This window comes from Mucilaginibacter sp. 22184 (genome assembly GCF_052045695.1).
Lineage (GTDB): Bacteria > Bacteroidota > Bacteroidia > Sphingobacteriales > Sphingobacteriaceae > Mucilaginibacter.
The window spans coordinates 288,358-346,028 of sequence record NZ_JBQEPI010000002.1 but is presented as its reverse complement, the minus strand read 5'-3'; the positions used below and the strand labels follow the sequence as shown (position 1 = coordinate 346,028).

Here is a 57,671-nt window from a genome sequence, read left to right as displayed (position 1 = left end):
AGGCACAGGCTATACTTACCCCCGGATTATGTGCTGTAACCGATCAAAAAAGTAAGAGCTTGAAGGTGAGCCGTATGGCTGACCCTATGGATGCCATTGCCTGGATGGATGATAAGATGATATTTGAGGATGCCACCCTGGCCGATGTAGCTGTTGCGCTAAGTAATAAATATGCAGTAAACGTGGTGATCAATAATGAGCGTATAGCATCCAGGCATATTACCGCTATTTTCCAGAATCAAACCCTGCCCGATATTTTAAAGGGTATTACCAGGCTCACGAACGCCAAATACCAGGTTGATAAGAATGTATACACCTTATTTTAATAAACAGAATAATAACCTTTAAAACCGATTGCCTATAGAAATATACAATGACGACATAAAAAAGGTTGAATGTGATTCCAGCACATCCAACCCTTCCGAGCCAAGGCTCAGATAATTCATAGCTCCCGCAAGGGCATTTATTAACTATAAATTTTCTTCAAATATATGACAAAAAACATATTGTCCTCTAATCGGCTGCGCAAAGCTGTAAACAGGATAGTCATAGTCACCGGTTTTTTATCTATCTGTTTCTTCAAAACCAGCGCGGTTATTCGCTCCATACAGGACTTAGACACTCCAATATCACTAAAAGTGACAAACATGCCTGTAAAAAATGTACTAAAGCAAATAAACAAGGCTATTAAGCTAAGTTTTGTGTTTAGTAACGAAATAGTTACAGACCAAACGGTAACCATTGATGTAAAAAACGAAAAGCTGAGCCTGGTACTGTCCAAGATATTTGATCCCCTGGGCATGGACTATCAACTATCAGGCAATATGATCCTGATCGAAAAAAAGCATACCTCAGCTATACCTGTAATGCAAAAAACTTTGGCGCTGCAGGTAACGGGTAAGGTTACGGATAACAGTGGTCCGCTGCCGGGGGTAACCGTAAGAATCAAAGGTGCGTCAATTGCAACCAGTACTGGAACCGACGGCAAATACAGTATTAACGTACCTGATGGTAATACTGTGCTGGTGTTTTCATCAATAGGATACCTTACCCAGGAAATTGCGGTAGGTAACCGCAAAACCATTGATGTACGGTTACAGGAAGAATCCAGCAAACTCAACGAGGTAATTGTTACCGCTTTGGGTATATCGCGTCAGCGTAAAGCTTTGGCTTATTCTGTTACCGAAGTAAAGGGTGATGAATTTACACAGGCCCGCGAAAATAACGTGGCCAATGCGCTTACGGGTAAAGTTGCTGGTGTAAATGCCACAGGGCTATCAACAGGGCCGGGTGGGTCAAGCCGGGTTATTATCCGAGGTAACGGCTCCCTGTCGGGCGGTAACCAGCCGTTGTATGTAATTAACGGTATGCCCCTGGAAAATTCGGTACCGGGCGGTAGTGCCACAACAAACGGCAGCGCCGGTAACGTTGACCGGGGTGATGGTATTGCCGGTATTAACCCCGATGATATCGAATCCATCAGTGTACTAAAAGGAGGTACAGCAGCCGCGCTTTATGGAGCAAGGGCTGCAAACGGTGTTATTTTGATCACCACCAAAAAAGGGCGTGCGCAAAAAGGTATAGGTGTTGATTATAACTCATCCTATACCATGGAAACACCCGCTGTTTTTCCGGATTGGCAATATGAATATGGCCAGGGCGATAATGGCGTGAAACCTACAACCCAGGGCGAAGCCATACAAACAGGCCGTCGTTCTTTCGGTGCCAAAATTGACGGTTCACCCTATGTTGCTGCCGATGGATTGACACATCCTTACAGCGCCCAGAAAAATAACATCAAAAATTTCTATCAAACGGGCTCTACATTTACCAATACATTGGCTTTTACAGGTGGTACAGAGGCTATTAATTACCGCTTCTCCGCTTCGGACCTGAACAGTAAAAGTGTACTCCCTAATACGGATTATAACCGTAAAACAGGCAACCTGAGCATTAACAGTAAGCTGGGTAAACGTATAAACCTGGAAGCTTTGGCGCAGTACAACGTTGAAAACGCGCATAACAGAACCACTGCGGGTGATGCTTTGGGAAACCCCAACTGGACACCCTACATGATTGCCAATACCGCAGATATCAGGTGGTTAAAACCCGGTTATGATGCCAATGGAAACGAAATAGCCTGGAACGATGCCTCCATTGCATCAAACAGCTACTTTGTGGTGAACAAGTTTAAGGAGAATGATATCAAGAACAGGTTCATCGGGCAGGCTGGCCTTACCTATGAAATTGTCAAAAATCTATCTTTAAAAGGCGTTGTAAGCCGCGATTTTTATTACTACAACTACAAATATATCCTACCAACGGGTACTTTGTATGTACCCAACGGACAATACAGCGAACTGAAAGTTGATGCTTCTGAAACCAACGGATTATTAACGCTAAATTATAACGGGAAACTAAACAAGGATTTTGCGCTTACCGCTTTTGTTGGCGGTAATCAGCAGCGTTCTGTTTATAACGAAAGCAATATCACGGGCAGCAATTACATTATTCCTTACTTCTATAGCTCCACCAATCTATCAACCATTTCTACAACACCAACCAATAACAAAACGGCCATCAATTCATTAATGGGATCGGCCGATATTGCCTACAAGAATTTTGCTTATCTAACCGTGACCGGTCGCCAGGATTGGTTTTCAACCCTGAGCCCTAAAAATAACAGCCTTTTCTATCCTTCATTCGGTGGTAGTTTTGTACTGTCCGAGGCATTTAAATTGCCGCAGGTGATCAGCTACGCTAAAATAAGGGCTTCGTATGCGCAGGTAGGCGGTGGGGCGCCGAGCCCATACCAAATTAACCAGGCATTTACCATGGTGCCAAGTTCAGGCCAGCCCATACAAAATGTATCGAGTACCACCATTTCTAACGCCAATTTAAGGCCCTATACATCAACCACCACAGAGGCAGGTATCGAGGCCAAATTATTTAACAGCCGCTTAAGTTTTGACGTAACCCTTTACGACAGAAAAACCACCAATGATATTGTTTCTACCGCCATCTCAGGAACTACAGGGTATAATAATGTGGTTTTAAATGTAGGCGAACTGAGCAACAAAGGTATTGAGTTACTGTTAAGCGGAACACCGGTAAAAACAGGCAGCTTTAGCTGGAATACCAGTTACAACTTCGCCTACAACAAAAATGAGGTGGTAAGGCTGGCTGCGGGTCTTGATCAGATCCAGATGGCCTCATCGGTTAACGGCTGGGCGTATATCAACAATATTGTTGGCCAATCATACGGCTCTATAGTGGGTACGCGTATCCTGAAAAACGCTAATGGCCAAACTGTATTTAACGCTACCACAGGTTTACCCGTAGCTACCGGATTACAAACCTTGGGCAAGGGCGTAGCGCCTATAACTATGGGTTGGTCAAATGATTTCCGCTACAAGCGGTTCTCCCTGAATGTACTGGTTGATGGTAAATTCGGCAATAAGATATTTTCCTTGATGGAGGTTTATGGCACCCGCTTAGGCTTAATGAAAACAACCTTGCCGGGTAGGGAAAATGGCTTGCAGCTGAGTGGTGTTGATCAGGCTGGTAATCCGTATTCCAGAACAGTACCTATATCCAATCTGCGAAGCTATTATGATAACTATAAATCGTACTCCGAGCTGTTTTTGCACGATGGGGGCTTTGTAAAACTTCGCCAGGTAATATTCAGTTACAACATTCCGGCCGATTGGTTGAAGGCTGTCAACGTACAAAACGCCTCTGTTTCATTTGTAGCACGTAACCTGCTGACTATTTATAAACAGACGGACAATTTCGATCCGGAGTCGAGCTTTACCAATGGCTCGAGTCAGGGTTTCGAGTCGTTCGGTCTGCCCAGAACAAGAAGCTATGGATTAAATCTCATGGTTAAATTTTAATTCAGAAAAACCACCATCATGAAAAAATATTTTATTCCCAAATTGTTAACCCTGCTCATAGCCTGTATCGGCCTGCAAGGGTGCGACAAAAACTTTGAGGCTATCAACACCAATCCCAATTCATCGGCCAATCCCACGCCGGCTTTTGTATTTACTAAGGCTGTGCTGGATGGGGCAGGAGACGTTCAGGTGCTGTTGCAGGGCACCATGCAATATACCACCAGTTATAATGATGTAGCCGGTTTTGGCGCAAAGTATGTGCTGAGCCAAAGCTCACAATCATGGGTGGTGTTTAACACCGCCTATCCTAAAGAGATCAATGAGATTACCCAGGTAATCACCTCGGTTACCGGTAAACCAGATCAGGTGAATTTATTATCGGCGGCCAGAATATGGCGTGCTTATTGTTTTAGCCGCATCACCGATCTGTATGGCGATATCCCATATTCACAAGCTGGTAAAGGGTTTACCGATGGGATTTACATGCCGGCATATGATGAGCAAAAGAATATTTATGCCGATATATTGAAGGAGTTGAGTGAGGCTGCTACCTCCTTTAACGCCGCTAAACCAACATTTGGCGCTGCCGATCTGATCTATAATGGCGATGTAGACAAATGGAAAAAGTTTGCCTACTCCCTGATGCTGCGCTGCGCCATGCGCATGACCAAGGTTGATATTGCCGGTGCCGAAACATGGGCAAAAAAAGCCATCGCCGGTGGCGTGATTACTGCCGATGCCGATATCGCCAAGGTGAATGGCTATGTTTCCGCAGGCCAGGATATTAACAAAAACCCGCTTGCTCTCAATATGCTTAACGCCGATTTTATAGGTGCAAATGGCACATCCAACCCTGAAGGTGGTAAATACCAGGATGTGTTTATCGACTATTTAAAAACCAATAAGGATCCACGCTTAGCAGCCGTTTCTGTGGTTTGGTTAAATAAAAATGCCGATACCACCGCCACCATTCAAAAAGGCATGTCATCAAGCCTGAGTGCGAAACCTGCCGATGCTGTGTTTGTAACCTATTCAGAGCCCAACCCCAATACTATTTTACAACTCAATAGTCCGTACCTGTTACTTACCAATTCCGAAACCAACTTTTTGCTGGCCGAGGCTGCGTTACGTGGCTGGTACACCGGCCCAAGCGTAAGCACTTTATATGAAAATGGCATCAGCGCATCTATGCGTCAATGGGCCTTGTTTGGTTCGCAGGGTGTTATCAGCAGCAACCAGATCCAAACTTACCTCAGTTATCACCGGTTCAATTCCACTGCTTCTTTTAACGGGCAAATGGAGCAGATCTATACGCAATTCTGGGTAGGGGTATTTCCTAACTCGCAGGAAGTATTTGCCAATTACAGGCGTACCGGTTACCCGGCATTGGTGCCTAATAACTATGTAGGCAACGCAACAGGCGGTAAAATATTCAGACGGATGCTGTATCCTACAACAGAGCAAAATTTAAACAAGGCTAACTATAACGCGGCCATCGCCCGCCAGGGTCCTGATGAGTTCCTGACCCGCATGTGGTGGGATCGCCCTTAATGTTTTACATCATCTGATAAAAAATATACATAACCTAAAAATAACATAATCATGGAAAGAAGATCGATCTTAAAAAAACTGCTGGCTTCGGCGGCAGGTATTTCACTATTTGGCTTTGCAAAAGCCGGTGTTGTAAACAACGATGAAAAAGAAGTAAACAACATAACCAAACACCAGGATATACCCCTGTTTTCGGGTTCAACCAAATTGGGCAATATGATTTTTATAGCCGGCAAAGGTGCTCACGTGGAACCTTTCGAGATCAAGGTGCATACCGAAATAGTATTGCAGGAGTTGGAGAAGGAGCTCAAAAAAGCGGGCTCATCCATGGAAAAAGTATTAAAAGTTACCGTTTTTCTGAATGACATTGCCGATTACCAGGGCATGAATGATGTGTACAAGGGCCGGTTTGGTAAAAATCCGCCGGTACGTACAACCGTTGCTGTTGCCAAAGGCGGCGTACCCGGAAACTCCCTGGTCGAGATGGATTGTATCGCTTACGTATAACCATACCAGTATATGAAACGCAGAGATATTTTAAAAGGCCTTACTATACTCCCGCTAACCAGCGGATTAATAGGCAGAGCGGCCGCTTTACATACTATACCTACACCAAAACCCGCGCCCAAACGCGATTTTTTTAAGGAACTTGATGTTACCCCGGTCATAAACGCCGGGGTAACCATGACCTTTTTATCAGGCTCACTCATGTTGCCGGAAGTGTTGGAGGCTATCAATTCAACCTCGCATGATTTTGCCAATATGTACGAACTGCAGGATAAGGTGGGAGGTAAGATAGCCGAAATGCTGCATGTAGAAGCAGCTATGGTGACCTCAGGCGCTTCGTGTGCCATAGTTTTAGGTACGGCGGCGGCTATAACGGGTACCGATCAATCGAAAATAAAGCAACTGCCTAATTTACCCGGCCCAAGGCCTGAAGTAATTATGCAGAAAACGCATCGCTACCTGTTTGACCAGGCCGTAAGCACAACCGGTGCCAAAATTATTGAGGTTGATGGATCCGAGGGCATGGAAAATGCCATCAACAGCAATACGGTAATGGCCTTGTTTTTTAACGCCAGCGAAAAGAAAAGCAGCATTACGCATGAGGAATTTGTACGCATCGCTAAGAAACACAACATCCCTACATTTATTGATGCCGCGGCAGACGTGCCGCCGGTTGAGAACTTATTTAAGTTTCAAAAGATGGGGTTTGACCTGGTTACCTTTTCGGGCGGTAAAATGATTCACGGGCCGCAAAGCGCGGGTTTATTATTTGGTAGGAAAGATTTGATCACCGCGGCCCGGCTTAACCATAGTCCGAATGAAGCACCCATCGGCAGGCCTATGAAGGTGAACAAGGAAGAAATGTTTGGCATGTACGCGGCCCTAAAAGCATACCTGGAAAAAGATCATCATAAAGAATGGGACGACTGGCTGCAACGGGCAAAGCGTATCGGCAGCACGTTGGAAACAGTTTCGACGGTAAAAACCGAGGTGGTTGTGAACCCCGGCCCGGCCAATGCTTTTCCGAGCCTGTATGTAAGCTGGGATCAAACCAAAATAAAAACCAAACCTAAAGATGTACTCGTCGCCCTTAAAAGCGGTACGCCAAGTATAGTTGCCAACCGGCATGACGATACGTTGATCATTGGAGTGGTGCTGTTACGGCCCGACCAGATCGATGTAGTTGCCAGCCGCGTAAAGGCCATTTTACAACAGGCAGTTTAAGCCAACTTACAATTATTGCTTTACGGAGTAGGTATTTCTGCTCCGACAGGATAACTATTGCCCCAGGTTTCCTGCATTAATGAATTAAAATTGATTTGAAATGCAAAAAAGAATATTCCTGGTAATAGCAGCCATGGGTTTAGCTATTACAACAATACAAGCACAATCCTATAATGTAGTTATCAAAGGAGGCCATGTGATGGACCCTAAAAACAACATCGATGCCGAAATGGATATAGCGGTAAAAGATGGCAAAATAGCGCTGGTGGCCCAAAATATCAACCCTAAACTGGGTCTGCAGGTTGTTGACGCTACCGGTATGTATGTTACACCGGGTCTCATCGATATTCATACCCACAATTTTTATGGTACCGAGCCCGATCATCAGTATGAGAATGGCAACCTGGCCTTGCCACCGGATGGTTTTACCTTTCGCAATGGGGTTACTACCGTGGTGGACGCCGGTAGCTCGGGCTGGCGCACCTTTTCCACATTTAAGGCGCAAACTATTGATCAGTCGCAAACGCGGGTGCTGGCCTTCATCAATATCGTGGGCGAAGGCATGCGTGCCGGTTATGAGCAAAACGCCAATGATATGGACTCCAAAATGGCGGCGCTGGTTGCCCGCCGTTACCGGAACATTGTGGTTGGATTTAAAGTGGCGCACTATGAGGGTCATGAATGGACACCGGTTGATCATGCGGTGGAAGCTGGCAACATGGCCGGTGGCCTGCCGGTAATGATTGATTTTGGCGGCAGCAATCCGCCGTTATCTATCGAAGAACTGTTTATGAAGCATCTGCGCCCGGGCGATATTTTTACCCACTGTTTTGGGCAACTGGATAGCAGGGAATACATTGTCGATCTGAGTACCCAAAAAGTAAAGCCCTTTGTATGGGAAGCCCGTAAGCGCGGTATTTATTTTGATGTGGGTTATGGTGGTATCAGCTTTGCCTTTTCGCAGGCTATCCCGGCTGCAAAGGATGGGTTTTATCCAAATTCCATCAGCACCGATATCCATACCGGTAGCATGAACAATGCCATGAAGGATATGCTTACCACTATGTCTAAATTCCTGAATATCGGGATGGACCTTTATGAGGTGATACGGGTGAGCACCTCCAATCCGGCCAAAGAAATTAAACATGAAGAGTTGGGCAACCTTTCTGTAGGCTCAGATGCCGATATTGCTATTTTAAGTATCAGGGAAGGTAAATTTGGTTTGTTTGACTATACCGGGTATAAAATTGCTGCCGATAAAAAGCTGGAATGTGAAATGACCGTAAGGGCCGGTAGAATAGTGTATGACCTAAACGGTATTGCTACACCAATAAATGCGCCGCGGATACCCAATAACAGGCCGCTTGCCAGAGAGAGTTCAGTAACCAATAATAAACCTATAAATAAATGAGAAACATTTTAAAGATCTGCTTTCCGGTATTGTTGCTTTATGCAGTTAGCGCCAGGGCCCAAACCATATCGAAAGAACAACTGATATTTTACACCTCCGAATGGAAAGGTGAACGCTTTGAGGATGGCCGGCCAAAAATACCTGACGATTTGCTGGAACGGGCCAAACATATCGGCATTGAAGAAGCCTGGACCGTGTTACGGAACGAAGGCTATAACAACCAATTTGAGGGCAACTGGAAATTAGTGAATGATGATGTTCCCGTAATTGGTAGGGCGGTAACCGCCATGTTTATGCCCAGCAGACCCGATATCGAAAAAAATATCAAGGCACAGGGAATAAAGGATGGCAGGAAAGGCAATACCAATGCCTGGCCAATTGATGTGCTCAAAAAAGGTGATGTATATGTAGCTGATGGTTTTGGTAAAATAAAAGGCGGCACACTGATAGGCGATAACCTGGGCAATTCCATATTCAACAAATCGGGTAACGGGGTGATTTTTGATGGTTCAGCCCGCGATTTGCAGGGCTTAAAAAGTATTCACGGGTTCAATGCCTTTGTGCGTGATTTTGATCCATCGTATCTGGAAGAGATGGTGTTGATGGGCTTGAATACGCCTATTAGAATAGGGCATGCCATTGTATTACCCGGCGACCTGGTTCTTTCCGAAAAAGAAGGCGTATTGTTTATCCCGGCTCATTTAGCCGAGAAAGTGGTGGCTACGTCCGAATTTATCGCCCTGCGCGATGATTTTGGGCATGCCATGCTGAAAGCGGGTACATATAGTACGGGTGAAATTGACAGCCAGTGGACGCCAGCCATCAGGGAGGCATTTTTGAAGTGGCTTGCGCAAAGTGGCAGCAAAGTAAAAATGACCCGGGCGCAACTGGATGTCTTTATGGAGAAAAGAACCTGGTAATGATACACCTTAAATCGAAATACATTGAATAATTTTAATATGTATAAAATTATAGCGGGGTTATCAGTGATATGCCTGCTTATATCAGCCACACTTTTTTTTCGTGGAAGTATAGAACAATCCGGCCCTTTCCTGATCGCGTTTTTTGTGACGCTAGCCATCTCGTTCCGGGGCTTTAAGCAGCTCAAAGGCTTTTCTTATACGCTCATCATCTTCGCGGCGGTTACCACGGCTTTATATTACCCGCAGCATTTTATACAGGTAGGCGGGTTTAAACTGGCTGCCCTTATAACGCCGCTTATACAGCTCATTATGTTTGGTATGGGTACGTCCATGAGCATCAAGGATTTTGCCGGTGTTATCAAAATGCCCAAGGGGGTATTTATTGGGGTATTCAGCCATTTTTTGATCATGCCTACGCTGGGTTTCACCCTGGCTAAACTAAGCGGTTTCCCGCCAGAGATTGCAGCAGGCATTATTTTGATTGGCTGCTCACCCAATGGTATGGCCTCCAACGTGATATCGTACCTGGCAAAAGCTAATTTGGCCTTGTCAATCACCATTACGGCTGTTTCAACTATGCTGGCGCCGTTTTTTACGCCTATGCTCATGAAATTTTTAGGCGGTACCTTTATCCAGATAGATATGTACAAAATGATGTGGGATATTACCAAAATGGTCATACTACCTATAGGTGCTGGTATTTTGTTTAATAAATACCTGCTTAAACGAGCCAAATGGTTGGAATATGCCATGCCCATGGTATCCATGTTCGGTATAGCCTTCATCATCGTGATCATCACGGCTGCGGGCAGGAGCAGTTTGCTCAACATCGGTTTTATGCTCGTTTTGCTGGTGCTGATCCATAATCTGATGGGTTATACGCTGGGCTATTGGGCCGGCCGCCTATTTAAAATGGATGAACGCGACTGCCGTACCATGGCCATTGAAGTTGGGATGCAAAACGGTGGACTCGCATCAGGACTGGCGAAAGAAATGGGTAAGATAGCTACGGTTGGCCTGGCACCGGCAGTGTTTGGTCCGTTGATGAATATTACCGGCTCCTTACTGGCTAATTACTGGCACCGTAAACCAATCGCGCCATCAGCCGTAAAAGAAACACCAGTGGTTGTTTGATCCATTAAATATTCCAATCAGATCGAAAATAAAAGCCTGTAAATTTTAATTACAGGCTTTTTATTTGACCTTTAAATAGCACAGCTCGAAATTCAAAGAAAGCTAATATTAAAAGATAAAGGAAGAAGATGCATATATTATTGTTTCATGTAAAAGAATAATTGCAACTTTAAACTATTCATCTGGTCTACCTATTTTTAAAAGAATGAGAAATTTTGCTAAAAGCTTTTTATGCGTAATACTGATCATACCGCTTGCATCTTCTGTTAGTAAAAGTCAAACAACTACGACTTACACAAAGTATGTAAATACATTTATCGGTTCGGAGGGAGTTACCGACCCTAAGATACTGGGTTATGAGTTGCCAAAGGGTTGGCGAGCTTGGTCGGGACTTACCTTTCCAGGTAGTTCGTTGCCTAATGCTATGGTGCAATTGAGTCCCATGACAAAGTTTCAACCCGCCGGTGCCGGATACGAATATGAAGATTCGGTTATTGTGGGCTTTACGCATACCAATAAAGGCCATTGGAATTTGGGCAATATTCCTATTCTGCCGCTTTCAAATCCGGGGGGCCAATTTGGTTCGAGGTTTTCACACAAAAAGGAAAGTGCTTCTCCCGGTTTTTACCAGGTATACCTGGATGATTACCATGTCAATGTAAGTTTAACATCTACATTAAGGTGCGGCTATCATAGGTACGAGTATAAAAACAATGCCAACAGGCAAATACTTTTTGACTTGTCCAAAGCGCTTAGTCACCCGTCAACATGGAAAATTGAACAGGTTGGAGATTTTGCTTTACAGGGTTTTCAGGGCGGCGAAAACGTTTATTTTTATGCTATACTGAATACCAAAATTGAAAAATTAGAAAAGAAGGATGAGGGCGAGCGTACAGGTTTCGCCATAGTGCATTTGGCTAATGGTAACACAGGTTCGGTTGAACTTAAAATAGGCTTGTCATTTGTAAGTGTCGAAAACGCCAAACAAAACCTGGAAAAAGAAATAGGCGGTAAAACATTTGAAGCTGTTCGGAAAGAAGCAAACCAGCAATGGGAAACTCTATTGTCATCCATCCAGGTAAAAGGCGGAACTGATAAACAAAGGCAGATGTTTTACTCTTGCATGTACCGGTCATTTCTGTGGCCGGCATTACGTAGTGATGTAAACGGAGAGTTTAAGGATATCAAAAATAATATCGTAAAAACGGGCATTATCTATTACACTGAACCATCGTTATGGGATACCTATCGAAATAAGGATGTGCTGTTAGAGCTTATCAGCCCAAATGTTACGCTTAATGTTATTAAATCACTGAAAGATAAAGGCGATAAAACAGGTTTTATACCCACTTTTTTTCATGGTGACCATGCCACGTCTTCTATCGCAGGAGCTTATCTACGGGGTATTGATGATTTTGATATTAAAGGCACTTACCAGTTACTGTTAAGAAATGCTAATGTAGAGGGTGGAACCCGCCCGTTTATAACTGAATATATCAAAAAGGGATATATCTCCGACCCGGACATCGCTGCACCTAACGTAGAAACCAAGGGCAAAGCCGGCGTATCAAAAACGTTAGAATATTCTTATGATGATTATTCTGTTGCCCAGATCGCCAAAAAATTGGGCGATACCGTTAATTACAGAATATTGATGGCCAGATCCAAAAACTATAAAAATGTATTTGATCCATCAACGAAATTTATGAGGGGACGGTTAGAAAATGGGGATTGGGTAAAGAATTTCAATCCTCAGTATCCTTATTATGAATATATGTACAGGGAGGCAAATGCCTGGCAGATATCTTTCTTCGCTCCTCATGACATGCCGGGCTTGATTAAGCTTTATGGCGGATCAAAGAATTTTGAAGCTAAACTGGATTCGTTTTTTACCGTGCCATGGAACCCTCATTACATTGCCCGGAATGTAGAAACTATGGTAGGGCAATATTGCCAGGGTAACCAGCCCGACCACGAGGCGCCTTTTGCCTATTATTTTGTTGGCAAACCCTGGAAATCACAAAAGATCATTGACCATATACTGAATAATTTATATGGCATGGGTAGTAATGGATTGGAGCTTAGCGGCATGGATGATGCAGGTGAAATGTCGGCTTGGTATGTGTTCAGTGCATTGGGGCTTTATCCATTTTCGGCAACCGATCCGGAATATATTGTGACTGTACCGCTTTTTGATGAAATAAAATGGAAAACCAGTACGGGGAAAATAGTAACGATAACCAAACCAGGGAAGGGGAGAGCCTTAACATCTATAAAAATAAACGGAAAGGAAAATAAAGGCTACTTTGTGCCCAATAGTTTGTTTGCCAATGGTGGTCATATCAATGTGATCACAAAATAACGGTAAATTGAATTGATGAAAAAAGGAAATATTCAGCACTGGATATTTCCTTTTTTCGTTAAGCCCATTCTTTGACAACGGGGCGGTTTTTCTAATAATTGTGACCTACCTTTTGTGCCTGATTGATTTTTTCCATTTTTTGATAAGGATGTGAGTAATTGCTTACTTATATTAGTCTGCTATTTATAGTTCAACTAATTATAACCAACCCTGGTCACTCTTAAACTTATTAAAATGAAGGCGTTTATTGTTAATGCATGGCTTTTACTTATTGGCATAAGCGCTGCATTGGCGCAGCAACTTGATCCCGAGATAGCCCGCTTAAAAAATTATATCGATCAAAAAACGGTTTATGATGCCCGCAAGCAGCAAAAAATAGATGAATTGCAGGTACAACTCGATAAAGCGGCCCCACTTAATCTGCAGCTGCGGTTTGATATTTATTCCAAACTGTATGATGAGTATAAAAGCTTTAATTACGGCAAAGCCTTTAACTATGCCCAAAAGTTGCAGCAGATGGGTACCGCTATTAATGATCCTACAAAAATAGCATACGCCAAGGTAAAAATGGGGTTTATCCTATTATCATCGGGCATGTTTAAGGAAACTTTTGATACACTAAGGTCTGTAAAACTGGCTGGTTTGCCTCGGTCCGTTAAAGAAGAATATTACCTGCTTACAGCCCGTACCTATTATGATTTAGCCGATTTTGACCGGGATAGCTTTTACACCAGTATTTACAACAGCAATGGTAACCAGTATATTGATTCGGCCACCCGCTTATGTGATCACACTTCGTTCGAGTATATTTATTATAACGGACTGAAGTACATTAAATCGGGTGAATTGAAAAAAGCCGTGCAAAATCTGCGTTTACTGATTGATCATCAACACCTGTCCGATCACCAGTATGCGGTAACCACATCTACGCTTAGCGATATTTACATTCAGCATAACAAACCCGATAGCGCTGCAGCGTTACTGATAGGGGCTGCAATTGCCGATATCAAATCATCAACCAAGGAAGCAGCCGCCATGCTTAACCTGGCCCAGTTGTTAGATAAAAGGGGTAATACCGATGATGCATACCTGTTTATTAAACAGGCAATGGATGATGCCGTTTATTATGGTGCCCGCCAGCGCAAGGTTCAGGTAAGTGCTATTTTACCGGTTATTGCCAGCGCGCGCATCCTTTCTGAACAGGGACAGAAACGGGCATTCATGTTCTACTCCCTGTTGTTAACACTGTTTGCGGTAGTGGTGGTGGTTTTTATTGTGATCATATCCAAGCAATTAAAGCGAATAAAAGCGACGGATAAGTTGCTTGTTGAGGCCAATGCTAATCTGCGGCACACCATCGAAAAATTGAATGAAGCGGAAAAGATCAAGGAGGAATACATCGGGTATTATCTTAACATTATATCCGACTATATGAACAAGCTGGAGCGTTTTAAAAACTCCATCGAACAACGACTTACCACGCGTAAATTTGATGATATAAAATTGCTAATCAGTAACATCAACCTTAAAAAAGAGCGCGAGGAGCTATTTAGTAATTTCGATAAGGCTTTTTTAAAGCTCTTCCCCAATTTTGTAACGGAATTTAATAACCTTTTCCCTACCGAACATCAAACCCATCTGCTGCCAGATCAGCTTTTAAACAGCGATCTGCGGATATTTGCCCTGGTGCGTTTGGGTATTAGCGATACCGATAAAATAGCCCGGATCTTAGAGTACTCACTCAATACTATTTACAATTACCGCACCCGCATCAAAAACAAATCGTACGATCCCGATGGTTTCGAAGCTCACATCATGGGCATTAACGCGGTGTAAGGGCTTTAATACCTTGCATTTCGTTATATCTCATTTATATTTTTACTACTCTGTATGTTATAAATATATCTGATTGTCAGTAATTTATAATTATATTTTCTTAATAAGGGTTTATATTCGTAGTTCAGTACCTTGCTTTGACCGCAAATACTACCTCTCTTTGAATCGGCAGACCGGCAATGGTGTTTGGCGCTAATATGCCGTCTGCATACACCAATTTAAAAACCAATTTCATGAACATGCATAAAGGCACAACACATCTGCCAGGCAGCTGCGCGTACTCAATTTTGCAATGCTGGTTTCCGAAGCATTGGTATGCGGCCATATCGTCCGCCTATCTGTCATCTGCATAAAATAAAGCGAACCCCATTAGTATTTATCCTTAATTAATTCCAATGAGCACAAACCTTAAACCCAAACATTATGTATAAAAAACAACTACTCAAAAAACTGCTTATCAGCCCCTTATTTGTGTTGCTTTGCATAGCCGCAATGGCGCAGGGCATATCAATAAAAGGTAAGCTCACAGACGAAAGGGGCCTGGCGCTTCCCGGGGTTTCTGTAGCTATTAAGGGCACTACGCGGGGGACCCTAACCGATGCCGAAGGTAACTACACCATATTAGCCGGCAATCGGGATGTACTGGTGTTCACTATGATAGGATATGGCAGACAGGAAGAAACGGTTGGCAATCGTGTCAATATCAGCATACAGCTTTCACCAGATCCACACAGCCTTAACGAAGTAGTGGTGGTGGGTTATGGTACCCAGCGCCGTAAAGACCTTACAGGCTCTGTAGGATCGGTAAAAGGCGAAGCGTTCAAGAACCAGCCTATTACAAATCCTACAGATGCGTTACAGGGGCGTATAGCAGGTGTCGATATCGTTAAAAGTTCAGGTGCGCCTGATGCTACGCCCAGCATTGTGATCCGCGGTTTAGCATCGCTTAACCAACCTGCGCCGCTTTACATTGTAGATGGAGTGCGTGTACCCGATGGTAATAACATCAATGTACAGGATATTGCTACTATTGATGTACTTAAAGATGCCAGCTCAGCCGCTATTTATGGCGCTGCAGCAGCCGGTGGTGTTATTGTGATCACCACTAAAAAAGGCACTTCGGGTACGCCTACCATTAATTTTTCTGCACGTTATGGCATTACCAAACCCAAGCTGATCAAGCTATTGGATAAAAATGATTTCATTAAGCTGGAAAATATTGTCAATCCAACTTATTTCCAAACATCTCCCGGAACCCCAAGACCAGGTATTGATACATTGGCCAATACAGATTGGGTAAAAGCGATATATGATAATGCTTACGAGCAAAATTATAACGCCTCGGTAGCCGGATCTACTCCTGTAGTAAATTACCTGGTATCGGGGTTTTATAACAATCAGAAGGGTATTTACATCAAAAACTCATCGCGCATTGGTGGTGCACGTGTAAATACCGATCTGAAACTTTCCAGCTGGCTGAAAGTAGGCGAACAGTTGGCGTTGTCGCAGCGCAGCACATCGCCACCTGTAGGTACCGAGGCTCAGTTGCATAACGCGCCGTTCCGCACATTACCTGTAATACCCATTAAGGATCGTTTTGGCAAATTTGGCACCGTACCTCAAGGCTACGGACAGCTATCGCAATTTGGTGGACCTAATCCTGTAGGCAGCGCATTCTACGCTACAGCTAATAACCAAAAGAACAATGTTCAATCAAACGTATACGCCGAAATTACCCTGCCGTATGGTTTTAGTATCAGGAGTAATTTTAGCTACAATTACTACCTGGAAAACCAGGATTATTTCCAGGACGCGTTTACCATTGGTAAAACAAGTTCATCAACTAATTCACTTACCAAATATTTTATCCAAAGCACACAATTCCTCAATAATGATGTGCTGAGCTGGAATAAAACTTATGGTAAGCACAATCTGAGCGCGGTAGTCGGTTACGAAGTGATCGACAATAAGTATAACATGGTTAACGCCGCCGAAACTTCTATCGGCTTACCGGGTTACTCGTTTATTCAAACATCAGGCTCAAACCTGTCTATCGCCGGTAAAACGGATAACAATGGTCTCATCCGTTCGAAATTCGCCCGTTTAAACTATAACTTCAATAGTCGCTACTATCTGTCGGGATCTATCCGCCAGGATGCCAACTATACCGTGTTTGGCCCCGATAAGCAAAAAGGTCGTTTCGCCGCTGGTTCTGCCGGATGGAACATTAGTGAAGAGGAATTTTTTAAACCATTACTACGGGTAATTAATAACCTGAAATTACGTGGTAGCTATGGTGAGTTGGGTAACAGTACCATTCCTGCATACTTATACGTATCGGCCTACAACCAGTTTAATGCTACCAATGGTATTGCCTCTGGTGCGCAGAACTTCTCGCAGGGCGGTCCGCTGATCATCGCAAATTCGGTGAACGCTATTCCCAACCCCGATCTGCATTGGGAAACCATTCGTGAAACCAACGTCGGTTTAGATGGTGAAGCCCTGGGCGGTAAAATATATTACTCAATTGAATACTATAATAAGAACACCGATGGTATGTTGTACAACATCAATCTGCCATTAAGCACCGGTTTTACCGCACCATACATTGCCAATGTGGGCAAGGTAAACAATAGGGGCTGGGATATTTTACTGGGCTATCGTAATACTTCCGGTAAATTTGGATACGACATTAGCGTAACCGGTGGTTTCAACAAAAACAAAGTAGTTAGCCTGAGCGGCCTGGCAACAGACGCTATTTATGATGGTATTAACTACTATAGCATAGGTGATGCGGGCTTTAACATGATGCCTAACCAAAATCTAACCATCACCAAAGCCGGTCTGCCATTTGGGTCATTCTATGGTTACAAAGTACAGGGCATGTTTCAAACAGATGCCCAAGCTGCTGGTAGTCCGCAGGGAAGCACTGCTAAAGCCGGTGACTTGATATATGAAGACTTTAACCACGACGGTAAGATCACTGCGGATGACCGCCAGGTATTGGGTAATCCTAATCCGAAATTGGTTTACGGTGTCAGTGCCCGGTTTAATTATAAGGGCTTAGACCTTGCTTTGTTATTCAACGGTGTACAAGGCATAGATCTGTTTAACGGGGTTAAGGCGTATAAACAGTTTCCGTTTGCTGATGGTAATACTACCAGCCAGGTATTTAATGCCTCGTATCTGGGATCAAACGGGTTAACCAGTCAGCCACGTCTTGGCGTAAAGAATCCTGACGGCACTTTCACGCTCGATCCTAATAAAAACTACCAAACCGTGAGTAGCTATTTTGTGGAGAACGGTAGTTACCTGAAGCTAAAGAACGCGCAATTGGGCTACACATTTAGCAATAGTTTATTAAGCAAGCTGAAAATTAAGAGTGCGAGAGTATTTATTATGGGGAATAACCTGTTCACCATTACCAAATACAGTGGCCTTGATCCCGAATTGGGTTTCGCAGCCTCTCAGCTTGGTTACTCGGGTGCTACTACGCGCGGCGTAGACGCAGTATCACAGTACCCGCAAACCCGTATCTATTCATTAGGCCTTGATGTTAATTTTTAATTGAAGAGTCATGACAAAGAAAATATATCTATCCATATTAGTGGCAGCGGCTCTTACAGCAGGCTGCAAAAAGGCACCGCTTAACGCAAGCGACCCGTCAAAATATTCAACAAGCAATTACCCGGCATCGGTTGGCGACCTGCAGAGTGTGCTGGCAGCCAGCTATTCAAACCTGCGCGATCAGAACCTGTTCGGTTTCAACCTGTTGCCAAAGGCACTTTCGAATGCTACGCATACCGCCAATTCAGCTTATAGTGGTGATGCTGGCTGGAACGAGATGGCCAATACTAACCTCAGTGTTACTAATTCTTACTCCACCGGCGCATATACCTCGCTGTTCACCGGTGTGAAAAATTGCAATGTTACACTGGCTGGCGCCGATTTGCTGACCAAGAAGGGCGGCCTCTCATCCGATGATGCAAACAATGTGAACTACATACGCGGTCAGGCATATTTTATGCGCGCATTTTACTATATGTGGCTGGAATGCCTCTTCGGCGAAAGCTATGTTAGTCCCAGTGCCGGCGGCGATAAAATGGGCGTGCCTATCTACAACGGTATTCCAGCCAGCCTGGCCGAAACTCAGGTACCCCGCGCTACAGCCCGTGCGGTATGGGATTTTATAGAAAGTGACCTGAAACAGGCCGCGACACTCCTGAAAGGTAAAACCTGGACTGGTGTTGATGTAGGTCGTCCTACTGAGTGGGCCGCAAAAGGTTTACTGGGCAAAGCATATGTATACACACAGGATTGGGCGAATGCCAAAACCACACTGAATGATGTAATACAGAACAGTGGTAAAACACTGATGCCCTTTGCCAAATATGCCGACTCCTTTGATGGCAACCCTGCTAATGAATTTAACGAGGAATCGCTATTTGAATTAAATGTTGACCCTGATGGCAAGGGTAATGATTACGGTATTTACGGCGGTAAGGCGGCTAATGCCACCACCATTAACGGCCTCATATGGCCTGCCTGGGCATTGGGCGATGATGGTACCGAAGGTGCCGCGCAGCCTTTGGGCTATGGTAACGAAGTAGTTCACGACCGTAATATCCCTCGTTTTGGTTTCAGCATAGGTTATTATAATTTGGTTAATAATCCTGCATTTGATAACTCAAAACCGGCCAGCTATAATAATCCTAAACAGGTGATGGATCCGGCTTACCGTACACAGGCCCTGGCTGTGCGCGCCAACAAAACTGCCGACCCGCGGTTGTTTGTAAACACTGTAGAACCATGGATAGATCAGGTGAAGCCCAATGGTTCTACGGTTTACCCAGCCTCAAAACCTAATTTTTATGCGGGGCAGGTAAATACCTATGGTTTTAGCTTCCGCAAATACTCGCCGGTAAATTATAATGTTAACAGCCCATCGCAACTGGGCAATGCCAGTGCCAGCGGCCCGGCCGATGCCTGGAATATTTACCTGCTGCGTATGGCCGATGTTTATCTGCTATATGCCGAAGCCTGTAAAGGTGGCGGCGACAATGCTAATGCGCTGGAATATCTGAACAAAGTAAAACGCCGTGCTTACAGTTATCCTATCAATGGCGCTTCACCCGTAGATTACGCATCACTTTCAGCCCCTACCGCAGCCATCGGCGACCCGGTATTGGGCAATAATCCACTTTACTACGAGCGTTTCGCCGAATTGTTTAACGAGGGCTACTGGTGGTTTGACGTTTGCCGCTGGCGCATTGGTAAATCGGAAGCGACTTATTACGGTACGGCACTTAATCTGAACGGAGCTATCAAATGGGACGATAACAAATCGTACACATGGCCAATTCCGCTGGCCGAGATTAACAGTAACAGCAAAATAAAACAAAACCCGGGCTATTAATAATCAATTGATAGGGGGGCGGGGCCTACAACCTGTTCCCCTTTTTTGGAAAAACTTTCTGTCGAAATTTCAAGTGATGTATCCTAAAGCACCATCTATGAACTGTGGTTAATGACCGCACGTATCTTGCTGTTGGAAAGCCTGATCACTAAATAAAAAACTAATGAAAAGAATATTTATTTGTATACCCTACCTGTTGCTGATGCAGCATATAACCTTTGCACAGGAAGATAAAATGGCAGAAGCCACTATGGACAAAGTGAAGTTGCATGTGCAGATGCAAAATGATGGGCGCCCAACATATGATGTGATTTATAACAACAAACAATTCATCAAAACATCGGGCCTGGGTTTTGAATTGGCCGATGATAGTACCTTTTACAAGAATTTTAAATGGCTGGGCAGTGATACCAAACAGGTAGACGAAACATGGTCGCCGGTTTTGGGTGAGGTGAGTAAGATACGTAACCACTACCAGCAACTGACTGTACATTTACAGCATCAGGGTGGGCAACAGCGTTTGCTGGATATTGTGTTCAGGGTGTTTGCAGATGGAGTTGGTTTTAGATATGAATTTCCGCAACAGCCCAATCTCGGTTATTTTATTATTACAAACGAGCGTACCGAATTTGCACTTGCTGGCGATGATAAAGCGTTTTGGATACCGGGCGATTATGACAGCAACGAATATCTGTACACCACATCAAAGATCAGTCAGGTGGATAACACGCAGATTGTAAAAAATGCCACTGATATTGCTGTTCGTACAGCTCCAGATGCTAAAGCGGTACAAACTCCATTGATGCTGAAGAGTGATGATGGGCTTTACATTAACATCCACGAAGCGGGATTGATGAACTATAGCGCTATGCAACTGCATGTGGATAACGTTACTTACAAACTAACTTCGGCATTGGTGCCCGATGCGGTTGGCAACAAAGCCTATTTAAAAGCACCTGATCATACCCCCTGGCGCACTATTATTGTGAGTGATAAAGCGGCAGATATCCTTTCGTCAAAAATGATCCTCAACCTGAATGAGCCATCGCGCATTGCCAATACATCGTGGATAAAACCTATGAAATTTGTGGGTGTATGGTGGGAAATGCAAACCGGAAAAAGTACATGGAGCTATGCCAAAAATGCCGATGATAAAGATGCGAACGGTAAACTTATCCCGAGCGGACAGCATGGGGCAAATACGGCTAATGTAAAACGCTTTATTGATTTTGCCGCGCAGAATGGAATCCAGGGTGTATTGGTTGAGGGCTGGAATGTGGGCTGGGAGGACTGGTTTGGTAACTGGAAGGAAGATGTATTCGACTTTGTGACCCCATATCCCGATTTTGATGTGGCGGATATTCAAGCTTATGCAAAGGCAAAAGGTGTACAGATGATCATGCATAATGAAACATCGGGTTCGGCCACCAATTATGAGCGCCGCATGGATACCGCATTTGGTTTTATGAATAAGTTTGGTTACACATCAGTAAAAACAGGTTACGTTGGCCGGATTATTCCGCGGGGCGAGCATCATGATGGGCAATGGATGGTGCAGCACTACACCCGTGTGGCACAAAAAGCGGCCGATCATGGAGTAATGCTTGATGCTCATGAACCAATGCGACCTACAGGCGTGCAGCGTACTTATCCAAATTGGATAGCCAGCGAAGCCGGCCGGGGTAATGAGTACAACGCCTTTAGTACCGGCAACCCACCCGAGCACGAAACCATTATGCCCTTCACACGATTAATGGGTGGCCCCATGGATTATACACCTGGTATTTTTAAACTCAAAAATTACTCTTCTAACCCCGAAAGGCAAGTGCATACAACCCTGGCCAAGCAATTGGCACTTTATGTAACCATGTATAGTCCGTTGCAAATGGCAGCCGACCTGCCCGAAAACTACCAGGCACATATGGATGCATTCCAGTTTATTAAAGATGTGGCGGTTGATTGGGACGATACCCGGATATTAGAAGCCGAACCTGGCGACTACATCACTATAGCCCGCAAAGCCAAGGGAACTGGTGATTGGTTTATAGGAGCCATAACTGATGAACAGGCCCGCAGTACCGCATTCCCTCTTAATTTTTTGGATAAAGGACGGAGCTATGAGTGTATCATTTATGCCGATGCTGCCAATGCCGATTGGAAAAACAAACCCGAGGCTTATCAGATAAAAAAGATAAGAGTGGATTCCAATTCAAAATTAAATATAAAACTGGCTCCGGGTGGGGGAGCGGCCATTAGTATTAAGTTGCTGAAGTAGATATCTCCATCATCACAGCCGATTATAAGACATTCGTGTTGATATCGAAGTTTAGGTCAGGAAAATCAGACAAGGTATTAAACCATGTGGAAAGTATCAAAGCTTTCCTGAAAACAAGATTTGTTAGAGGGAAAAATATAAGAATGCCATTATTTGCGGATAATTAACAACGATTTAACAAAATATTTAGTTATTTTTAGCATTGTTGATTATGCCATGGATGATATAAGTGCTTTTCCTGACCATTCTTTGTCCGAATTGTTAAAATCGGGTAGTCATGAAGCTTATAATGAAATTTACAAGCGTTATTTTGGCTTAATGTTCATTGACGCGTGCAAACGGACGGCCAGCAAGGAAGATGCGCAGGACATAGTCCAGGAAACGTTTATTAATCTTTGGAACAGGCGGGAATATCTTGATCCGGAGAAAAGTATCGCCGGTTATCTCTACGCGGCCATGCGCAACAAAGTTATCGACTGGTTTACCCATCAGGAAGTAAACTCCAAACACATTAATTCCTTCAAGGCATTTTATGAAACAGGCACTTGTATTACGGATCATGCTATTCGTGAAAAACAGCTGGCCTCTATCATCGAACGTGAAATTGATGCCTTACCTCCACGAATGAGAGAGATATTTATTTTAAGTCGCAGGGCAAATCTCAGCCATAAACAAATCGCCCAACAGCTTGATCTGTCTGAGCTTACTGTTAAAACCCAGGTAAAGCATGCACTTAAAATTCTACGTATCAGGCTTGGGCTGGTGGTATTTATTGCTATGCTTATAGGCGTTAAATAATAGCGTTTTCTATATCCTGAAAATATCTGAAAAAAGAATAGCGCTGTTTGCACAGCGCTATCGGGTTAAAGTAGAAGGGGACAAAAAAGCTTTTATTCTGCGGTTTTTTCCGGTAGTAACTGAAATGTGATCATGTTAGTGCCTGATAGAAATACCTGTGCGGCTTGTTTTAATGATGCTGCATCTATTTTTTGCAGGAGTTTATCTGTATCGAGTGCCTGGAGCACATCTTCATTGTTTTCATATTGGTTGAGGAGGTAATTCAGCCAGAAACCATTGTCCTTTAAAGCCAGTTCCACATTTTTTTCATACTGGGCTTTAAATTTTTGTACATCTTCTGCATCCGGACCTTTCTCCTTTAGAATATTCATTTCCTGCTCAACCATGTTTACCAGGTGGTCGGCATTTTGCGGGGCGCAGCCAAAGGCTACCGTAAGGGCAAAGCGGTTATGCGGATATTTGTTATAGCTGGTTTGTACCTGCGGGCTGTACACCTCGCCTTCGGCTTCACGCAGCTGTTGCAACACTTTGATCTGCAATACATCTCCTAAAGCTTTTAACTGCAGGTTGGCCAGTGGGCTATACGTATAATCACCGCTGAATACCAGTTGTACAGTAGCCTTATTCTCGGTGCCTTTGTATACCTTTTTTACAATAAACCCGGTAGGGATATGAATGCCAAGATCACGGGGTTTGATATGCTGATGCGTAGCTGGCAACGAACCTAAATAAAGCTCCAATAGTGGTATAATGCTCTCTGGTTTAAAGTTGCCAACAAAAACAAACGTAAATCCGGAGGCATCGGCAAAACGCTCCTTATAAATATTATAGGCGCGCAGCAAGGTGATTTTACCAATACGGTCTGCGGTTGGTGGAGCCGAGCGGTAATTATAATTGCCTAATACATAACTAACGGTATCTGCAAATACATTTGCCGGACTGGCATAGCGATTAGTTAAACCGGCAATGGCATTATTAATAGTGTTTTTAAACATCAGTGTATCCTTACGGGGGGCGGTAAACTGTAGGTAAGTTAATTGCAGAGCGGCTTCCAGATCCTGAGGCGCAGCACCTGCCCTGATGGTTGATGCGCGACCTATAATGTTAGCTGATGATGAAGCTACTTTGCCAGTAAAAAGATTATTAAGCTGTATCATGCTAAAGTCACCCAAACCCATCCTGTTCATGATGCCGCCCGCATTTGATGCCACATCATAGTCGGTATGTTCATATAGTGATGTGCCACCGGGTGCAAATGCTCCATAAATGATCTGATCATTTTTGAAATCGGTAGGTTTCAGGATTACGTTTACGCCGTTGCTGAGGGTTAATTTGGTAATATTGAGCTGCGTAATATTTTGTTTGCTAATTACTTTACCAGCTTTGGGTTTCACAGAAAGCAATGGCTTTGTTATCTCATCTTCTTTAAAAGGTTGAAGATTTTCTTTGCTTACTTTAGTTATCCAGCTTTGCACGGTAGCAGAATCGGGTAGGGAGGCCCTGTCTTTTTCTGGGGCTGATACCAGTACATCCACGTCTTTTGATGCTAAATACGCATTCATCAGCGTATTGATATCATCCAGTGCAATGGCATTGATATGGTCTTTGGTGAATTGATATTCCCAAGCAATACCTGGTGAGGCTTCGCTATTTAAAAATAAACGCTGATATTCCTTTACATAGCTGGTTGAAGGAGTTTTGCCTTGTTCATTTACGCTGTTTTGAAGACCACGCAGATAGCTTTGTTTAACACGGTCAAATTCGGTTTTTGTAAAGCCATAACGCTTAATTCTTTCCATAACCCGCCAGGTTTGTGCAAAGCTTTGCTCCAACCTGCCATCTTTAGCTGATACGCTAAAGCTCAGCATGTCCACATTTTTTAATACCCCGCCAATGCCCGCGCTCATACCGGTAAAGGCAGGGTTGCTTTCGCGGCTTAACTCCGCCAGTCTGCGGTTACTCAGCAATTGGTTGAACAGGTTTTGTTTGATCGAGATGATATAATCTTGCTCGGTTTTTAGTTCCGGGGCCTGGTGTTTCATCATGATCTCCAGATCGGTTGTAGTTGCTTCCTTATCAGTAACGATCATGAACTGGCTTTTGCCGGTTAAGGGGACATCATATTGCGTACGCGCCCTTTCATTCTGAGGATTTTTAAGATCGGCAAATTTTTCTTTAACCAGCTTTTCGGCTTCGTTTAGATCTACATCACCTACAATGATCAGTGCCTGCAGGTCGGGACGGTACCAGTCATGATGAAAGCGTTTGATCACCTCAGGTTTAAATTTGGTTAATACCGCGTCGGTACCTATGGGTAGCCTGTCGGCATAGCGGGCATGGTTCAGCAACATGGGCAAGTATTGTCTCGACATACGGTCCTTAGCACCTTTACCCAACCTTTCTTCTTCCAATACAACGCCTCGTTCTTTTTCAATTTCGGTAGGATCTAAAGTAGCCTCCTGCGCCCAGTCGCGCATTATGCGCATACCGTTACCAAACATGGCAGGATCATCGGTAGGGATGGGCAACTGGTAAACTGTTTCGTCAAAACTGGTATAGGCATTCAGATCAGCGCCAAAACGAACGCCGGCTTTTTGCAGGTAATCAACCAGATTATTTTTCGGAAAGTTTTTGGTGCCGTTAAAGTTCATGTGCTCCATAAAATGAGCTAAACCCTGCTGATCGTCGTCTTCGAGCACTGAACCTACTTTATTAACGAGGTATAATTCTACGCGTTTTTTGGGTTGCTCATTATGACGAATATAATAAGTAAAGCCATTGGCTAGCTTGCCAGTGCGCACAGCCGGATCTAAGGGAATGGATTGCGCCCAGGTTGCGTATCCGGTAAAGCTGAGAGCGGTGATTAGTATCAGTTTTTTAATATCCATGGGGAGGAGGCGTTTAATTATTTAGTATTTTGCTGAGTTGCTTTTCGAGGTCTCCATCACGAAGACTACGGGCGATGATCTTACCATCCGGGGCTATCAGGAAGTTTTGCGGAATACCACTTACACCATATAAGGTTACCACGCTATTGGTTTCATGATCAAGGTCGGCAACATGTGCCCACGCAGTTAAGTGGTCATGGTTGATGGCGTTATGCCAGGCTTTCTCGCGTTGCCGTGTATCCAGCGAAACGCTCAATATCTCAAACCCTTTTTTGTGGTATGTATTGTACGCTGCCACTAAATGCGGATTGTCGGCACGGCAGGGGCTGCACCAGCTTGCCCACAGATCAAGCAATACGTATTTGCCTTTAAAGTCAGATAGTTTTACGGCATGCCCGGCCGTGTCCAGCAGGGTAAAGTCTGTAGCCAGGCTACCGATAGCGCCCTTGGTATTAAAGGTAATGGCATCTGTTATCCTTTTGTTAAACTGCTGCCCATCCTCACTTGCTTTAATATTTGAGGGCAGCATATCAAAATAAGGTTTCAATTTCTGGCCATCAATACTATGACCGGTGCCAGCTAACTTCTGAAGTGCGAAAAATGCCACCGGAGATTTGGGGTGTTGCTTGATAAAGCCACCGTATATTTTATCCATAAAGCCCTGCTCAAAAGCATACTGCTTGGCGTAGACATTGTTGGCGGTAATGGTATCTTTTTGTTTCAGTAATTCATAAGCTTTAGTTTTAAGTGCCTGGTTTTTATCCTCGTAAGGTTTAGCTGTTGCGGTTAATGTTTTATAGTCATTATACCCGGCAGGGCCGCTTATGGTGATATCATGAAACTTTTTAGTGTGTGTTACCATTGATGTTCCCGGTGATAGGAACAACAAGGCCATGCCATCAGGCTGTATTTGCTTTGTTGTTCTCATATTGTAGGTCATGAGCACGGTTGGCTGTCCCACTTCTAAATAACCTTTCAGGCGGTAAGCATGGTTGGTTACTTCGGCGCTGTCGATAATCTGTTTAAAGCCTTGTGAATGCACAATGTATACCATTGGTACATCAATGCTGTCCAGTTTTCCCTTGATCTCAAAGTTGGTTTTGTTTTGGGCCAGGCCCAAAAAAGGGGCCGCCATAAGCAGCACTCCAAGTAGTTTTTTCATGATAGTTTTTGATTACGGAGCGATCAATAATAGGTAACATTAATTGCTTTTTTGTTTATCATATACCAGTTTACCGGTTAGCTCCGATTCGCCGAATTTGAGTTTATAATCAATGGTAAAAGTTTGCAGATCGGGCGAGATGGTATAGGTTTTAACGCTTGGCGGCATCAGTCCTTTTGGGTTATCCAGAGTAGCCGTAACGGTATGGTCGTTTATCCATTGAATAGATAATTCGCTCCTGGATATAGTAGGAATCTCATTGATGACCGCATTGCTGTTTAGTTGAGAAGGTTTTCCATCAAACCGGATGATAGCCTTAGTACTTTCGGTTGAATCACCACTCTTGATCGTGAGCTCGTTGGCTGTTTGATCAATAGTAAGTACCTGTACTTTTTTAGCGCTCGCGGCGGTTAAGCGACCAAAGTCGCTTTTATTTTCGTTTAAATGCCACATACCTGCAAAATTTGCTTTTTTGGTTTGCCCTGAAGCGCTATAATTTATCAGGGAAAGGCAAGCCATTAATATTAAAGCCGTTAGACCTTTGTGTTTTATGATGATTTTCATTGTCATTATTATTTTAAGATGGAAGCTAATTTGGTATGCAGATCTTCGCCGCGCAGGTTGGTAGCAATAACAACGCCGTTAGGGTCGATCAGGAAGTTTTGCGGAATAGAACCCACGCCGTACAATTGTGCAGCCTGGTTTTTCCATCCTTTGAGGTCAGATATCTGTGTCCATGGCAGGGCATCACTTGCGATAGCCTTGAGCCAGCTGGCTTTGGCCGATTCTGAATCAAGAGAAACACCTAATACAGTAAAGCCTTTGTCTTTGTACTTATTGTAAGCCTTCAAAACGTTCGGATTTTCCTGCCGGCATGGTAAGCACCAGCTGGCCCAAAAATCAACCAGTACGTATTTTCCTTTAAATGATGACAGGCTAACTGGCTTATCATGAATGTCATTCTCGGTAAACTCAGGTGCTTTACTACCTACAGGTATCTTGCCCGTTTCTACTTTTTGTTTAGCCAGGGCCGCTTTCATCATCGAGTCGCGCATTACAGGTATGTGGGCAATGGCCAAACCTAACTTGTCGGTTTTAACGTGGTTGGGCAACTGTTGTATCAGGGTGTCCTGAGCCGCGCCGCCTACATAGCCAGATAACAACAGCGCATAAGTAGTAAAGGGGCTTACCCGGTTATTCGGGTTGTTTCTAACAAATGTGTACATGTCAATTAACCCCTTAGACCCTAATAAGCGGGATCTTTTTAATACATCGGCCTGCAGCGTTTCGTTGGTTTTGTATTCCTCACTGGCTGCTATCCGTTTGAGTTCTTCTTTTTCCTTTACAACACCATTGCTTATTTCAATTACCTGATTTTGAGCCGCAGCAGCCGAGCCGGAAAGAGTGAACTTTTTAAGTGTGCCATCTGAAACTATATTCAGTTCGCCTTTGTCCAGATAAAGGGTAAGGTCTTTGGTTGGATCTGTTTTAATTGCAGTGCTAATAGTTACCGCTACGGCTTCATCAACGGTGAGCTGCCCTTTAAACTGATACCCGTTGTTTTTTACCTCGGTACTATCTATGTGTTTTCTTAATGTTCCGGGTAAAAGTTCTGTCAAATACAATTTAGTGGGTGCAGGGGAGAGGTTTTGTAGTTTGCCATTAATAATGAATGGCTGGGTTTGTGCTATGCCTTGTAAATTGGCTATGCACAAGCCTGTGGTAAACAGAGCGATGATCTTTGCTTTCATGATGAATTTTGTTATTAAAAAAATAAGAAGGATCGATAAACCCAGCAGGGCCGGGTTGGGCCCTGCTGAAGTGTTATTTCAATAGAGGTGTATTTTTAATTATAGCCAGGATTTTGTTTCAGGTTAGGATCAGCCCTGATGTCATCAGGGGGGATAGGCATAAATTGCTCGAAGCTGGCCCATGTACCACCTTTTTGCGGCGTTACTACGCTCATAACCGCGTCGAGCTTGTTGGTACGTTTCAGATCAAACCACCGGTGGCCCCATTCGCTAAACAGCTCTACCTGGCGTTCATGTGCAACCGCGTCAAGTATGTCTGATTGTGAGTTTGCTGTCGAATTGGGTAATCCTGCTCTTGAACGAATCATATTGATATCGGCAACAGCCCCAGACAAGTTGTTTTGCTGAGCGCGTGCTTCTGCGCGAATCAAATATTGTTCGGCAAAACGCATCACTATCGGATATTCGGTAACGGCAATGGTCGAGCTCAATGATGCAACTTTATATTTATTGGCGTAATAATATGTGGTTATGGGAGTGGTTGTAGTTGTGAAGGTACCAACCCAGTTGGCCAAACGGGCATCACCGGTTTCAAAAGCCTTTACCAGGTTGTTATTCAGCGGTAATTGTGTTGCTATGGTATAACTTGCATTAACTATCAGGAAGTTGGCATCAATAGTGTTTAAATAAAGCTGCGAAACGGGTTGCAATGCCCACAAGGTTTCCTTGCTGGCCCTTAAAAAAACCTGGTTCAGGTTGGCTACAAGGGTGTAATTAGCATTGCTGATCACGGAGCTGGCCTGAGTTTCGGCATTCTTCCAATCTTTGAGATAGAGATAAACCCTTGCCAGCATAGCACCTGCTACTTGTTTGTTGGGTCTTATTCTGTCGGTAACCGCATTGCCAGAGGCATCTACATATACTTTATCGGCCAGTGCTGCCTGGGCATCGGCCAAATCCTGTACTATCTGCTTGTAAATGGCATCGGGAGTACTATTCGGAAGAACATTATTGATGGTATAGTCATCAGTGGTTGTTAATGGTGGGGTGCCGTAAAGATTTACCGCATAAAAATAAATATAGGCGCGTAAAAACTTCAATTCGCCAACAAGCTGCTTTTTAACACCATCAGTAATAGCCCCAGAGCCTGAAATACCATTAATAGCCGTGTTACAATAGAATAATTGTCTGTAAAACTCTGACCAGAAGGGAGGAGGATTTATAGGGCCATAGCTATTTAAATAAAACGTACCTAATGAGGAGTTGCTGGAACCTATGTTTATCAATTCATCGGCCGCCAGCCCCATAGTTAAACTAACACCGGCACTGCCCTGGAAAAATGATCCGGAAGACATTTTGGTATATATACCCGATACCACCGACTGTGCGGCACTGTTTGAGGAAAATGCATTGCTGCTATTAGCCGCAACAAGCGACGGCCCCACCTGTATAGCTTTTTTGCAGCCACTGCCCGATATGCACAGGATGGCCAATACGCTTATGTATACCGCTGTAGAATATATGTTTTTAATTTTCATGATTCCTTCTTTTTAAAGTGATGCTTGTATACCAAAAGTGATAGTTCGAAGCGGAGACATTTTCAGGTAACTTTGAGTTTCAGGATCCGAGAAATTGTAACCGCTAATGGTGGCCAGGTTTTCGCCTAATGCATAAATTTTCAGATTATGCAGATGGAATTTCCTGGTTACTTCGTTATCGAACTGATAACTGACCGATGCGTTTTGCAGCCTGATGTAAGATGCATCGCTGTAATAGGCATCTAAGTACATGTTTTTGGCGTTTAACGCATTAAAAAGTGTTGGGCCAAAGGTGCTGCTAAATTTGCCAAACCTGGCTACGTCACCCGGTTTTTGCCAATGATCTAAAATGGCCGTTGGATAGTTGGTATTAAAAAGTCCGGGCACAAAACTGGTAGCAAGGATCTGTCCGAAAGGGCTCCGGCCAGTTTGTTTTATGCCGCGAAAAAGGAAACTAAGTGTAAAGCCTTTGAAGCTGATAGAATTGGAGATAGAACCAAAATAACCTGGATCGGTATTGATTGTTTTGACTTGATCTGAACCTGAGCTTGATGGCGCGGAAACAATTTTGCCGTCTTTATCATAAAACTGATAGAGGCCTGTTTGCGGATCTACACCAGCGTAACGGTTAACAAATGTGGTATTAACCGATTGATTCAACTCCTGTAATGTAAGTGTGTTAGCATTGGGGAAGGCCAGCAAAGCATTGCGCTGCTTACTGATCATAAACGTTGTTGACCAGGTAAAATCTCTTGACTGAATGTTAATAGTACTGAGTGTAATATCGAAGCCTTTATTTTGAACTTTAGCATCAATGTTTTGAGTTACGGAGTTAACACCTGTAGTTGATGACAACGGGACGGATGATAATACATCTGTTGTACGGTTTCTGAATAAATTTCCCTGTAAGCTGATTCTGCCTTTCAAAAACTGCAGCTCCAAACCAATATTTGCTTTGGTTGTAGTTTCCCAGCTTAAATTGGGATTAGGCAGGTTGGTTGGTGTAATGCCGGGTACACCCTGGTATGGGTTTACTGAAGTTACCGGCGAAAAGTTTTCCAAATACTGATAAACCCCTATCTGATCATTACCGGTAGTACCATAGCTTCCTCTTAATTTACCAAAGCTCAGGAACGGAAGCGCGTCTTTAATAAACTTCTCCGAACTGAATATCCATTCACCGCCGGCAGCATAGAAAAAGTGAAACTGGCGATTCTGACCAAACTTACTGGAACCATCATAACGGCCAGAAAGATCAACAATATATTTATTTTGCCAATTGTAATTGATTCGGCTATACAACGCGCTGTATTTATAATTATAGGCATTATATCCCTGGCCAAAAGCAGTGATGGTGGCTGCAGCCGCAATGTTATTGATCAACAGATCGTTACTATATCCATTAGCCACCAGTTGTGTCGCGTCAACCAATTGTTTTTGCAAACTGGCACCCACCAGAACATCCAGTGTACCTTTGCTTATGCCGCGATTATATTCTATCTGTGGTTCTATACTCCAGAAGCTTTTATTGTTCCAGCTATAATTGGCGGAACCTTTTGACCCAAGGGCTACGTAGGTTGGTAATATAGAGGCTAAGGGGTTAGCCAGAAACTCAACCAGTGATTGTTTATTGTAGCCTATGGTTGCCTGTGCTTTTAAACCCTTAGCCAGTAAATAACTGGCAACCATACTGCTGGTTAAATTTGATAAAGAAGTCCGGGCCAGTGTTTTGGTTGATAATAATGGATTTATAAAAGTGTTATTTTGAAAATTCAGCGTACCATCGGCATTATAAAGCGCAGGAGCATCAGGCGCAAGATTGGCGCTGCTGGTGAGATCGACCGATGGAATGTTGTTAAAATCGTAAGTATATCCCCCCGAGAATTGAATGTTGAATTTTTTATTATTGCTGGTAGAGTTGAGGTTGAAGCTTAAAGAAGATGTTTGATCTGATCCCCCAACCAATTGCTGAACGTTTGTTGAACGCCTGTAATTACCGCTTACCCGATAAGAAACATTATTACCGCCACCGGATATGCTGGCCTGGGCATTAGTGGTATAGCCAGTGCCTTTTAAAAACATTTTTGGCCAGTCGGTATAACGTGTTGTATCCCAGGTTCCGTTGATGTCATAATCTGTAGGTAGTATAGCGGCGTTATCATTTTTCTTGGCTTCTCTGCGCATTTGCAGGTACTGCTGCGTATTTAATAGTTGCGGTGTGGCAATGGCCTGGTTTACGCCGCTGAAAACATTTACATCAATTCTGGTATCGCCCTGCTTACCTTTTTTTGTGGTGATCAATATAACGCCATTGGCACCTCTTGAACCATAAATGGATGTGGCGTCAGCATCTTTTAGTATGTTAATACTTTCTATATCTAAAGGATTAATTAAACTTAATGCATCGTAGGCCTGGCCATTCGATCCTAAATAATTGGATTTTTGAGATGAATAACTACCGCCGTTATAAGGGATGCCATCAATAATATATAACGGAGCTGAGCTTGTGTTTAATCCATTTTGCCCCCTGATCACGACATTGTAAGTACTGCCGGATTGCCCGGTAGACTGGCTGATCACCATACCCGGAACGGTGCCCTGTAACACGGTTAAAGCATTACCCACTGGGTATTTCTCAATTTCTTTAGCAGTTATAGTAGTCTGATCGCCAACGTTAAGCCTTTTAGTTGTCTGACCGTAAGCGATAACCTGTATCTCATCCAGTTTGCTGATATCTTCTTTAAGCTGTATTGTAAATGGCGATTTAAGGTCCTCAATCCGGATCTCCTGTGTTTGATAGCCTACATAGGAAAAAACCAAAACCACATCTTTTGAATTGACCAAAGCATTAAACCGGCCCTGTGCATTTGTTACCCAGCCGGCTATAATGCTGGATCCTTTTACTTTCACCGTAACACCAGGTAATGGGCCGCCGTTTTGTCCCGTGACTTTACCTGATATAAAAATAAGATCACGTGGTGTAGCTGTTTCTTTAAGGCGTACAACTATGGTATTATCAATAAACTTATAATTAAGCGGTTTATTGGCCAATGACTTGTCCATTACTTCTGTAACGCTGGCATCATTAATCTCGATGTTGAAATTTGGAAAAGTGCGGAGCACGTCTGGGTCATATACAAACGTATAGCCGCTCTGTTGTTCAATAGTTTTGAAAAGCCTCTCGTATGATATATTTTTTGCCTTGAGGTTTATACGCTGCGCAAAAGTAGCGGCGCTTACCTGCATAATACAAAGCAGAATTCCTAAAGTGGTCAATCTCATAACCAGGAAAAATTTGTGAAGTCCTTTCTTATAATTTAAGAAAGGACTTAAAGTAAAATTTTGCATACTTTTGTATGGTTTGGGTTTGTAAGTACCTTGTTTAGTTCAAAATAAATTATGGTTAACCCAAACTTTTAGCCGGGAAGTGTGTCACCACTCTCCGGTTTTTTTTGGGCCAACAAAAGGGGACGGAAGCCTGGCAACCGCTTTTATTTAAGGGGTAATTATTTTACAATAATCCTCCTTCCTTCAATTTTAAAGTTGATACCTGCATATTCCAATATGGATAAAGCCTTTGATGCGTTGGTATATTTAGTGAATGAGCCGGAAAGCCGTTTGGATGGAATTTTTCCCTGGTATACCACGTCAACATCATACCAGCGCGCAATCTGGCGCATAACGGTATTGATATCGGTATAGTCAAAATAAAACTTACCGTTTTTCCAGGCAATCACTTCTTCACTGTTAAAATCATTGGTTACGTGAATAGATGAGCTGTTGATATTATCGACAGCTTGTTCTCCTGGTTTTAGTATAGCCGATTTTGTATCCCGGCTAACCTTTACAGCGCCTTCAAAGAGTGTTGTCTTTATAGAGGGTTCATCATCATAAGCATTGATATTGAAGTGAGTCCCCAATACCTCAACCGCTTGACCACGGGAAATTACCCTGAAAGGTTTATGCTGATCATGGGAGACCTCAAAATAAACTTCACCGGTTATCTGAACCGTTCTGTCATGCCCGGTAAACGCTGTTGGATAGGTTATGGATGATGCCGCGTTTAGCCATACATTGGTGCCATCGGCCAATGTCAGGTGATATTCTCCACCGCGTGGGGTGGCTGTGGTGTTATATATCGGCGCAGCTGTGCCATTATCAGTTCCATTATAAACTATTTGCCCCTCGGCTGTTTTGCTTATAGCCATATTGCCTTGCTGGGCTATTTTTCCGTTAGAGGCACCTGTTAAAACAATGTGCCGACCGTTGCCAAGCGTGAGTATAGCTTTATTGCTCCCCGGTGGAAGGTCATTTTGTTTAACTATGGAAGCTGTATTTTCTGAATTTGATGATGATTGGCGGAACGTAAAATATGCCGCGACAGAAAGACATAAAAGGATGGTGGCCGCGATAGAAAAATAAGATCTTCTGATTGCATGGCGTTCGTTTTTAGGCAATTTTGCGCTGATGTGGTTGTAGGCTGCTTCTATTTCTTCTGGTGATGGTACCGCATCATCATTAGCTGTATTAAGATACCAGCTTTCAACCCAGGCGGTCTCCTCCTGATCACATTTTCCTTCGATGTACTTTTTTAGCAGATCCTTACTTTCCTGGTTAGTCATGGTGGCTTATTACTTGCTTGTATATTAGGTATTACGGTTGAAAATGTCAGTGGGGGTATGCCGATGTGAAAAAAATTAAACTTTTTTAAACATTGGTTTAACAAGTATCCATTATCACCAGTTGTAAACAGTTTATTGATGAACAAAACTACGCTGAACAAGCCACAGGTTTGTTAAAAAGTGGGTTTACATGGTTTACACTTTTTATGGTTTGCATTGTATTATATTGTTGATAATTAATTAGTTAAATATAATTATGTCATAAAAACTGGGTTTACATGTAAACCCAGTTTTTAGTTGAATTTACATCGATCAGCTTTTACATTAATTTATGGTTTGTTTTTATGTGATTAATAATCAATTGATTATTGAATATATGTAAATACTCGTCATAGGTTATTGGGGACTATCAGGGTAATGTGAATCCGATGTGAGGAATAAATGTAAAATATTGGCAATAGAATTAGACGACCTCACTAAACAAAAAGAAGTCCCGCTAATTGGCGGGACTTCTTTTTGTGTTTTATAATAAACCTCTAAAACCATACATATCACTAAGGATATCCCATTTACGGGACAGAGCCTTAGTGATTATACGGCTTGTCGGTACTAATAAAAGCTCATCCAGGCTCGTGCATCGGTAGCATTAACCAAATCGTTGTTAAGTATATCCTATTAAGGTTGAACCGGAAGATCAGGGCCGATACTCACAAAAAATAATTGGTCAAATCCTACGGCCTTCCATAATGGATCATTCCGCATTTCCCATCCCCCGGCACTAATACCATTAAAGTAAGCATTCACAATTGCGAGATATTGATACTGATCATATTGGTCTACGTAGTGCTTATACCACAAAGCGTTCATTACTTTTGCTACATTGAGCTCAGAGTGGTCAAAGTTGGAGTGAGCCTCATATAAGTTATACGCATTATATGCATCATTAATAAGGAAGATATACGGGGCGAAATAGGCTTTCACCTTTGCAACATCTGTGGGATTATTCACATTTCCATCCCTGAAGAATTCTTGCAGAGTTACGTTCGAGTTGCTGCTTACTGACTGGAGGTGTGCAATCCCAATTCCTGAGTTACCTGAACCCGAGGTACCACCATCAGGAAAGGCGACTAACATACAAGCTATATAGTTTCCTGCAGCTGTTTCAGGGGATATACTAAGATTACCGATATCATTGCTAAATTGACTATTGCAGCCCCTTGTAGATGAGCTACTTGGCGGCTCGGTGGACGATATGGATAAAAGAGAAGAATTATTATCAGACGCAGCCATGGCCGGTTTAGTTTGTTGTCTAGCCTGATCTTTTTTACATCCTGTTATGGTGATAGAAAATATGGTCCCAATCACAGCAAAAAAATAATATGCTTTTTTCATGAGTTTTGATTTTTTTAATTGTTATTTACTTGTACTTCGGTCAGAAAAGTGAAAGTACAAATCCGTTAACTTTGTATAATGTGCTATTAGCCAATGTTTATTTTTTATTCAAATGGGTCGTGTTAATTAGCATGACTCATCTTGTTTTTTAATAGCCCCTCTAAACCATACATATCACTAAGGATATCCCATTTACGGGACAGAGCCTTAGTGATTATACGGCTTGTCGGTACTAATAGAAGCTCATCCAGGCCCGGGCATTGGTAGCGTTAACCAAATCGTAGGTCTTAGCCCCGGTTTGGATGACGTAGAAGCCATTAGGATCAAGAAACTTATTTGTTGTTGCTGTAACTATTGGTTTTGCAGAGGCTGGCAGGGCAGCACCGTTGAAACTTCCAAAGTACGTAAACACGATTGTTCCACTAGCAGGAAATTTTGCAATAACCGCAGGATCCCCAGCACTATAACCATTGTCGGTAAAAAAACCCAACCTGTCATAAGTAGTTCCTTGGTCAAAGCTGTACAAGCGGTACACAAATTCACTAAATATTGAACGTAAGTTAAAAGCATCCACAACATTATCTACAGTAAAACCGGTATTGGACTCCCAATACGTATTGCTATTAGCCGGATTATTATGAAATGCTTTAGCTGCTGTTAGATCATATTTTAAGGGTGTAATAGCTTCTTTTACTTGTGTAGCACTGCCATTTACAGTTAAACTTACCGTATGACTAGTTGTGTCACCAGCTATTTTTCCTATACTGGTTATCGAGGTTTTGTCGATCAAAAGCGGGGTGCCAAGTATGATGCTGTTGGTTGAACCATCAATATAAAAACCACTGGAAACTGTTTTTAAATTGGTGCTACCATCCAGATAAGAAAGGCTTAGTATTTTATTTCCTTTATCAATATTCAATTCGCAAGCCGTTGTGCCTATAGTTACCCTTTTAAAGTAAGTGCGCACAGCGTTCAATGTCGTAAACACAGCCGTGGTGCCTGTTGTAAAAGAGGTGTATTCGGCTGTTGTTTTGGCTTTTACTAAGGTGAGTTTACTTCCTTTTTTATTGCCTATCAAGGTTATGGTATCGCCGCTCATTTTATCAAACGAAAATTCAAAATCTGAGCTGTAGCCAATGCCCGAATCTCCGCCAAGCACATTTGGATCGGGATCTGACAGTAAATGTATATAGGAGTAGGTATCAAACAGCAGTGACGGCGCCTGTAATTGCTTTAAGCTATAAGCACTTTCGTTCGGGGTGGTTGATGTTTCCTCGTCTATATCAGAAAGCATGGATACCCTGTTATCGGCTCCAAATTTTATCGAAAACAGATAAACACCGCCACCATTGGGGTATAAAATAGCTTTCCAGCCATTGGGAGCGCTTGTTAACTGCGTTTGATATTTACTAAGCGCTTCTGTGCTTCGTTCGGTAGGGGTTTTGCCAAAATAGTCGGGATCATTTTTTTTACATGCCGATAAACAGGCTATCAGCAACAGTAATAAATATGCCGGGTAAGTATATTTTTTCATTGTATGTCTTAATTAATATATTTTACGTTACACTCAACGCGTTGCGCGTTATTAAAACCGGTTATCATCTAATTATTGCTTATGGCAGCAATGGAGGCATGAACCCGTGTTTGTAAACTGTAAAAATCAATGTTGAAATTCTTCTTAAAGTAATCCACCACAATGGCTTCTTTTTGCCTCATCTTAGCAATACCGGCAGCATAAGCCGGGTCAGGGATAAGTCGCTTCTTCGCCGGATCGGTTGGGTCAACGATAGTTTTGTTCAAATAAGCCTCATACCCATCCTTACCCCAGGTAAGCATCCATGAAACCATTTCGGCAATATCCTCAGTATACTTATCCCTTGCATATTTCGAAATAAAGCCTAATTGCAATGGAATCTCTGAGGCGGTTGCCCAATTTCCGCTGTAGTCGCCGGCAGATACCTTGGCATATTCAACAGGGATCACCTTTTTCTGGTTAAGGATATGGGTAAATTCGTGATTAATTACATGTACTAATTGTATTACCGCGTCCTCATCTTTTAAATCAGTACCATTAACATTGGTTAGTAAAATAGTGAGCCCTCCGGAAGCTTCGCCCAGTACCTCGGTGCCATCGGTGTTGATTTCGGCACTTCCAGACAGGATTATCTGTTTCGGTGTATATATTTTCATGAACACATCGCTGCCGGTTTCGGCATTGTACGGATCAAGCCAGGCTTGTTTAACGCCCTCCATAAAAGGCATAATGTTAGTTTCCTGGGGTGGTACCAGAACATATTGCTGGTCAAATAATGATTGATCCCATTTGTATTTAACATCAATGTTATAGGGTTTTACAAACTGAGTATTTAAATAGGTATCAATAGCTGTTTTACCGGCGGTTTCGTTACCCAAGTAATTGTCTTGCAATACCAGTTTATTATCCTTTTTGCACGAAAAGCTAAAAAACGTGAGCAAAAAAAGGATTAAGTATTTTCTGTTTTTCATCTTAATACTATTTTTTATTAGAATTAAATATTGTTCAATATTCTAAGTGTCATCATCTGAATATTACCCGGTATTAACGCGGGTTAGGTGCAAGACCGGCCTGGCTCTGCGCCGTTTGCGGAATTTGCATTACCTTACGCGGGTCATCGGCTTTAAGTTCGTAACGATCAACTTCGTTGTCTGCATTATCAAGTATAGTATGTGTTACCGGCAGATGATATCTCAAAATATCAAACCAACGCATTCCTTCATCTACATATTCATAGCGTTTTAAGTCAAGAATAGTGCTGATCAGGGCATCTTTGGTAGAGCCTGTTTTATAGTATGCCAGCGCTTTTGCTATGGTAAGGTTGTTGGTGCCTGGATCATAATTATTAATGATGGTACTTAAATATGTATTCAGACTGCTAACAGCGGCATCATAATTACCTTGCATAACCAATGCCTCGGCCCGGTTAAACAAAACCTCGCCACTGCTCAATAAAGGAATATATATATAGCCGTTGCCTATTTGAGTACTCCCCTGAACAAAAATGAAGTTTTCCAAAAACTTGTTAAGCCCTTTCATTTGTCCAGATGCGCCGTAGCTTCTTATATCTACTGCCAGGGAGCCATTTACAATTCCGGGTATTTTAACGATATCAATCCTGATTTTTGCGTTTAGGCCATAACGGAAATTTTGCCAATCCCGGGCCCAGTATGAAGCTGTAGTGGCCAATAGCAGGTTTGCCTTTTGTGTTGATTTTGTGTATAAAGCCCTAAAATCAAGGTCGGTGATTGGTTTGTAAACCGTATTCCAGGGCCTTAAATAGGTAATGGTAGTACTACCCGGAAAAGCCTGATCTGCTTGCTGAACCACTTTATCATATTGTTGTTTAAACAGGTAAAACCTGGCGGCAAACGCGTGGGCCGCGGTTGTTGTAAACCGGAAAGCCGGTACCTGGTAAGCATTATCGTCCAACAGTGGCATGCCTGCCAGTATATCCTTTTCAATCATGTCATAAACATAAGCTACCGTTTTACGATCGTACTTTTTAAGTAATTGGGTTTCAGGTTCGGTTACGTAAGGTATTCCCGGGTCTGTTGCTGCCGTAGCGGGGTTATAGGTTTTGGCATAAAGGGATACGAGCATAAAATGAGCATAGGCGCGTGCCAGCAAGGCTTCACCTTTATACGGTTGATAGGCTACTGGATTTGCAGCCTTATTACAGGCGTCAAGCGCCTGGTTAGCAGCGGCTATCGCGTTATAACATCCCAACCAGTAATTATCTGATGATCCTGAAATATTGGAAGGGTAATCAATGTACTTATAAGCATTTTCGTTTATCAACGGATCAAGCGAACCTTGGGTGGCATAACCCCTGTCGCCGCTGTTATCAGATAACGATTCACAAAAACTGATGTAATCAGCTGCGGGATATGCCGAAGTAAGCAATTGCGATACTTTGGTAGGGTTATCCAGCGTAGTGCGGTTATCGGGTTGTTTATCCAGGTATTTGTTACATGATGCTAATGCCATGGTGCTTACCAATGCGGCAATTAGCATAGGTAATTTCCCTATCGGTTTTTTGCCACTTGCTTTTGATAGCGTAGGGGCAAAGGTTCTGTGAACTGGTATATATTGTTTTAAAACTAATTTCATGGTGTTTGATGTGTCTTTTTAAAATCCAACTTTTAAAGAAAGTACCAACTGTTTTTGCAATGGCTGGGCCACGCCGCCGGCATTAAAAAACTCAGGATCCTGCCCATAAAGATTTTTATCAGCAAAAAGGAGCCATAAGTTTGTACCCGAGGCGGTTACCGAAGCGTTGTTCATGCCTATTCGTTTGGCAAAATCAACAGGAAGCTGGTAGGTGAAAGCCACATATTTTACTCTGACAAACCCACCATTCGCTACCCTTGCCGATGAGAAGTTATAATTGTTATAAGGATATGCATCCTGGTTTACCGTGTAAAAAGTTTCTGCATCAAGTATGGACGGTACGTTGGTTTTCGTTTCATCGCCAGGTACTTCCCACCTGTTGTTAAATTCTCTTGGGAAGGCATCCAGATCGGTATATTTGGATTTAAATGCAGGGTTTAAGCGTATTTTATTACCCGCCTGATAGGTGAGCTGTACAGTTAATGAAACGGGACCGTAGCGGAAATTATTGGTAAAACCACCGGTATAAGGCGGATCGACCGGACCTTCATATTTCAGATACTTGGTTACGTTTGATTGTAAATTAACAGCGTAGCCCGTTTGCCCGGCTTCATTCACAAATTTGGGGATACCTGTATAATGGTCAAGCCCTTTAAAATCCAATGAGAACAGGGAACCTACCGGATAGCCTAACTGATTAGCTCCGGCTGGCGCTAACTGATCAAAAATAATGGGGGTGTTTTTGTAATTTGTTATTTTATTGGTGTTGTAACTAAATATAAAGGTTGATTTCCATCCCCATTTTTGTTTTTTAATGATATCACCACCAATGGTAAATTCATACCCATGCGAGCTGATGTTACCATAGTTACCTTGTTTTATTTCCTGACCACCTATACCACTTGTGCGGATGAGCCCGATAAGATCAAACCCTCTTTTGCGGTATACATCAGCGGTAAGGGTAAGCCTCCCGTTAAAAAAGCCTGCATCTACACCAATATTGCCGGAATATTGTTTTTCGAAGGTAAGATCAGAATTTTGGAGATCTTTAATATAAATACCCGATTCAATATCCTGGGTATATTGCCGGAGCGTGTTCTGGGTTTGCAAAACAACCGAAGAGTTTGTTGCTACTCCAGGGGCGGCTGACAAGCCATAACTTGCCCTTAATTTAAGTAGGCTCACGCTTGATACGTTTTGCATAAAGTCCTCCTTATCGATATTCCAGGCACCACTCACGCTCCAGGTAGGCAGCCAGTGCAGGTTGCTTCCTATGCCAAACTGGTTTGACCCATCATACCTTACAGATCCCGTTAGTGTATAACGGTCGTTATAAGTGTAATTGATGTTGGTATAATAGGATGCAAAGCGATCATAGGTATAGCTCATGCCAAAATATGGATCATTTTGCTCTGTGCCTTTCTTAATAATACGCGAGTCGACCAAAACAGTACCTCCATAATCATACTGATAGCCATAGCCATTGTTGAAAGCGTTTTGACGCTCGGCATATTTTATTTCCTGCCCTATTAGTATATTAATGTTACTCTTACCAAAATCCCCCACATAAGATAAGTGATTCCTTATATCATAGCTCGATAACGAATTATCGGTACGATTGTAAAGACCTCCTGATGGCAATACCACCACAGGCTCGTCATTAGGATGATCAGGATCCTTATAAAGGAAGCTATTGCCCTGAGCTATGGTTGGGTTGATATAGGCCCGGTACGCATTGGCCTGATTAGAGTTTTCATTTACCAGGTTTTCCTGGGTGGTTTTTACGTATCTGAAAGCACCCAGAAGATCATATCTTAAATATTTACTTATCTGGTATGACAAATTGGTTTGTAGTTTAACATCAAGAGCAGTAAGCCTGATCTTGTTGTTCTGCAACTCATTGATAATGTTAAAAGGAGCGTAATTGCGTGTAAAATACTCCAGATTTCCCTGGCTGTCATATGGCGTAACAGCCCTGCTGGTAGTTAATGCGAAATTGTATGGATTGATATCAAAACTGCGGGTTAACTGGCCATAAACCGGATCGGATGCACGGTTAACTGTGCCTGGCGCGTCCTGCTGCCGTAATGATGCTGTGGTTATGATACCAACCTTAACCTTGTCTGAAATGGTATAATTATTTTGAGAGTTAACCGTATAACGTTTTACCCTGTCGGCTATAGTCCACCCGTTATCGTTTAAAAAGCTTACAGAGGTATAGGATTGGGCTTTATCAGAACCGCCCGAAAAGCTGAGCGCGTGTTCCTGTACTAAAGAGTTACGGAAAAGTATTTTGAACCAATTGGTATTAGCTTCGGCGTAACGTTTTAAAAAGGCATTACGGGCATCGGGCGTATTGGCCAAACCAAAGGTTTTTGTGGCCGGATTATACTGTAAGGCATCATACATTTTGCCATAAATGCCCCGATCCGGATTATTGCCGATATCGCCTACATTGAGCAGTCCTTTGCCGTACATTTCTGAGTAAACACTCATTTGTTCGGCCGAGTTCATAATGTTAAAATTGTTGTAACTTGGACGCAACGAAGAGCTAAAGTTGCCAGTATAACTCACCAGCAGCGAACCTGCTTTACCTTTCTTGGTATTAATAACAACTACTCCGTTCATAGCTCTCGCCCCATATAGTGAGGCAGCTGCTACGTCTTTTAAAATATAGATGTCATCAATATCGTTAACGTTTAAACCGGCAACAGACGAACCCAGAAGGGTAGAGGCATCGCCGCTGGATAACTGATCGTTGGTAACGTTGATTACATCCTCCAGCACAACCCCGTCTACAACCCATAAAGGTTTATTGGCGCCGGTAAGTGAAGTTACCCCCCTGATCCTGATTTTAGGAGCCGATCCGAATGTGCCCGATACGTTTTGTACGGAAACACCGGCTACCTTACCCTCCAGCAAACGGCTAACATCAGTTGTACCGTTCATTTTTATATCTTCGGCCTTTAATCTGGCCGCGGCACCGGTAAACTTATTTTTATCAAGGGTTTGGTAACCGGTTACTACTACCTCTTTCAAGCTGGCAGCGTCTTCTTCCAGTTTGACAGATAGCGTTGGGTTTTCTGCCGAAACTTCTATTTCTAACCTTTTATAACCCAGCATCGAAAATACCAATTTAGCTCCCTTGTGTACCCGGAGCGTAAACTGTCCGTTAGCATCAGTTTGGGTTCCGTTACTCAGGCCTTTTTCTGTAATGGTTACGCCCGCGCTTTTTTCGTCCTTGCCATTTTGCCGTCGTAAAAGCACAGTGCCTTTCACCGTAATTAATTCATCCTGCCCTAAAGAAGTGTTAGATGTAACAATGATATTTTTGCCAATGACTTTAAACGTTAGCGATAGTTTACTGAAGCAATCATGTAAAGCTTTTTCGATAGTCGCATCCTTTAAACTGATACTTATTGTTTTGTCTCCCAGTTCCTTTTCATTATAAAAAAAATGATAACCAGATTGGTCGCTGACCGATCTCAATACTTTTTCAAGCGGGGCATTAACCTCCCGCAGGTTGATCTGGCTGAATCCTTTAGCGCTCGTCTGAAGAAGCGTAATAACCATCAAAAAGGTGGTTAATTTCATAACTTTTAAAAATTTGCGGAAATACCATGCCTTGGGCACGGCAAGAATAAACGAATAAAAATTCATTACATTTGTTTGGTTTGGGTTAATACATGGAATAGCGAAACAATTCTTTTTCCCGTTAGGGAGGGTTAATCCAAATATTACGCAGGAGTGCTCCAACACTTCTGCGTTTCTTTTGATCACCTTTCTGGGGAGAGTTTTGGTAGTTATTTTTCCATAGATGTTTAAGGTTTAGGTTTTAAATAAATTAACTGATCATTCTGTACCCTCTATTATTATATTCTGGTTGTTTTGTGTCATTTTGAAACGAACCTTTAAATAGCTTAATATATCCAGCACTTCCGACATATTAACATTCCTGGTGATTTCGCCAGAAAACTCAACGTCAGGTATCTTGCCCTCATAATTTACATTTACATTATACCATCTCGAAAGCTGGCGCATTACTGTTGGTAAACTGGCTTTGTGAAATTTAAATAGTCCATTTTTCCAGGCTACAGCCTCTGCTACATCGGCATTATCTGTAATTTTAAAACCCTGACCTGCGAATTGTGATTGCTGGCCTGGTTTTAGGGTGATGTTTTTTGTGTTGCCGTTGATCTTAACACTTCCAGATATCAGTGTTACTTTTGCAAGGGGTTCATCAGTATAGCTGTTAACATTAAATTGTGTGCCCAGATCTTCAATAATCTCATTTCCGGCTATGATTCTAAAAGGTTTATTAGCGTCATGTATTACTTCAAAATAAGCTTCGCCGGTAATTTCAACCTTCCGTTCATTACCATTAAACGCTACCGGAAATTTTATAGATGAAGCCGCGTTTAGCCAAACTTTTGTACCATCAGACAATACCAGGTTATATTGCCCTCCACGTGGCGTATTGAGCGTGTTATATAAAGTGGTAGCCATTGGATTCTGCTTTTCAGATGAGCTGTAAAGCACTTTTCCATCGGCTGTTCTGTCCACAGTTACACCGCCCTGTTCTGCCAGTTTCCCCGCCTGATTACCCGACAAGACCATTTTTCTTCCATTCGCAAGTGTTAAAATGGCTTTGTCTGTTCCTGGTGGTACCTGGTAAGTATATTTTTCTGCTGCCTGGGGTAAACTGTGTTTATGCCATAAGAGATATCCCCCTGCAGATAAACAAAGTAACAAAACTGCGGCAGCCGAGGATATCCACGGAATTAACGATTTGATTTTTTGTTGAGGAGGTGGTGTTTGAATAGAAAGTATCTCGGCTAATTGATCATTAGTCAGTTCAGGCAATTTTTGGAATTCAAATTCTTTGTACCAGGATTCAAGCAATGCTTTTTCAGCTTGGGTACATTTTCCGGCATTGTATCGGTGTAATAATTTTTTAAAATCCTCGGTGCTCATTCCCTGCTGATATAAAATATAACTGTAAGACAGTTATGTGCCTACCCAGGGGCTAGTCGATTTAATAAAAATTTAACATTAAATATAAATTCAGCAAAATTACAGCTATAATCAGCATCTCAAATTTGGGGCGTAGTGCTTTTAGGGCGCTTTTGATATGGTTTTTTACCGTAAAAACAGAAATATTTAATTTTTCTGCGATTTCTTTATGGGAAAGATTGTCTTTTCGGCTTAAAACAAAAACTTCCTTCATTTTTTCAGGGAGTGCATTGATCTCTTTATCTATCCGGGCTGCCAATTCTCTTTCCCGTATTAAAAAATCAGTTACATGATCTTCTTGGGCAACAAATTGTATAAATGAAGAAGCATATTTCGATTCAACCTTTTTATGCTCTATATGATTTAATATTTTATTACGGATAATGGTATATAAATAGCCGGCAAGATTTTTTGTATCAGGTATTTCATGCCTGTCTTTCCATAAAAATGAAAAGGTTTCCTGTACAATATCTTTTGCCTCTTCAAAATTTCCAAGCTTTTTGTAAGCATGAATGAGTAAGATACCTCTATAACGGCGATAGATTTCGGTATAAGCTTCCTGATCTCCTGATCTAAGTAAGTTAATTAATTCAGTATCATTCAAGATTCTATATCATGCTATTCTTCAAGAGCCAATATAAAAATAAATCAATTTATATTTCTTCTTTAAAGTTTTTATTTCTTTTTAAGAGTATTTATGGCCGCCTTAAAACGCATTTGATCATCAAAATCGGTTGTTTTTTCTGTTGCCCGTTTGCGATAATCAATAGGAGTGATACCTGTTTTTTCTTTGAAAAGCCGCGAGAAATAAAAATAGCTGTCAAACTTCAAATCGTATGCGATATGTTTTATGGGTATATCAGGATTGTTTAAAAGCTCTTTAGCGCGCTCAATTTTGAGTTGGATATAATATTGGCCGGGCGATAATCCGGTATAACTTTTAAATAGTTTCCGAAACCACGAATAGCCTACCTGTAATTCATCGGCAGCCTGCTCGGGCGAAAAATCATTTACGATATTGGAACGGAATAACAGTCGGGCTTTATTCACAATGATCTCTTTGTCTTCGCACTCCACATCGTTTTGTTTAATGACAGCATGTACGCAACCCAGCAAATGTAAAGCCGCACCCGATATGAGGGGTTGGTAACCTGTATTCTCGTTCCTGGTATTTTCGATGATGTTGTTAAATAAATTGAAAATGCCTTCGTTGAAACCGATGTACATACTTGGGTTTTTCGGACTCAGGAAATTATTTTTTACCAATCTGTCAATAATATCACCTTTAACTCCTATCCAATATTCGTCCCAGCCGGTTTCATTATTGGGTTTATATCGGTGGCGCTCGCCAGGGAACAGTATGATCACTGTTCCAGCGGTAATAGTACGTTGTGTGCAGTTATCAGATTCAAAAACACCCTTGCCTCTTGTGATATAAATAACCTGGTACTCATTTAAAACCCTACCTATATTCCAGCTAAAATAATGATGTGCCGGATGATTTTTTACCGGATATAAGCCGGTAGGTTCAATATGGGTACAACCAGCATTAAGCACGCACAGCCCCCAATTTTCATCTTCGCGGCTTACAGGCAGGTATTTGTAATAATTGATCATTTAAAAAGCATTTACTAATAAACAGTTTGGTAATGTTTATATAAAAGGTAGATTAAAAGCCATACCAATTGACGCAGACATAGGTTTATATGAAGTTAAAAATAACAATAAATAGGTCTGTCACAAGTTGGATTTCAAAAAGTACAGATACACCACTAAATATTAATTGTTTATCTGGCTATTTATTAAGTTGTTTCCCGCTTGAATCGAGCATATCAAACTTTATTATTTTACTATTATCTGCAGTATAGGTATTGCCGCCATCGCCGCTATAAAAAGCCGAAACAGAAGTTGCCTCCGCGGTTTGATAAGCAAAACCGTATGATCCGGTAACTGCTGCCGATTTTACAACAACGCAATAATTTATGCCTGCCTCAATTTTTATTTTAGGCCGAACGGTAAGCCTTTTTGCCGACCAGCCCACAACGCCTGCATCCAGATTCTGAGTGCTTAAGGGGCTGCCGGTTGGTTTACCTGTTTTGTCGGCCCTGTAAACGGCAATTTGAAGTGTGGCATCGGGATATCCTATTTTAAAGGTGGTAAAACGCAGGGTACTTAATACACCTGATAAGCTGGCCTTAAAGGTTTGTGCCCATTGCATCGCCTTACTGATGTCATGTTGCGTACGATATTCTTTTAAATTGATGTTTTTTGCAGGCTTATTATCAGAAGTAGCAATTTTGAATGATTGATCACAAGTCATGGGTTTTATGGAGCCATCGGCCTCGAAACTGAGCGGTGCCCAGTAATAATTTGCCAAAGCCTCATTTTTCGCGGCATTGTTCCATAAATCGCTGCCAAACAAAAAAACAGGGCCAGTACCCAATATGATGGTTGACACAAAAGATGGCTGGCCCCCACAAGAGTTATCGCTGATCTTTCGGCCCTCAGACCATGGTCCCAAAGGCGATTTAGCCATACTATATGATGCCCCTGTACCAGAACAATAGCCACAATTGGGATCGGAATAAACTACATAATAAATACCATTGCGCTTAAACATACCCGGCGCCTCGGTTTGTCCTTTGGTAATGCCTTTTGCAACTTCACCCGTACCTGTCAAATAGTCGTCGCTTAATTTTTCTATTACTATAGTGCCTTTGGTGTGCCAGTCGGTATAGGCTAAGTATGCTGTACCATCATCGTCAACAAAAGTATCATGATCGCCATTATTTAAAGTAGCGGCAGGAGCGTTTGCATTAACAGCAAGTTTAGGTTCGGCAACCTCTGTAAATGGTCCGGTTGGAGATTTTGCTGTAAACACGTGATAACCCGATACATTATCATAAGTGTTTATCCATAGCACGTACAATCCCGTTTTTTTATTGTAGATAACATGTGGACGGAAACAGCCGATGGTATTACCATTACAGCGGGTTTGCCAAACCTGGGTTGTGGCATCAAAAAGAAAACCGCGGTCTGTCCAGTTAACCATATCTGTAGATGAATAGCTTTTAAAGCCGCAAAAAGGCGCATCTTTCTTGCCCCATTCAAAACCGCAATCATAACTGGTGCCATACAGATAATAAACGCCGTTAAAAAGCGCTATTTCGCCATCATGCGCATCTATGGCATCACCTAAAGTGCTAAAACGGGTTATCTGATGCCCGCTCTTATCAAAGTTAGTAACAGTGGCTAAGTTTACTTTTGCTTTGTGCTGTGCTAAACCCTGTTGCGAATAAAAGCAGCAGGCTGCCACAAATAGTATTACTGATGCATAGCTGTTTACCAGGCGCGAGTTTATTTTTTTCATGCAGGTTTAATATGGTTTATAGTTGCTAATTTAACTGCAGCAACCCTGGCGTGTTTATATATTTTGACAAATAATTTGTTCTTTATGATACCGTACTTATAAAACATGTTTAGCCTTTAGTAATCATACTGTATTTTTTGTGATGTATTTGAATTTTGTTATAAAAAATTGTTTATCAATTATTTAATAATCCGTTGTCAAAAACTATAAACCAAATATCAAAACCTGTATGAGGGACTGATAGGATTAAAATACTTTTATCAACCGATTTATACAAACGTATATATGGCATGTACCGCGCTTGTTAAATATTAATTTAGTTTAAAGCCGAGTGTATTGCTGCCGTGAGTAGTAATTTAAACTTTGGCATGACGATGTACTGTTATACCAGGCGGTTATAGATAAGGGTAAAAAGAATATAAATATTAAAAATGGTACCTGGAGATAACAAAAGCTCATCTGGTTTAAAAATAGGTTTGTTTGGCATTGGCCTTGAAGCATATTGGGCTCAATTTGAAGGACTAAAAGAACGGCTTACCGGCTATATTGAGGTTGTAAGTAACAGGCTGCAAAGCTATGATGCTGAAATTGTTAATTTGGGGCTTATAGATACGCCTGAAAAGGCTTTTGAAGCAGGTAGCAGTTTTCGCCGGGAAGATGTGGATCTGATATTTTTGTATGTAACCACTTATGCCTTATCATCAACAGTATTACCTGTGGTAAAAAAGGCAAAAGTACCGGTTATTGTGCTTAACCTGTCACCTGCCGCTGCTATTGACTACACGGCTTTTAATAAAATGACGAACCGTACCGATATGACTGGTGAATGGCTGGCTTATTGCTCGGCATGCCCGGTACCGGAAATTGCCAATGTGTTTAACCGCTCTAATATTCCGTTTTATCAGGTTACCGGTATGCTGGATAATGATCCTGAGGTTTGGCAGCAGGTGGAGGAGTGGATTGCCGCAGCAAAGGTAGCCCATGTTATGTATTACAATCGGTTGGGAATTATGGGTAGCTACTATAGCGGAATGTTGGATATTTATACCAATCTTACCCTCCATTGTACCACTTTTGGCGGCCATATTGAAGTTATTGAGGTGGATGAACTTTCGGCTATCCGGGCTACCGTTACAACCGAAGAGACCCTCGAAAAAATAAGCGCGTTTCATAATATTTTCGAAGTGCAAAATGACTGCCCGGCCGACGAATTATCACGCGCCGCCATGACAGCGGTGGCGCTCGATAAGCTTGTTCAGAAATATCAATTAGGCTCCATGGCCTATTACCATAAGGGTACCGGGAACGAAGCGAATCACAACACCATGACCTCGGTGATTTTGGGTAACTCCATGCTTACGGCCAATGGTATACCTGCAGCGGGCGAATACGAAGTGAAGAATGCCCAGGCTATGAAGATTATGGATAGTTTTGGCGCGGGTGGGTCGTTCACGGAGTATTATGCAATGGATTTTAATGATGATGTAGTGTTGATGGGGCACGATGGCCCTTGTCATCCCGCCTTGGCCGAAGGGAAAATAAAGGTGCGGCCATTATTGGTTTATCATGGTAAAGTTGGCAGGGGTTTATCCGTAGAAATGTCGGTAAAGCACGGCCCTGTCACCCTGCTTGCTGTCGTGGAGACAATAGATGGTAAACTTCTTTTCCTGGTAGCCGAGGCCGAATCTGTTGCTGGGCCTATTCTTGAAATTGGTAATACCAACAGCAGGTACCGTTTCCCGATAGGCGCAAGAAAATTTGTAGAAGATTGGAATTCCTATGGGCCTGCCCATCATTGCGCCATAGGGCGGGGGCATATAGCATCTAAGATGGAGAAGCTGGGCAAAATCCTTAACGTACAAACTATTAAGGTTTGTTAAAAGCAGATGAGGGGGTATTATATCTTTTACATAGCAGATCTTTCATAAAAGTGTTAATCTCAAACTGATTAGCCATGGGCTTATTGCTAAAGGGAACTTTAGGCATGTACGGTTCAGGGCCAAACTCAGTAGTTATAGTAAATAGGGGTATACCCAATTGATTGTTAACGGAGATAATCTTATCCCACCATCCCAGGAATTGATGAAGTGCATAAGCCCATTCTGGTGCCCGCGGATCTGCTACCTGCGGACCTTGTTCAAAACCAACGCGGGCGTGGATATGTATGCTCCGTTTAACAGCTTCGTCCATAATCAACGTAAAGTTTTCGAGCATGCTTTCGGTAACACAAACCCAATGCGAAAAATCGGCTGTGATCCTGAAATCCGGTCGGGTGGCAAAAAAGTCCGTAAGCATCTGCGGCGAATAGCCTAATCTGCCCCGGTGGGTTTCATGAACTACCCGGATGCCGGTTTTTGCCGAAAATTCAAGCGCGGTATCTATTAGGGCAAGGTTTTGATCAAAGCTAAAGTAGTCACGACCCGTATGCGAGTTGATCAGCAAGGGTTTGGGTTCGGCACACTCCTCCAGGTTTTCAATAAAAGACGCTCTGAATTTTTTAAAAGTACAGCCTTCGGCACGGTGTTGATGGCTTACCAGGTACATCTGATGCTGTTGCAGATAATCGAATAAAAGCCGCTTATCATCCTTGTTAAGGGGGATCCAGGTATCTACACCGTCGTATCCCGAAAGCCTTACCTTATCCAGAAAATCGGTCAACGGCAAATGTTCATGGCCCCATTGCGGGCTTAATATTTTGATCTCCATTTTACGGATTGTTACGCTGCCTTTTTTATAATGAAAGTAACAGCTGACTTGCAAGTTTGCCGGAAGCTCAGTTGACCTTTTTTATCTGCCGTAAGGTGTTTCACTTTTCCATTAATAATCAACTCATAATTAGTTTCCGGTTGTAACTGTGTAAAGGCAAACTCATAAGTATCGGGCGAGGAGACAGACCATGAAATTTTTTGCGGCATCCAGGAACTGATAGTCAACGCAATCGGATGGGTCGATTTTTGGCTTACCTGTAACTGTGTGCTATCCTGGTTATGATGGTAGTAGGTTAGCCTATTCTCTGTTTTTGATGCACCAAATTTTTCATTGCTGCTGACAGAAAAACCTTTGGTGCGCATAGTATAATTATTTGTGCTCAAACTGATGTCGTAAACGGTGTCGCGCAGTGTGTACGAAAACCTGGTTCCATTCAACACATCACTCATATGGGGTTCAAGCCCCATGCGGTTCCATTTGGGGCGGATGCCATAAATATCACGATATAAAGCTGTAATGGTGGTGCATATCCCTGCCAGAATGTCTTCGCCAAGACCCAGTTGGCTAACCCTGCTGTAGCGTTGCGATGAAAGGCCATCCTTTTTATATTGTTCCAATAGGTTACGGATATATTTAAGGGCGATTTTTTTATCATAGCCCGCATAAGCCCTGATACCGAGATACCCCCATGTGGGGAAAATATCGCCGTTTTCATATTTGGGAAAAGGCCAGTTTCCGGGGGATACTTCTTCCCGGGTAAATGAATCAAAACATAAAGGCCAGTGAAATAGATGTTCGCTGGTAGTGCGTTGTTCTATCTGGTCAAGAATTTGAGCTATCCTGACGGGGTCATCACAAATGCCAAATGCTATAGCTGCAAAATTAACCGGGGTGACCAGGTTATCGCCATGAATAGTGCCATCATTATCTCGCCAGTAAACATATTGCTTTTTGGCCGGCAGCCAAAAACCGCCCTCGCTTACCGGTTTATTGAAAGCAGTTTTAAGCTTTTCGGCAATTGCCGTATAAAATGCTGCCTTTTGAGGGTTCCCTAATATCTTTTCACAATTTGCCCAAAGGTTTAGTGCTTCATACATCTGGGCGTTTACAAAGGCATTTTCATAACTAGCCCACACAATATCCAGCCAGTCGCTGGCTTTTTTTTCGGCTATATTGTTGTTTACCATTTCAAAAATACCATTGTGGTTACTGTCGCGCCTGATCAACCATTCCAGCGCCCGCTCACAGCTTGCCTGGTGCGATTTTAGCCACTTAATATCGCCATTGATGTCAAATTGTTCGCTGGCATTAATTACATAGCCGGTTTGCGAATCGACGGTGTATCCCCACATAGCTTCGTAATAACCTGTTTTAGGATTATATGTGCCGGGTATTTCATCGCCGGCTGCGTTATGCCAGCGGGATAATACGCGCCCGTCGGGCAGCATAGCCTCATCGCGTTCCTGGTTAAGCGTGGCCGAAAAGTTACGTGTGTAGTTTTCATCATCTACCGCCAGGCCAATCTGGGCAAAGAAAGGCTCATGCATGCACTTCCAGTTGGTTAACCAGCCATTGCCGCCAACAATATTATTATCAACCACTCCATATCGCCCTGTAGTGTTAAGCAGTTCCCGCACCGATGCTGCATCGATCCCTGCGAGGTTACCTCTCGAATATTTAGCAAAATAATCCTCATAACTCAATTCATAATGCACGGTTATCCGGCCTTTATTGATTTTAAAAGGCGCGAACACATTTGCCTTTTGCGATACAAAACGGCTAAGGTCATAGCGCTGATTTAGCGGCCCGTTGGTTACTATTTGCTGGCAGGTAAATTCATTTTTGTCGCTTTGGGAGTATTTCGCGGCAATTGCACTCCCAGAGCCGGCTTTCGCTGTTATTTTTAGTCCGTCGCCAGTGTTTACATTCCAGAAGGTTACGCCGCCGGTATGTACGCCGTAAGTATCATTTACATTCTTCAGATATTTGCACCATACCATCCCGCCGTTATCTAAAATGCCACCTTTCCAGGTGTTAAGACCCAAAAAATTCCATTTTGGGAAAGCGCTGTCTTCTAATTCGGTTGTGTTGTTGTACTCCCGGCTGATATTCCAATCTACTTTGTCACCATTGATTGTAAAACCCCAGGTTTCATCAACAATAACATGTTCATCACCATAATGTATGCCGCTAAGAATAATATGATTCCCGTTCTTGTTAATTTTAATAGCGCCAGCCTGTTTATCAGAAAAATAACTGCCGCTTTTAGTCTGTATACCGGTTTTAACACCCGATGCCGACAGCACATTGCGTCCCTTGACGTTTAGTTGGCTGATGCGGCAACCGGAGGAGTAATCAATAACGATAGACAACTTGTTATCCGGTACGGTGATAGTAATGGTCTTGGCTGAAACATTATACCGGATGCCCTTGCTATAGCCGATCTGAGAAAAAACCGGCTGATACGATAGGATCAGGATGATAATACTGGTAACTAATCTTCGGCTCATATTTTATGAAATTGGATACTATTGGCGATAGGTAAAATTAAGATTCCAGGTAAATCAAAGGATTAAGCGTATCATTATTTAACAGATCACCTAAATTAAGGCGGGCAATTTCTTCGGGCGATAAAATATTGGGTATGCCATTAAAAGTGCTACCATCGGGCATATAAGCGCAGGTCATGGCACGCCTGTAACCAGGTGTCATGTTAGCATGCGCACCATGAATGGTAAGGCCGTTGTGAAATGAACAGCTTCCAGCTTTCATGGGCGCTGCCATTGATTTGGCTGTTTTAAATTCGGGATAGGTGGTAAATATCGCCCCCATATTTTTGCCGATCCCCGGATTTTCGAAAGTGGTATTGTGATAAGATCCCGGGATAAAAAACAGGCATCCGTTCTCATAAGTAGCATCATCCAAGGCTACCCAGATAGATAGTGCCCGCCTGTCGCTAAATGACCAGTATGGCGTATCCAGGTGCCATGATGTAGGATTAGCCCATGGCTTTTTGATCAGTGCCTGGTCATGCCATATACGGATGCCTTGTGCTCCACAAAGCTGCGCGGCCATTTTTCCCAACCGTTCATCTAACATGATCTTTTTTATTTTTTCGTTGTCTTGCCATAAATTAATGAGCTGGTCAAAAACATTATCATAATACGATTTATCCGCATCATCGCCTTTGCCGTATACTTCTTTGCGATCGGGCATTTTATTGCCGTTCCTTTTTGCCACTGCTTCATCAAGCGCTTGTCGCCAAAATTCCAGTTCTTCCGGGGATAAAAAATCTTCAATCACTAAAAATCCGTCACGACGGTATTGCGCAATGGCTTGCGGCGACAATTCGTTTTTCATTTGCTTTAAGAAATTTGAGGTTTATAATGATCAAAAGTATTGCAAAATGGAATATGACCTTTAATACAGAAATCGCTTTTTTTTGTACTTTTTGGTAAATTCTTATCTCGATTAAGAAACAACTTTATGGGGCACCGCCATCTTATGCGATCTGGAATTTATAAACTCACCGATAATCTAAAAAGCTGTATTGATGTGTGATGGTAAATAGTTTGTATCTGGGCGATCGGCTAAAATGATGAACCCGTAAAATTTGCCAAAAAGTACAAATTATAATTCAAATTGTGTATTTGAAAGCCTTTACAGTTGGCATAAGTTTGATATAACAATTATTTGCCGTTGCCGGCTAAGGCATATCTATAAATTTTACTATTTCTACAAACTAATTAACCTTTTTATCATGGTAAAAAAATGACTTTATGTTATAAAACTGTATTACTTAAAATAGTGCAATTGGCTATGATACATCCGGAAGCTGTGGTTTTTCCGTTAGAGGATCAAGCAAACAGCCCGTGATAGGCTCATAGGTCTTTTCGGATATTTGGCACAGGCTTAATTTTCCGAAATACAAATCCCCATATTTTATTAATGCACTTGCCTAAAACAGCCATTTTATCCTGGCCTGGCATCGCTATGCTCTAACCTGCCCAATTAATCAACTTATAATCAAACTAAAATTATGAAAAGAAAACTTTTACTTATTAAACCATGGAAGTTCAGCTTGCGGCTCATTTTTGGGTTGCTGCTCTGCGTTCCGCTCCTTTCGCAGGCCCAGGTCATCGTAACCGGATCTGTAAAAGATTCGGTAAACTCCGAATCGATCATTGGCGCCACCGTATCTGTAAAAGGCACCGGAACTGGCACGCAAACAGATGTAAACGGCCGGTTTAAAATTACTGCCGCGGTTGGTAGTGTTTTGGTGTTCCGATATGTGGGGTATAAAGAACAACAATTTACGGTTCAAAATGCAGAGCCTATTAATATACGATTGGCTTCGCTCTCGCAAAACTTGAAAGAGGTAGTTGTAGTAAGTTACGGTACGCAAAATAAGCGGGAAATTACCGGGGCTGTAAGCTCTATAAACACCAAAGAGGTTAAAGATATGCCCGTGGCAAACATAGGGCAAAAGCTACAAGGCAAACTGGCCGGTGTCCAGATCAATCAAAACTCGGGTACGCCGGGGGCCGAGATGTCTTTCCGGGTTCGTGGTGCGGCATCCATTAACGCGGGCAATAGTCCGCTTATCGTAATTGACGGGTTCCCTACGGTGAGCGGATTACAAAGCTTAAGTCCAGATGAAATTGAGTCTATATCGGTATTAAAGGATGCGTCCTCGGCGGCTTTGTATGGTTCGCGTGCGGCCAACGGGGTTGTGCTGGTAACTACCAAGCAGGCTAAACTTGGTCAAAAAAGCCTTGATTTTAGCGCTTACACAGGGTTTCAATCGGTGCCAGACCGTGGTAAACCCGACCTGATGAATGCCCAGGAATTTGCTCAATATAAAAAGGAATGGTACGAGGATGCTGCCACTTATGAAGGTTATACTGGCGGTGTGCCTGCGGTTTACCAAAATCCGGCCCAATATGCAGGTACATCGGGCACCAATTGGTTTGATGTTTTGTTGCGCACAGCAGTTACGCAGAATTATAACCTGGCCTACAGCGCTGGTAATAAAGATCTGAAAACGGTGGTGAACTTAAACTATAACAAACAACAAGGCGTGGTGCTTAACTCGCAGGATGAGCGTTTTACCGGGCGTACTAACAATATCTACACCGCGTCTGACAGGTTAACGCTGGGCGTCAACCTGGAATTATCTTATGGTAATAACCAGGTAGTACCCGGACTTGATAACGGCCGTAACATTATCGAAAACGCTTACCTGATGGATCCTACGCTGAATTATAAAAATCCTGATGGGACCTATCCTGTTTCGTTTTCACAGCCAGGAATGTTCCCCAATCCTAACTATTACCTGGTGGTTACCCAGCGTGTAAATAAAACCAAAGCGGCAAGGGTTCTCGCAAACGCCTGGGCCGAAGTGAAGATTATTGACGGATTGAAGTTTAAGTCGACTGTAAATGTTAATACCGATAATACCATTAACCGTCAGTTTACACCATCAACAGCGCAGGGTGGCTTGGGCAGCGCACCACCGCAACCGGCTACAGGCAGTTACAACACCAGCAGTTTTGTAACATGGCTTACCGAAAATACCCTTAACTATCAGAAAACATTAGGAGGGAAGCATAATTTTGACCTGCTTGGCGGTTATACAGCCCAAAAGTATTCGTTTGAAAACAGTAATATCAACGGCACGCAGTTTCCGGATGATAATGTTCAGTGGATAAGCGCTGCCACCACCAAGCTGGGTAATGTTGGTGCT

General features: G+C 42.7%; 35 protein-coding genes (2 of these 35 only partly in view). 16 read left to right on the top strand and 19 right to left on the bottom strand.

The window, feature by feature from the left end; genetic code table 11:
• The 14 genes from ACTJKG_RS06515 to ACTJKG_RS06450 all read left to right on the top strand — a co-directional run.
• Positions 1-326: the final stretch of a FecR family protein gene (locus tag ACTJKG_RS06515; RefSeq protein ID WP_440738694.1), read on the top strand. The gene continues 640 nt to the left of window position 1, outside the view; the window shows 326 of its 966 coding nt (coding positions 641-966); the start codon falls outside the window, past its left edge; the stop codon is at positions 324-326.
• Positions 327-647: 321 nt separating this feature from the next.
• On the top strand, positions 648-3,896 hold the full coding sequence (locus ACTJKG_RS06510) for a SusC/RagA family TonB-linked outer membrane protein (protein WP_440738693.1): 3,249 nt from the start codon (positions 648-650) through the stop codon (positions 3,894-3,896).
• Positions 3,897-3,914: 18 nt separating this feature from the next.
• Entirely contained in the window at positions 3,915-5,447 is a 1,533-nt protein-coding gene (locus ACTJKG_RS06505) for a SusD/RagB family nutrient-binding outer membrane lipoprotein (protein ID WP_172333142.1), read from the top strand.
• A 51-nt stretch (positions 5,448-5,498) separates the two neighbouring features.
• Complete coding sequence (locus ACTJKG_RS06500) at positions 5,499-5,954, top strand: RidA family protein (protein ID WP_216650438.1); 456 nt, start codon at positions 5,499-5,501, stop codon at positions 5,952-5,954.
• A 12-nt stretch (positions 5,955-5,966) separates the two neighbouring features.
• Positions 5,967-7,178 (top strand): aminotransferase class V-fold PLP-dependent enzyme, encoded by a 1,212-nt coding sequence (locus ACTJKG_RS06495; RefSeq protein WP_440738692.1) that lies wholly within the window; start codon positions 5,967-5,969, stop codon positions 7,176-7,178.
• A 100-nt stretch (positions 7,179-7,278) separates the two neighbouring features.
• Positions 7,279-8,589 (top strand): amidohydrolase/deacetylase family metallohydrolase, encoded by a 1,311-nt coding sequence (locus ACTJKG_RS06490; protein ID WP_440738691.1) that lies wholly within the window; start codon positions 7,279-7,281, stop codon positions 8,587-8,589.
• Positions 8,586-9,509: an RraA family protein gene (locus tag ACTJKG_RS06485; RefSeq protein ID WP_440738690.1), complete on the top strand. Its 924-nt coding sequence runs from the start codon at positions 8,586-8,588 to the stop codon at positions 9,507-9,509. Before ACTJKG_RS06490 ends, ACTJKG_RS06485 begins: the two co-directional genes overlap by 4 nt.
• 39 nt (positions 9,510-9,548) lie before the next feature.
• Positions 9,549-10,646 (top strand): bile acid:sodium symporter family protein, encoded by a 1,098-nt coding sequence (locus ACTJKG_RS06480; RefSeq protein WP_172333146.1) that lies wholly within the window; start codon positions 9,549-9,551, stop codon positions 10,644-10,646.
• Positions 10,647-10,851: 205 nt separating this feature from the next.
• Positions 10,852-13,008 carry a GH92 family glycosyl hydrolase gene (locus ACTJKG_RS06475; protein WP_172333147.1) on the top strand — a complete coding sequence of 719 codons (2,157 nt, stop codon included), beginning with the start codon at positions 10,852-10,854 and terminating at the stop codon, positions 13,006-13,008.
• A 234-nt stretch (positions 13,009-13,242) separates the two neighbouring features.
• Positions 13,243-14,844 carry a DUF6377 domain-containing protein gene (locus ACTJKG_RS06470; RefSeq protein ID WP_440738689.1) on the top strand — a complete coding sequence of 534 codons (1,602 nt, stop codon included), beginning with the start codon at positions 13,243-13,245 and terminating at the stop codon, positions 14,842-14,844.
• Positions 14,845-15,267: 423 nt separating this feature from the next.
• On the top strand, positions 15,268-18,411 hold the full coding sequence (locus tag ACTJKG_RS06465; RefSeq protein WP_440738688.1) for a SusC/RagA family TonB-linked outer membrane protein: 3,144 nt from the start codon (positions 15,268-15,270) through the stop codon (positions 18,409-18,411).
• A gap of 10 nt (positions 18,412-18,421) precedes the next feature.
• Positions 18,422-20,260, top strand: a complete 1,839-nt coding sequence (locus tag ACTJKG_RS06460) for a RagB/SusD family nutrient uptake outer membrane protein (protein WP_440738687.1) — start codon at positions 18,422-18,424, stop codon at positions 20,258-20,260.
• Positions 20,261-20,423: 163 nt separating this feature from the next.
• A complete protein-coding gene (locus ACTJKG_RS06455; protein WP_172333150.1) occupies positions 20,424-22,535 on the top strand; it encodes a glycoside hydrolase family 97 protein in 2,112 nt (703 codons plus the stop codon).
• 216 nt (positions 22,536-22,751) lie between these two features.
• Positions 22,752-23,333, top strand: a complete 582-nt coding sequence (locus tag ACTJKG_RS06450; protein ID WP_172333151.1) for an RNA polymerase sigma-70 factor — start codon at positions 22,752-22,754, stop codon at positions 23,331-23,333.
• 92 nt (positions 23,334-23,425) lie between these two features.
• On the opposite strand, the gene ACTJKG_RS06445 is transcribed toward ACTJKG_RS06450, so the two are convergent.
• The 16 genes from ACTJKG_RS06445 to ACTJKG_RS06370 all read right to left on the bottom strand — a co-directional run bounded on the left by ACTJKG_RS06445 (position 23,426) and on the right by ACTJKG_RS06370 (position 49,216).
• Positions 23,426-26,221, bottom strand: coding sequence for a M16 family metallopeptidase (locus ACTJKG_RS06445; protein ID WP_440738686.1), 2,796 nt, complete (start codon positions 26,219-26,221; stop codon positions 23,426-23,428).
• Positions 26,222-26,234: 13 nt separating this feature from the next.
• On the bottom strand, positions 26,235-27,383 hold the full coding sequence (locus ACTJKG_RS06440) for a redoxin domain-containing protein (protein ID WP_440738685.1): 1,149 nt from the start codon (positions 27,381-27,383) through the stop codon (positions 26,235-26,237).
• Between the two features lie 39 nt (positions 27,384-27,422).
• On the bottom strand, positions 27,423-27,947 hold the full coding sequence (locus ACTJKG_RS06435; protein WP_172333154.1) for a hypothetical protein: 525 nt from the start codon (positions 27,945-27,947) through the stop codon (positions 27,423-27,425).
• Between the two features lie 8 nt (positions 27,948-27,955).
• Entirely contained in the window at positions 27,956-29,134 is a 1,179-nt protein-coding gene (locus ACTJKG_RS06430; protein WP_440738684.1) for a redoxin domain-containing protein, read from the bottom strand.
• A 95-nt stretch (positions 29,135-29,229) separates the two neighbouring features.
• A complete protein-coding gene (locus tag ACTJKG_RS06425) occupies positions 29,230-30,672 on the bottom strand; it encodes a RagB/SusD family nutrient uptake outer membrane protein (protein ID WP_440738683.1) in 1,443 nt (480 codons plus the stop codon).
• A gap of 12 nt (positions 30,673-30,684) precedes the next feature.
• Positions 30,685-33,954, bottom strand: coding sequence for a SusC/RagA family TonB-linked outer membrane protein (locus tag ACTJKG_RS06420; protein ID WP_440738682.1), 3,270 nt, complete (start codon positions 33,952-33,954; stop codon positions 30,685-30,687).
• A 224-nt stretch (positions 33,955-34,178) separates the two neighbouring features.
• On the bottom strand, positions 34,179-35,294 hold the full coding sequence (locus ACTJKG_RS06415) for a FecR family protein (protein WP_440738681.1): 1,116 nt from the start codon (positions 35,292-35,294) through the stop codon (positions 34,179-34,181).
• 675 nt (positions 35,295-35,969) lie between these two features.
• Entirely contained in the window at positions 35,970-36,686 is a 717-nt protein-coding gene (locus ACTJKG_RS06410; RefSeq protein WP_172333159.1) for a hypothetical protein, read from the bottom strand.
• A 232-nt stretch (positions 36,687-36,918) separates the two neighbouring features.
• Positions 36,919-38,220: a DUF4302 domain-containing protein gene (locus ACTJKG_RS06405; RefSeq protein ID WP_440738680.1), complete on the bottom strand. Its 1,302-nt coding sequence runs from the start codon at positions 38,218-38,220 to the stop codon at positions 36,919-36,921.
• A 68-nt stretch (positions 38,221-38,288) separates the two neighbouring features.
• A complete protein-coding gene (locus ACTJKG_RS06400; protein ID WP_172333161.1) occupies positions 38,289-39,191 on the bottom strand; it encodes a substrate import-associated zinc metallohydrolase lipoprotein in 903 nt (300 codons plus the stop codon).
• 73 nt (positions 39,192-39,264) lie between these two features.
• Positions 39,265-40,833: a RagB/SusD family nutrient uptake outer membrane protein gene (locus ACTJKG_RS06395; RefSeq protein ID WP_440738679.1), complete on the bottom strand. Its 1,569-nt coding sequence runs from the start codon at positions 40,831-40,833 to the stop codon at positions 39,265-39,267.
• Between the two features lie 18 nt (positions 40,834-40,851).
• Positions 40,852-44,427 (bottom strand): SusC/RagA family TonB-linked outer membrane protein, encoded by a 3,576-nt coding sequence (locus ACTJKG_RS06390; protein ID WP_440738678.1) that lies wholly within the window; start codon positions 44,425-44,427, stop codon positions 40,852-40,854.
• A gap of 258 nt (positions 44,428-44,685) precedes the next feature.
• Positions 44,686-45,807 (bottom strand): FecR family protein, encoded by a 1,122-nt coding sequence (locus ACTJKG_RS06385; RefSeq protein ID WP_440738677.1) that lies wholly within the window; start codon positions 45,805-45,807, stop codon positions 44,686-44,688.
• 61 nt (positions 45,808-45,868) lie between these two features.
• Positions 45,869-46,450 (bottom strand): RNA polymerase sigma factor, encoded by a 582-nt coding sequence (locus ACTJKG_RS06380; protein ID WP_216650440.1) that lies wholly within the window; start codon positions 46,448-46,450, stop codon positions 45,869-45,871.
• Positions 46,451-46,521: 71 nt separating this feature from the next.
• The gene (locus ACTJKG_RS06375; RefSeq protein ID WP_172333164.1) at positions 46,522-47,463 is read right to left on the bottom strand and encodes an AraC family transcriptional regulator; all 942 of its coding nucleotides are present in this window, start codon (positions 47,461-47,463) and stop codon (positions 46,522-46,524) included.
• A gap of 178 nt (positions 47,464-47,641) precedes the next feature.
• Positions 47,642-49,216, bottom strand: coding sequence for a family 43 glycosylhydrolase (locus tag ACTJKG_RS06370; RefSeq protein WP_172333165.1), 1,575 nt, complete (start codon positions 49,214-49,216; stop codon positions 47,642-47,644).
• Positions 49,217-49,647: 431 nt separating this feature from the next.
• Here ACTJKG_RS06370 and ACTJKG_RS06365 point away from each other — a divergent pair, with 431 nt between their 5' ends.
• Complete coding sequence (locus tag ACTJKG_RS06365; RefSeq protein WP_440738676.1) at positions 49,648-51,096, top strand: arabinose isomerase; 1,449 nt, start codon at positions 49,648-49,650, stop codon at positions 51,094-51,096.
• Here ACTJKG_RS06365 and ACTJKG_RS06360 read toward each other — a convergent pair.
• The 3 genes from ACTJKG_RS06360 to ACTJKG_RS06350 are packed head-to-tail and all read right to left on the bottom strand — an operon-like array spanning position 51,083 to position 55,285.
• Complete coding sequence (locus ACTJKG_RS06360; protein WP_440738675.1) at positions 51,083-51,922, bottom strand: sugar phosphate isomerase/epimerase family protein; 840 nt, start codon at positions 51,920-51,922, stop codon at positions 51,083-51,085. The two genes, ACTJKG_RS06365 and ACTJKG_RS06360, sit on opposite strands and share 14 nt — an antisense overlap.
• An 11-nt stretch (positions 51,923-51,933) precedes the next feature.
• On the bottom strand, positions 51,934-54,435 hold the full coding sequence (locus ACTJKG_RS06355; protein WP_440738674.1) for an alpha-L-rhamnosidase-related protein: 2,502 nt from the start codon (positions 54,433-54,435) through the stop codon (positions 51,934-51,936).
• Between the two features lie 37 nt (positions 54,436-54,472).
• On the bottom strand, positions 54,473-55,285 hold the full coding sequence (locus ACTJKG_RS06350) for a phytanoyl-CoA dioxygenase family protein (RefSeq protein WP_440738673.1): 813 nt from the start codon (positions 55,283-55,285) through the stop codon (positions 54,473-54,475).
• Between the two features lie 679 nt (positions 55,286-55,964).
• Here ACTJKG_RS06350 and ACTJKG_RS06345 point away from each other — a divergent pair.
• On the top strand, positions 55,965-57,671 hold the 5' portion of the coding sequence (locus ACTJKG_RS06345) for a SusC/RagA family TonB-linked outer membrane protein (protein WP_440738672.1). Its footprint extends 1,380 nt past the window's final position; only the first 1,707 of its 3,087 coding nucleotides appear in the window; it begins with the start codon at positions 55,965-55,967; its stop codon lies beyond the right edge, outside the window.

What these genes read in the sequence shown, in the direction of transcription:
- ACTJKG_RS06370 (WP_172333165.1), bottom strand. Translation starts at nt 49,216, where the DNA reads ATGAAAAAAATAAACTCGCGCCTGGTAAACAGCTATGCATCAGTAATA.
- ACTJKG_RS06405 (WP_440738680.1), bottom strand. Translation starts at nt 38,220, where the DNA reads ATGAAAAAATATACTTACCCGGCATATTTATTACTGTTGCTGATAGCC.
- ACTJKG_RS06440 (WP_440738685.1), bottom strand. Translation starts at nt 27,383, where the DNA reads ATGAAAAAACTACTTGGAGTGCTGCTTATGGCGGCCCCTTTTTTGGGC.
- ACTJKG_RS06410 (WP_172333159.1), bottom strand. Translation starts at nt 36,686, where the DNA reads ATGAAAAAAGCATATTATTTTTTTGCTGTGATTGGGACCATATTTTCT.
- ACTJKG_RS06350 (WP_440738673.1), bottom strand. Translation starts at nt 55,285, where the DNA reads ATGAAAAACGAATTGTCGCCGCAAGCCATTGCGCAATACCGTCGTGAC.
- ACTJKG_RS06430 (WP_440738684.1), bottom strand. Translation starts at nt 29,134, where the DNA reads ATGAAAGCAAAGATCATCGCTCTGTTTACCACAGGCTTGTGCATAGCC.
- ACTJKG_RS06450 (WP_172333151.1), top strand. Translation starts at nt 22,752, where the DNA reads ATGGATGATATAAGTGCTTTTCCTGACCATTCTTTGTCCGAATTGTTA.
- ACTJKG_RS06395 (WP_440738679.1), bottom strand. Translation starts at nt 40,833, where the DNA reads ATGAAATTAGTTTTAAAACAATATATACCAGTTCACAGAACCTTTGCC.
- ACTJKG_RS06465 (WP_440738688.1), top strand. Translation starts at nt 15,268, where the DNA reads ATGTATAAAAAACAACTACTCAAAAAACTGCTTATCAGCCCCTTATTT.
- ACTJKG_RS06500 (WP_216650438.1), top strand. Translation starts at nt 5,499, where the DNA reads ATGGAAAGAAGATCGATCTTAAAAAAACTGCTGGCTTCGGCGGCAGGT.
- ACTJKG_RS06375 (WP_172333164.1), bottom strand. Translation starts at nt 47,463, where the DNA reads ATGATCAATTATTACAAATACCTGCCTGTAAGCCGCGAAGATGAAAAT.
- ACTJKG_RS06425 (WP_440738683.1), bottom strand. Translation starts at nt 30,672, where the DNA reads ATGAAAATTAAAAACATATATTCTACAGCGGTATACATAAGCGTATTG.
- ACTJKG_RS06435 (WP_172333154.1), bottom strand. Translation starts at nt 27,947, where the DNA reads ATGAAAATCATCATAAAACACAAAGGTCTAACGGCTTTAATATTAATG.
- ACTJKG_RS06385 (WP_440738677.1), bottom strand. Translation starts at nt 45,807, where the DNA reads ATGAGCACCGAGGATTTTAAAAAATTATTACACCGATACAATGCCGGA.
- ACTJKG_RS06510 (WP_440738693.1), top strand. Translation starts at nt 648, where the DNA reads ATGCCTGTAAAAAATGTACTAAAGCAAATAAACAAGGCTATTAAGCTA.
- ACTJKG_RS06490 (WP_440738691.1), top strand. Translation starts at nt 7,279, where the DNA reads ATGCAAAAAAGAATATTCCTGGTAATAGCAGCCATGGGTTTAGCTATT.
- ACTJKG_RS06390 (WP_440738678.1), bottom strand. Translation starts at nt 44,427, where the DNA reads ATGAAATTAACCACCTTTTTGATGGTTATTACGCTTCTTCAGACGAGC.
- ACTJKG_RS06505 (WP_172333142.1), top strand. Translation starts at nt 3,915, where the DNA reads ATGAAAAAATATTTTATTCCCAAATTGTTAACCCTGCTCATAGCCTGT.
- ACTJKG_RS06420 (WP_440738682.1), bottom strand. Translation starts at nt 33,954, where the DNA reads ATGAGATTGACCACTTTAGGAATTCTGCTTTGTATTATGCAGGTAAGC.
- ACTJKG_RS06455 (WP_172333150.1), top strand. Translation starts at nt 20,424, where the DNA reads ATGAAAAGAATATTTATTTGTATACCCTACCTGTTGCTGATGCAGCAT.
- ACTJKG_RS06475 (WP_172333147.1), top strand. Translation starts at nt 10,852, where the DNA reads ATGAGAAATTTTGCTAAAAGCTTTTTATGCGTAATACTGATCATACCG.
- ACTJKG_RS06445 (WP_440738686.1), bottom strand. Translation starts at nt 26,221, where the DNA reads ATGGATATTAAAAAACTGATACTAATCACCGCTCTCAGCTTTACCGGA.
- ACTJKG_RS06460 (WP_440738687.1), top strand. Translation starts at nt 18,422, where the DNA reads ATGACAAAGAAAATATATCTATCCATATTAGTGGCAGCGGCTCTTACA.
- ACTJKG_RS06470 (WP_440738689.1), top strand. Translation starts at nt 13,243, where the DNA reads ATGAAGGCGTTTATTGTTAATGCATGGCTTTTACTTATTGGCATAAGC.
- ACTJKG_RS06415 (WP_440738681.1), bottom strand. Translation starts at nt 35,294, where the DNA reads ATGACTAACCAGGAAAGTAAGGATCTGCTAAAAAAGTACATCGAAGGA.
- ACTJKG_RS06400 (WP_172333161.1), bottom strand. Translation starts at nt 39,191, where the DNA reads ATGAAAAACAGAAAATACTTAATCCTTTTTTTGCTCACGTTTTTTAGC.
- ACTJKG_RS06355 (WP_440738674.1), bottom strand. Translation starts at nt 54,435, where the DNA reads ATGAGCCGAAGATTAGTTACCAGTATTATCATCCTGATCCTATCGTAT.
- ACTJKG_RS06485 (WP_440738690.1), top strand. Translation starts at nt 8,586, where the DNA reads ATGAGAAACATTTTAAAGATCTGCTTTCCGGTATTGTTGCTTTATGCA.
- ACTJKG_RS06495 (WP_440738692.1), top strand. Translation starts at nt 5,967, where the DNA reads ATGAAACGCAGAGATATTTTAAAAGGCCTTACTATACTCCCGCTAACC.
- ACTJKG_RS06360 (WP_440738675.1), bottom strand. Translation starts at nt 51,922, where the DNA reads ATGGAGATCAAAATATTAAGCCCGCAATGGGGCCATGAACATTTGCCG.
- ACTJKG_RS06480 (WP_172333146.1), top strand. Translation starts at nt 9,549, where the DNA reads ATGTATAAAATTATAGCGGGGTTATCAGTGATATGCCTGCTTATATCA.
- ACTJKG_RS06365 (WP_440738676.1), top strand. Translation starts at nt 49,648, where the DNA reads ATGGTACCTGGAGATAACAAAAGCTCATCTGGTTTAAAAATAGGTTTG.